Source organism: Enterobacter sp. BIDMC93, assembly GCF_001037805.1.
Taxonomy (GTDB): Bacteria; Pseudomonadota; Gammaproteobacteria; order Enterobacterales; family Enterobacteriaceae; genus Enterobacter; species Enterobacter hormaechei_C.
In genome coordinates, this window is sequence record NZ_KQ089962.1 from 1538569 (window position 1) to 1594939 (window position 56371).

60 protein-coding genes (2 of these 60 running past the window's edge) are annotated in these 56371 nt (G+C 54.4%); 39 read left to right on the forward strand and 21 right to left on the reverse strand.

The window, feature by feature from the left end; genetic code table 11:
- From SK58_RS07255 to SK58_RS07285, 7 genes are all read right to left on the reverse strand, one after another.
- On the reverse strand, window positions 1–312 hold the 5' end (the start) of the coding sequence (locus tag SK58_RS07255) for a BapA/Bap/LapF family large adhesin (protein ID WP_048219584.1). It extends 11112 nt beyond the left edge of the window; the window shows 312 of its 11424 coding nt (coding positions 1–312); it begins with the start codon at window positions 310–312; the stop codon falls past the left edge of the window.
- 863 nt (window positions 313–1175) lie between these two features.
- Window positions 1176–2351: a cupin domain-containing protein gene (locus tag SK58_RS07260; RefSeq protein ID WP_048219586.1), complete on the reverse strand. Its 1176-nt coding sequence runs from the start codon at window positions 2349–2351 to the stop codon at window positions 1176–1178.
- 11 nt (window positions 2352–2362) lie between these two features.
- The gene (locus SK58_RS07265) at window positions 2363–3154 is read right to left on the reverse strand and encodes an HpcH/HpaI aldolase family protein (protein ID WP_023295301.1); all 792 of its coding nucleotides are present in this window, start codon (window positions 3152–3154) and stop codon (window positions 2363–2365) included.
- Window positions 3136–3879: an alpha/beta fold hydrolase gene (locus tag SK58_RS07270; protein WP_045333238.1), complete on the reverse strand. Its 744-nt coding sequence runs from the start codon at window positions 3877–3879 to the stop codon at window positions 3136–3138. Before SK58_RS07270 ends, SK58_RS07265 begins: the two co-directional genes overlap by 19 nt.
- An 8-nt stretch (window positions 3880–3887) precedes the next feature.
- On the reverse strand, window positions 3888–4652 hold the full coding sequence (locus tag SK58_RS07275; protein ID WP_023304287.1) for an SDR family NAD(P)-dependent oxidoreductase: 765 nt from the start codon (window positions 4650–4652) through the stop codon (window positions 3888–3890).
- 3 nt (window positions 4653–4655) lie between these two features.
- A complete protein-coding gene (hisD, locus tag SK58_RS07280) occupies window positions 4656–5978 on the reverse strand; it encodes a histidinol dehydrogenase (RefSeq protein WP_045333240.1) in 1323 nt (440 codons plus the stop codon).
- 75 nt (window positions 5979–6053) lie between these two features.
- Complete coding sequence (locus SK58_RS07285) at window positions 6054–7292, reverse strand: MFS transporter (protein WP_032669352.1); 1239 nt, start codon at window positions 7290–7292, stop codon at window positions 6054–6056.
- A 308-nt stretch (window positions 7293–7600) separates the two neighbouring features.
- On the opposite strand from SK58_RS07285, the gene SK58_RS07290 reads away from it, so the two are divergent.
- The 5 genes from SK58_RS07290 to SK58_RS07310 all read left to right on the forward strand — a co-directional run bounded on the left by SK58_RS07290 (window position 7601) and on the right by SK58_RS07310 (window position 13607).
- Window positions 7601–8671, forward strand: a complete 1071-nt coding sequence (locus SK58_RS07290) for a LacI family DNA-binding transcriptional regulator (protein ID WP_003862277.1) — start codon at window positions 7601–7603, stop codon at window positions 8669–8671.
- Entirely contained in the window at window positions 8668–9639 is a 972-nt protein-coding gene (locus SK58_RS07295) for a nuclear transport factor 2 family protein (RefSeq protein ID WP_015571630.1), read from the forward strand. The genes SK58_RS07290 and SK58_RS07295 overlap by 4 nt, the downstream gene beginning before the upstream one ends.
- Before the next feature lie 105 nt (window positions 9640–9744).
- A complete protein-coding gene (locus SK58_RS07300; RefSeq protein ID WP_033487538.1) occupies window positions 9745–10887 on the forward strand; it encodes a nuclear transport factor 2 family protein in 1143 nt (380 codons plus the stop codon).
- Window positions 10888–12183, forward strand: coding sequence for a histidinol dehydrogenase (hisD, locus tag SK58_RS07305; protein WP_017692810.1), 1296 nt, complete (start codon window positions 10888–10890; stop codon window positions 12181–12183).
- 53 nt (window positions 12184–12236) lie between these two features.
- A complete protein-coding gene (locus SK58_RS07310; protein ID WP_048219588.1) occupies window positions 12237–13607 on the forward strand; it encodes an amidase in 1371 nt (456 codons plus the stop codon).
- Here SK58_RS07310 and SK58_RS07315 read toward each other — a convergent pair.
- From SK58_RS07315 to fliE, 8 genes are read right to left on the reverse strand one after another with little or no spacing between them, the layout of a single operon-like run.
- Complete coding sequence (locus tag SK58_RS07315; protein WP_023304283.1) at window positions 13604–14023, reverse strand: flagellar protein FlhE; 420 nt, start codon at window positions 14021–14023, stop codon at window positions 13604–13606. The genes SK58_RS07310 and SK58_RS07315 overlap by 4 nt on opposite strands.
- A complete protein-coding gene (gene flhA, locus SK58_RS07320) occupies window positions 14020–16113 on the reverse strand; it encodes a flagellar biosynthesis protein FlhA (protein ID WP_015571626.1) in 2094 nt (697 codons plus the stop codon). Before flhA ends, SK58_RS07315 begins: the two co-directional genes overlap by 4 nt.
- Complete coding sequence (gene flhB / locus SK58_RS07325) at window positions 16113–17258, reverse strand: flagellar biosynthesis protein FlhB (protein WP_015571625.1); 1146 nt, start codon at window positions 17256–17258, stop codon at window positions 16113–16115. The genes flhA and flhB overlap by 1 nt, the downstream gene beginning before the upstream one ends.
- Window positions 17259–17276: 18 nt before the next feature.
- Window positions 17277–17918 carry a protein phosphatase CheZ gene (cheZ, locus tag SK58_RS07330; RefSeq protein WP_015571624.1) on the reverse strand — a complete coding sequence of 214 codons (642 nt, stop codon included), beginning with the start codon at window positions 17916–17918 and terminating at the stop codon, window positions 17277–17279.
- Window positions 17919–17923: 5 nt separating this feature from the next.
- Entirely contained in the window at window positions 17924–18310 is a 387-nt protein-coding gene (gene cheY, locus SK58_RS07335; RefSeq protein WP_015571623.1) for a chemotaxis response regulator CheY, read from the reverse strand.
- Window positions 18300–19361: a protein-glutamate methylesterase/protein-glutamine glutaminase gene (locus tag SK58_RS07340; RefSeq protein WP_023295295.1), complete on the reverse strand. Its 1062-nt coding sequence runs from the start codon at window positions 19359–19361 to the stop codon at window positions 18300–18302. Before SK58_RS07340 ends, cheY begins: the two co-directional genes overlap by 11 nt.
- Window positions 19358–20212, reverse strand: coding sequence for a CheR family methyltransferase (locus SK58_RS07345; protein ID WP_015571622.1), 855 nt, complete (start codon window positions 20210–20212; stop codon window positions 19358–19360). Before SK58_RS07345 ends, SK58_RS07340 begins: the two co-directional genes overlap by 4 nt.
- A gap of 15 nt (window positions 20213–20227) precedes the next feature.
- A complete protein-coding gene (gene fliE, locus SK58_RS07350) occupies window positions 20228–20551 on the reverse strand; it encodes a flagellar hook-basal body complex protein FliE (protein ID WP_020480519.1) in 324 nt (107 codons plus the stop codon).
- Between the two features lie 264 nt (window positions 20552–20815).
- Here fliE and fliF point away from each other — a divergent pair, with 264 nt between their 5' ends.
- The 13 genes from fliF to fliR all read left to right on the forward strand — a co-directional run bounded on the left by fliF (window position 20816) and on the right by fliR (window position 31257).
- A complete protein-coding gene (fliF, locus tag SK58_RS07355; protein ID WP_032649237.1) occupies window positions 20816–22486 on the forward strand; it encodes a flagellar basal-body MS-ring/collar protein FliF in 1671 nt (556 codons plus the stop codon).
- Complete coding sequence (gene fliG, locus SK58_RS07360) at window positions 22483–23469, forward strand: flagellar motor switch protein FliG (RefSeq protein WP_015571619.1); 987 nt, start codon at window positions 22483–22485, stop codon at window positions 23467–23469. The genes fliF and fliG overlap by 4 nt, the downstream gene beginning before the upstream one ends.
- Complete coding sequence (locus SK58_RS07365) at window positions 23456–24160, forward strand: flagellar assembly protein FliH (RefSeq protein WP_017692817.1); 705 nt, start codon at window positions 23456–23458, stop codon at window positions 24158–24160. Before fliG ends, SK58_RS07365 begins: the two co-directional genes overlap by 14 nt.
- Window positions 24157–25530, forward strand: coding sequence for a flagellar protein export ATPase FliI (gene fliI, locus SK58_RS07370; RefSeq protein WP_017692818.1), 1374 nt, complete (start codon window positions 24157–24159; stop codon window positions 25528–25530). Before SK58_RS07365 ends, fliI begins: the two co-directional genes overlap by 4 nt.
- Window positions 25531–25551: 21 nt before the next feature.
- On the forward strand, window positions 25552–25983 hold the full coding sequence (gene fliJ, locus SK58_RS07375; RefSeq protein WP_048219591.1) for a flagellar export protein FliJ: 432 nt from the start codon (window positions 25552–25554) through the stop codon (window positions 25981–25983).
- Window positions 25980–27041, forward strand: a complete 1062-nt coding sequence (locus tag SK58_RS07380; protein ID WP_015571616.1) for a flagellar hook-length control protein FliK — start codon at window positions 25980–25982, stop codon at window positions 27039–27041. Before fliJ ends, SK58_RS07380 begins: the two co-directional genes overlap by 4 nt.
- Window positions 27042–27168: 127 nt before the next feature.
- Window positions 27169–27675 carry a flagellar basal body-associated protein FliL gene (gene fliL, locus SK58_RS07385; RefSeq protein WP_032669358.1) on the forward strand — a complete coding sequence of 169 codons (507 nt, stop codon included), beginning with the start codon at window positions 27169–27171 and terminating at the stop codon, window positions 27673–27675.
- A gap of 5 nt (window positions 27676–27680) precedes the next feature.
- A complete protein-coding gene (fliM, locus tag SK58_RS07390) occupies window positions 27681–28673 on the forward strand; it encodes a flagellar motor switch protein FliM (protein ID WP_015571613.1) in 993 nt (330 codons plus the stop codon).
- Window positions 28674–28680: 7 nt separating this feature from the next.
- Window positions 28681–29064 (forward strand): flagellar motor switch protein FliN, encoded by a 384-nt coding sequence (gene fliN, locus SK58_RS07395; protein WP_015571612.1) that lies wholly within the window; start codon window positions 28681–28683, stop codon window positions 29062–29064.
- Window positions 29064–29459, forward strand: a complete 396-nt coding sequence (fliO, locus tag SK58_RS07400) for a flagellar biosynthetic protein FliO (protein WP_015571611.1) — start codon at window positions 29064–29066, stop codon at window positions 29457–29459. The genes fliN and fliO overlap by 1 nt, the downstream gene beginning before the upstream one ends.
- Window positions 29456–30199 carry a flagellar type III secretion system pore protein FliP gene (gene fliP / locus SK58_RS07405; protein ID WP_015571610.1) on the forward strand — a complete coding sequence of 248 codons (744 nt, stop codon included), beginning with the start codon at window positions 29456–29458 and terminating at the stop codon, window positions 30197–30199. The genes fliO and fliP overlap by 4 nt, the downstream gene beginning before the upstream one ends.
- A gap of 9 nt (window positions 30200–30208) precedes the next feature.
- A complete protein-coding gene (fliQ, locus tag SK58_RS07410) occupies window positions 30209–30478 on the forward strand; it encodes a flagellar biosynthesis protein FliQ (RefSeq protein WP_017692822.1) in 270 nt (89 codons plus the stop codon).
- A complete protein-coding gene (gene fliR, locus SK58_RS07415) occupies window positions 30478–31257 on the forward strand; it encodes a flagellar biosynthetic protein FliR (RefSeq protein WP_072159602.1) in 780 nt (259 codons plus the stop codon). The genes fliQ and fliR overlap by 1 nt, the downstream gene beginning before the upstream one ends.
- Window positions 31258–31261: 4 nt before the next feature.
- Here fliR and SK58_RS07420 read toward each other — a convergent pair whose 3' ends face one another.
- The 3 genes from SK58_RS07420 to SK58_RS07430 all read right to left on the reverse strand — a co-directional run bounded on the left by SK58_RS07420 (window position 31262) and on the right by SK58_RS07430 (window position 34924).
- On the reverse strand, window positions 31262–31783 hold the full coding sequence (locus SK58_RS07420; protein WP_015571609.1) for a hypothetical protein: 522 nt from the start codon (window positions 31781–31783) through the stop codon (window positions 31262–31264).
- On the reverse strand, window positions 31749–32567 hold the full coding sequence (locus SK58_RS07425; RefSeq protein WP_032649227.1) for a winged helix-turn-helix domain-containing protein: 819 nt from the start codon (window positions 32565–32567) through the stop codon (window positions 31749–31751). The genes SK58_RS07420 and SK58_RS07425 overlap by 35 nt, the downstream gene beginning before the upstream one ends.
- An 863-nt stretch (window positions 32568–33430) precedes the next feature.
- Complete coding sequence (locus SK58_RS07430) at window positions 33431–34924, reverse strand: flagellin N-terminal helical domain-containing protein (protein WP_023295286.1); 1494 nt, start codon at window positions 34922–34924, stop codon at window positions 33431–33433.
- A 310-nt stretch (window positions 34925–35234) separates the two neighbouring features.
- Between SK58_RS07430 and fliD the strand changes: the two genes are divergently transcribed.
- The 3 genes from fliD to fliT are packed head-to-tail and all read left to right on the forward strand — an operon-like array spanning window position 35235 to window position 37490.
- The gene (gene fliD / locus SK58_RS07435) at window positions 35235–36737 is read left to right on the forward strand and encodes a flagellar filament capping protein FliD (RefSeq protein WP_017692826.1); all 1503 of its coding nucleotides are present in this window, start codon (window positions 35235–35237) and stop codon (window positions 36735–36737) included.
- Window positions 36738–36781: 44 nt separating this feature from the next.
- Window positions 36782–37189 carry a flagellar export chaperone FliS gene (gene fliS, locus SK58_RS07440; RefSeq protein ID WP_017692827.1) on the forward strand — a complete coding sequence of 136 codons (408 nt, stop codon included), beginning with the start codon at window positions 36782–36784 and terminating at the stop codon, window positions 37187–37189.
- A complete protein-coding gene (gene fliT / locus SK58_RS07445) occupies window positions 37182–37490 on the forward strand; it encodes a flagellar protein FliT (protein WP_015571604.1) in 309 nt (102 codons plus the stop codon). The genes fliS and fliT overlap by 8 nt, the downstream gene beginning before the upstream one ends.
- A 116-nt stretch (window positions 37491–37606) precedes the next feature.
- Here the strand turns inward: fliT and SK58_RS07450 are convergent, their stop codons facing one another.
- The 3 genes from SK58_RS07450 to flgA all read right to left on the reverse strand — a co-directional run bounded on the left by SK58_RS07450 (window position 37607) and on the right by flgA (window position 39136).
- The gene (locus SK58_RS07450) at window positions 37607–38050 is read right to left on the reverse strand and encodes a flagella synthesis protein FlgN (protein ID WP_015571603.1); all 444 of its coding nucleotides are present in this window, start codon (window positions 38048–38050) and stop codon (window positions 37607–37609) included.
- A gap of 23 nt (window positions 38051–38073) precedes the next feature.
- Entirely contained in the window at window positions 38074–38364 is a 291-nt protein-coding gene (gene flgM / locus SK58_RS07455) for a flagellar biosynthesis anti-sigma factor FlgM (RefSeq protein ID WP_017692828.1), read from the reverse strand.
- A 73-nt stretch (window positions 38365–38437) separates the two neighbouring features.
- The gene (gene flgA, locus SK58_RS07460) at window positions 38438–39136 is read right to left on the reverse strand and encodes a flagellar basal body P-ring formation chaperone FlgA (protein WP_015571601.1); all 699 of its coding nucleotides are present in this window, start codon (window positions 39134–39136) and stop codon (window positions 38438–38440) included.
- A gap of 259 nt (window positions 39137–39395) precedes the next feature.
- Between flgA and flgB the strand changes: the two genes are divergently transcribed.
- The 18 genes from flgB to cheA form a co-directional block, all read left to right on the forward strand.
- A complete protein-coding gene (gene flgB / locus SK58_RS07465; protein ID WP_015571600.1) occupies window positions 39396–39806 on the forward strand; it encodes a flagellar basal body rod protein FlgB in 411 nt (136 codons plus the stop codon).
- Between the two features lie 4 nt (window positions 39807–39810).
- Window positions 39811–40215, forward strand: coding sequence for a flagellar basal body rod protein FlgC (flgC, locus tag SK58_RS07470; RefSeq protein WP_015571599.1), 405 nt, complete (start codon window positions 39811–39813; stop codon window positions 40213–40215).
- Between the two features lie 8 nt (window positions 40216–40223).
- Window positions 40224–40922 carry a flagellar hook assembly protein FlgD gene (locus tag SK58_RS07475; protein ID WP_015571598.1) on the forward strand — a complete coding sequence of 233 codons (699 nt, stop codon included), beginning with the start codon at window positions 40224–40226 and terminating at the stop codon, window positions 40920–40922.
- Window positions 40923–40950: 28 nt separating this feature from the next.
- Complete coding sequence (gene flgE / locus SK58_RS07480; protein ID WP_015571597.1) at window positions 40951–42165, forward strand: flagellar hook protein FlgE; 1215 nt, start codon at window positions 40951–40953, stop codon at window positions 42163–42165.
- Window positions 42166–42174: 9 nt separating this feature from the next.
- Entirely contained in the window at window positions 42175–42912 is a 738-nt protein-coding gene (locus tag SK58_RS07485; protein WP_015571596.1) for a flagellar basal body rod protein FlgF, read from the forward strand.
- An 18-nt stretch (window positions 42913–42930) separates the two neighbouring features.
- A complete protein-coding gene (gene flgG, locus SK58_RS07490; protein ID WP_015571595.1) occupies window positions 42931–43713 on the forward strand; it encodes a flagellar basal-body rod protein FlgG in 783 nt (260 codons plus the stop codon).
- A gap of 62 nt (window positions 43714–43775) precedes the next feature.
- On the forward strand, window positions 43776–44489 hold the full coding sequence (locus SK58_RS07495) for a flagellar basal body L-ring protein FlgH (RefSeq protein ID WP_015571594.1): 714 nt from the start codon (window positions 43776–43778) through the stop codon (window positions 44487–44489).
- 58 nt (window positions 44490–44547) lie between these two features.
- Complete coding sequence (locus SK58_RS07500) at window positions 44548–45612, forward strand: flagellar basal body P-ring protein FlgI (protein ID WP_045324746.1); 1065 nt, start codon at window positions 44548–44550, stop codon at window positions 45610–45612.
- A complete protein-coding gene (gene flgJ / locus SK58_RS07505) occupies window positions 45612–46541 on the forward strand; it encodes a flagellar assembly peptidoglycan hydrolase FlgJ (protein ID WP_023295282.1) in 930 nt (309 codons plus the stop codon). The genes SK58_RS07500 and flgJ overlap by 1 nt, the downstream gene beginning before the upstream one ends.
- Before the next feature lie 104 nt (window positions 46542–46645).
- Window positions 46646–48286 (forward strand): flagellar hook-associated protein FlgK, encoded by a 1641-nt coding sequence (flgK, locus tag SK58_RS07510; RefSeq protein ID WP_032649214.1) that lies wholly within the window; start codon window positions 46646–46648, stop codon window positions 48284–48286.
- Between the two features lie 11 nt (window positions 48287–48297).
- Window positions 48298–49191 carry a flagellar hook-associated protein FlgL gene (gene flgL, locus SK58_RS07515; protein ID WP_017692833.1) on the forward strand — a complete coding sequence of 298 codons (894 nt, stop codon included), beginning with the start codon at window positions 48298–48300 and terminating at the stop codon, window positions 49189–49191.
- A 65-nt stretch (window positions 49192–49256) separates the two neighbouring features.
- Window positions 49257–50885, forward strand: coding sequence for a methyl-accepting chemotaxis protein (locus tag SK58_RS07520; RefSeq protein WP_032649212.1), 1629 nt, complete (start codon window positions 49257–49259; stop codon window positions 50883–50885).
- Window positions 50886–51054: 169 nt separating this feature from the next.
- Window positions 51055–51783 (forward strand): RNA polymerase sigma factor FliA, encoded by a 729-nt coding sequence (gene fliA, locus SK58_RS07525; RefSeq protein ID WP_026094273.1) that lies wholly within the window; start codon window positions 51055–51057, stop codon window positions 51781–51783.
- Between the two features lie 356 nt (window positions 51784–52139).
- Window positions 52140–52490, forward strand: a complete 351-nt coding sequence (gene flhD, locus SK58_RS07530) for a flagellar transcriptional regulator FlhD (RefSeq protein ID WP_023295279.1) — start codon at window positions 52140–52142, stop codon at window positions 52488–52490.
- 1 nt (window position 52491) lies between these two features.
- The gene (flhC, locus tag SK58_RS07535) at window positions 52492–53064 is read left to right on the forward strand and encodes a flagellar transcriptional regulator FlhC (protein WP_015571589.1); all 573 of its coding nucleotides are present in this window, start codon (window positions 52492–52494) and stop codon (window positions 53062–53064) included.
- Between the two features lie 85 nt (window positions 53065–53149).
- A complete protein-coding gene (motA, locus tag SK58_RS07540; protein WP_017692837.1) occupies window positions 53150–54046 on the forward strand; it encodes a flagellar motor stator protein MotA in 897 nt (298 codons plus the stop codon).
- Window positions 54043–54948, forward strand: a complete 906-nt coding sequence (motB, locus tag SK58_RS07545; RefSeq protein ID WP_017692838.1) for a flagellar motor protein MotB — start codon at window positions 54043–54045, stop codon at window positions 54946–54948. Before motA ends, motB begins: the two co-directional genes overlap by 4 nt.
- Window positions 54935–56371: the 5' portion of a chemotaxis protein CheA gene (cheA, locus tag SK58_RS07550; RefSeq protein WP_045341445.1), read on the forward strand. 552 nt of this gene lie beyond the right edge of the window; the window shows 1437 of its 1989 coding nt (coding positions 1–1437); its start codon is at window positions 54935–54937; the stop codon falls past the right edge of the window. Before motB ends, cheA begins: the two co-directional genes overlap by 14 nt.

Consider the following 56371-nt stretch of genomic DNA (forward strand, 5'->3'; position numbering starts at 1 on the left):
GGCGTCCGTGGAGGCGATGGATTCATAGGTGGCGGCACCGGTTGGATCTTCAATCCACCACAGCGCACCGTCGCTCTCCTCAAGCACCAGCTGGCTCACGCCCTGCGCGTCGGTGACGTAGAAATTCTTAAGGGTAATCACTTCACCCGAGTTGAGGGTAATCACCAGATCGTTTCCGCTGCGGGAGTAACCTGAGATGTCGGCGCGATCCACGTTAAGTTTAACGATTGAGGAGTGATCGAGTGTTATCTGTGTCCCTTCCGTGGTCGTTTCCACGCCAGTTAGTTTCGATATAACAGATATTTGGCTCATACAGTTATTACTCCAGCAGAGTTATTGTTTACGGCGTGTCAGACGTGGCCATATTTTCTGAAGGGATGAGGGCGCTCCCGGCGAAAATACTGTGAATAAAACAGTATTTACCGTTGCTTTCTTTAGAGCGACCGAGATCCGCCAGCAATCAACGTGGCAACATCAGGGCGAAGCTAATTATTTACATGAGAAACTGTTATTTATTTATATTTTCGTGTTTTATAAGCCTTATTATTTGTGCAGGTATTATTTATTTTGCTGTAAAAATGATATAGCTATAAATATCTGAATGTGCAAATTAAGTGTCTGTAAACCCTGCACTGTGATTGCAGAGAAAATTAATTGATAGCGCGAATATATTTTGTTGGCTATGCGGACCGCGCCACAGAGGCGTTGGCGTACAGGCGGTCGGGATTAGGTAGTGGAAGAGATGATAGGGGATAATACTGAATACACAGGCTTTATTTATAATTCCAGCGAATATTAATGACTGCTTAATTATGATTTAAGTTAGGGTAAATCATCTGCTGTATGATATATTTCAAAGAATCGCATTAATAAAATATATTTTCGGTTTGGGTTTGGATTCTGCTACGCATAAAAATAAACTGTCGACTTCACATATTTCATAAATAAAAAGGCCGCAAATGTGGCCTTTCTGAGGGGGGAGGTTTAGCCGAAAGAGATAATCCCCATTTCAATCAGTGCGGCGAGCGTCAGAAGAATAAAGAGGATAACGACTATGGGTCTGTACATTTGATTTTCCATCCATGTTTATCATGCAATCCGTTTTATGTGCATCATTATTGATGATGGTGCAGGCGATCCCTGCCCCCCTATTTTGCGCCACTTTGCCGTAAAAATCAGTTAGCTGCTGGCACTTTTTCTACTTTTTCTCCGGCCCGACGGGCCGTGGCTGGCAGGATGTCGGCATCCGCCACGTAGCCATCAGGATCGAGACAACGATTGTGTTCTCTCGCCTGGTGCAGGATCGCTTCGTCCCAGTACAGGCGCTTACGCTGATCGCCCCGGGTCGTCAGAATAAACTCCACATTGCCATCAACCGCGCGGTAGCGGCGCCAGCTGTTTGCCGGAATGGAGATCACCGAACGTTCCGGGGCGATAATGCTGACTTCCTTACCCGCCTCGTTCCAGGTCACCTCCAGCTGGCCTTTAAAGACCATGATCACCTGAATATCCGAGCAGAGATGGCGACCGACAATGTGGTCGTCAGCAAGCCGCAGCCATTCGACGGAAAAACCGTGCGGGCTCAGGATAGCGGGAGCGGAATCCCGATCCTGTGAAATGCCGAAACCGATAACCGGCGCAATTTCGCCGCCGTGTCCCGGCAGCACCGAATCCAGCAGTCCCTGTGCTGACCAGCAGCGATCATCGCCGGTTACCGCACGCTGGCGCATCTCCTCAACGCTGTAGTCACGCAGACCGGCAATATATTCCTCTGACAGCGGCGTCAGCAGCGTGGCGGGATCGGGCGTTGGCTCACCTGCCTCCTGCGCAATCAGCATATTATCCTTGCTGAGATACATACCGTACTCGCTGGCGGCCGCCAGCACTGACGGGTGCCAGATGATGCCGCCCGTGTTGTCCCCGCCGAGCACGGTAAATACCATGCCGCAGGTATCTTCTTTACTGACGTTGGTGAAACCGCGGAAGATCCAGGTCGGTATTGAGAGGATGGTGGGCGCGCTAAATTCAGCTTCATGCTCGCCGTTGGCGCCCCAGCGAAAACGCCATGTCCCTTCATGGATGAGGAACACTTCTGCGGTGAAATGCAGATGCAGGTTATTGGTTACCCCTTTCGGCATAGCCGCCGCGCCAATGTTAAAGCCGTGCGGCTCGGGGATATTAACAATCTGCTCGCTGGACTGAGTTACACCCGGGCCGATGAAGGAATAGTTTTGTTTGAGATGCGAACCGGGCAGCTTGCAATCAATAAAAGCAAGATTGCAGGAAACCATATCGTCGGGGGCGATTAACCGTGTTCGTGCCTGGCTCTGGGTAAGATGGATTGTTTTCATCATTTCTCCTTTTAATAACCGGATGCACCGGTGGTAGGGATGGCGTTGCCGCGGGCGAGGGCAATTGCTTCACGTGAGGCGCGACCCAGCTGCATAACGTCGTTTGCAGGGGTAACAAACTGGAAACCCTGCGCAATACGCGCTGCGGCGGCCGCGCCGGAAGTGCAGAAAATACCGGCAATCTTCTGCTGCTGGCGGCAGCAGTGAATCACCCGCTCAATAGCAGCAAGCATTTCGGGATGTTGGGATTCGGCGCTGGCGCTGCCGGTCAGCGTCAGCGAGAGATCGTTGGGGCCAATAAACACACCGTCCAGCCCTTCGGTATCAAGGATGGCGTCAAGATCCGCCAGCCCTTCGCGGGTTTCGATCATCGCCAGCGTCAGGATCTCGTCGTTAGCGTGCTGTGGATAATCACTGCCGCCGTAGAGTAGACCTCTGGCCGGACCAAAGGAGCGAACACCCAGCGGTGGATAGCGACAGGCAGCGACAAAACGGCGAGCCTGTTCCGCGCTGGAGATCATCGGACAGATTACGCCATACGCGCCGGCGTCTAATACGCGCATGATTTGCGCCGGATCGTTATCTGCCACCCTCACCAGCGGCACGGCAGGCGTGCTCGATAGCGCCTGTAGCATCGACAACGCGCTGGCAAAATCAATCATGCCGTGCTGCAAATCGACGGTGACGGCGTCGTAACCCTGATGGCCCATAATTTCCGCGCTATACCCGGACGGGATCGCCAGCCAGCCGTTAACGATCGGGGTATTTTCCAGAAATGCGGTCTTTAAACTGTTTTTGCGCACTGTATGCACTCCGTTATCCACTGACGCAGCAGCGGCGCGATCTCATCCGGGGTTTCCAGCGGAATAAAATGCCCGCCAGCCTCCACCGTATGCCTGGTCACGTTCGCGTTGCCTGCTGCCAGTAGCTGATGATGATGGGGCGTGCAGATAACGTCCTGCGCGCCGTTTAGAAGTAATGTGGGGCAGGAGAGGGCGTTAAACGCAGCCCGGTTGTCCTGCCGGTGAATGGCCATTTCCGTTTGCTTCGCAAAGGTCTCAATGCCGCACTCTTGCGCCATTCGGCAAATAGTCTCTTGCAGGATCCGATCGGACAGACGTGACGGGGCGACATAGCTCTGCCACAGCGAGGAGACCAGCCAGTCGGCCAGGCCCCGCGCCTGTGCGGTGTGTACCGCTTCCCGGCGTGAAGCGAGGGTGTCTGGCGCAACGGGCATCGGATTAACGGAAATCAGCGTCAGCCCGTTCACTCTTTCTGGCGCGTCGGCGGCCATTTGCAGCGCGACAATCGCGCCGAGCGAAAAGCCCGCCAGCAGAAAGCGCGGTGGCAGAACCTTTAACAACCGCCGTGACGCCTGCGGCGCGGACTCTGCGCCCGTCAGCGTGATGCACAGCACCGCTGAGACGTTCAGCCGTTCAATGACGGGCTGCCAGAGCCGGGCGTTACACAGCGTGCCGCCAAGCAGCACCAGCGGCAGATCGGTATTGTCCAGAAGCGGATATTCCATTGCATCCCTCATGTAGCCGTCCAGCCGCCGTCAACCATCAGGGCGCTGCCGGTGATCAGCCCGGCGGCTTCAGAGGCGAGGAACACCACCGGCCCCATAATGTCCTCCAGCCTGCCTGGCCGGCGCAGTTTGATGTTGTCCAGCACATAGCGGCGAAATGCCGGGTCGGCGAGCGACGAACGCGTCAGGTCGGTTTCAATGAAGGTCGGGCACAGCGTATTGACACGGATCCCCGCATCGCCCAGCTCCAGCGCCATCGTTCGGGTTAACCCTTCAAGCGCGAATTTGGAGGCACAGTACACGCTACGCTCGGGGCCACCAACGTGTCCCATTTGCGATGAGATGTGAATAATCGATCCCCCCTTACCGTCCGCCCGCATTCTGCGCGCCACATGCTGGCTGATAAAAAAGGTGGCGCGCAGGTTAAGCGCCATCACCGCATCGAAATTTTCCTCGTTCACCTCAAGAAACGGCTGGTGGCGGGCCAGCCCGGCACTGTTCACCAGAATGTCGGGCGTGGGCAACGTCGCCAGCACACGCGCCACCTCCTGAGTGTCGGTAATATCCAGTTCCAGCGGGTGAAATGCGAGACTATGTTCCGCTGCCAGACCTGTGGCATGCGCCAGCGCCTCGCGGCCCCGGGCGGCGATCCATACCTCTGCTCCCGCCTGTGCGAGGGCGACGGCGGCGGCGAAGCCAATCCCTCTTGACCCGCCGGTCACCAGCGCGCGTTTGCCGTGCAGGGTGAAAGAGGGCGTTTGCAAAAGCGTCATGGCTTACACCTTTTCCCTGACCGGGGCCGGTGTGGCGTAGGGAACTTCCGTCTTGCCATAACGGCGCACGCGAATATTGGCCTGCTCGGCATGTCCGGCGAACCCTTCCAGCAGCGACAGACGGGAACAATAGCTGCCGATTTCGGCAGTGGCTTCGTCGCTGAGGACTTTCTGGAAGGTGCAGGTTTTCATGAACTTGCCCACCCACAGGCCGCCGGTATAACGTGCGGCTTTCTGCGTGGGCAGGGTGTGGTTGGTGCCGATCACCTTATCGCCGTAGGCAACGTTAGTACGCGGTCCAAGGAACAGCGCGCCGTAATTGGTCAGGTTAGCCAGGAACCAGTCGTCCCGGTCGGTCATCACCTGAACATGTTCGGAAGCGATACGATCTGCCTCCAGCAGCATCTCTTCGTGGCTGTCGCAGACGATGATTTCCCCGTAGTCCTGCCACGACTGGCGGGCAATGTCGGCGGTAGGGAGCTTTTCCAGCAGCCGTTCCACTTCGCTGAGCGTCTCTTTGGCAAGTTGAAGCGAGTTCGTCAGCAGGATGGCAGGGGTGGTGACGCCGTGTTCGGCCTGGCCCAGCAGGTCCGTGGCGCACATTTCCGCGTCAACAGTGTCATCGGCAATCACCAGCGTTTCCGTCGGACCGGCAAACAGATCGATACCTACCCGGCCGAACAGCTGGCGTTTGGCCTCCGCAACGAAGGCGTTACCGGGCCCGACCAGCATGTCGACCGGTGCCAGCGAGTCCGTGCCCAGCGCCATGGCGCCTATCGCCTGAATGCCGCCAAGGGCATAGATTTCCGTTGCGCCAGCCATTTTTTGCGCCGCGACAATCGCCGGGGCGGGCTGACCGTTAAACGGCGGGGCACAGCTGATGATTCTTGAACACCCCGCCACGCTGGCAGTGATGATCGACATGTGCGCGGAGGCGAGCAGGGGATATTTTCCGCCAGGCACGTAACATCCTACGGCGTTAATCGGAATATTTTTATGTCCGAGGATCACCCCGGGACGCGTTTCAATTTCCAGGTCCCGCAGACATTCTTTCTGCGCGCGGGCAAAATTCGCCACCTGCTGTTGGGCAAATTCAATATCCTGAATATCCTGGCGGCTTAACTGTTTTATGCAGCGGTCAATCTCCGCGGACGTCAGACGATAATCCTGACGGTCATAACGATCGAATTTAATGGATAATTCGCGAATGGCTTTATTTCCGCGTTTTTCAATATCCGCAAGTATTTGTTCAACCGTTTCTCTTATTTGCTGGTTGGCTTGCTGGCGCTCTTCGGTAGATTTACCGGTTTTTAATTTCCAGGACACTCGCTTCTCCTTACCTTTTTCAGATGTCAGTTGTCCTCCCGGCGAGCCGGGAAAGGGTGTTTACTTCAGAACGGGTTATTGATCCGGCGCGGCAGCGTACGCACCGTTTTTTAATAATTGGGCTGAGGTTTGCGTTTTACGGGCATATACCCATCGAGCGGACAGCGGCGTGGCAATAGCGGCCACAACAGAAAGGGCAGCAATCAATATATAACCGGACGACAGGTTAATATGTTGCATCATTACGCCCATCATTACCGGCCCGACAAACATGCCGCAGGAATAAATGGTCTGGAATAGTCCCATTCGCGTGGATTGTTCATCAGACGAGGTATTCACTACGCTGAGCGACATGAATGCGGCAAAGGCCATACCGAACGAGAACCCCGCCAGCGCCTGCCACAGGTAAATCACATACATATTGCTGGTAAAGGGAATGCCGAAAGTGGAGATCACCTGTAAAACGATGCCGAGCACGGCGGTTTTTACCAGCCCAAGGCGCTGATAAAACACCGAGCTGCACAGGGCGATGGCCAGCCCGTAAAAAAGAAGGTGAATGTTACCCAGCAGCGCGAGGATCCCCGCCCGGGCGCCAAGCTGCTCGGCATAGACCGGCGTCAGCGTGTCGCGGGTGGCGAAGGGCACCAGAATGACGACGGTCGCCAGGATGCCAATCAGCCAGACGGAACGGTCGGCCAGCTGCTGGCGCGCGCCGGTAATGCAGGCTTTAAGCGTGGGGGCCTGAACCGGGTCGTGCACGTCCTGAATGCGGGTCGTCAGGAATAACGCCACCAGGGCGGAGATGCAGGAGACAAAAAAGGCGATGTTATTGGCGAAATAGTGAATCAGCACCGCGCCAATACAGTTACCGAGAAACACGCCGATGGGCCCTGCCAGCGCCAGCAGCGCGACGGCGGCAGGCGCTTCGTTGCGACCGAAGTAACGCATGAACAGGATGTTGTACAGCACCCAGGTCGCCGCCGTGACACCGTCTGCCGCTTTCGCCAGATACAGCGTAATGGCGTTGGGTTCAAGCCAGGCAATCGGCCAGGCGATAATTGGCAGCAGCAGGCCAATCTGGATGAAGATCCTGCGGCTTTTAACCACGTCGGAAATAATGCCTAACGGGAAGCGTATCAGAAGGGTTGCCAGACCGGACGCGCCCATGATGATGCCCATGATCTGTGGTTCAATGCCCTGGTTGATCATCATGGGGGCCAGGAATGCATCAATGCTATGAATGCAGATAAAGAACAGGATGCTGATGATGAAAAAGAGCCGGGCTTCCCGACGGCGTAACAGTGCTTGAAACATGGTTTTGAACCTCTTAAGAATTAATGGGTTATAACCAGTCAGGGACGACGTTTACCGGTTCAATCCTTTGGGCGACTCCTGTTCTCTCCGGTACCATTGACGGTATGAAAACTCTTTGCATACGTATTCAAGATTTGAAGTTACGAAAAGGTTTCATGTTTGTAAAGTGATCTCGATCTTGTTGTGAGAATTTTAATTTTTTGTGTTGCATACGCATGCAAAGGTGGTGTAAGTATAAAAAACACCCACTTGCTGAGGCGTTTGAAGCACGCGCAAATGGGCAGGACGTTGATAAGGAATCAGGGGTAATGAAACGTAAGACTTTTGCAGCAGTCACATCCCAACAGGTCGCTCAGCTGGCGGGGGTATCGCAATCTGCGGTGTCGCGAACATTCACGCCGGGGGCCAGCATTTCACCGGCAACGCGTGAAAAAGTGCTGAAGGCAGCGCGCGAGCTGGGCTATCGCCCGAATGCGATCGCCCGTTCGCTCAACACGGCTCGTTCGCGCATTATCGGTGTCGTCATTTCTTACTTTGATAACCCCTTTTACTCGCAGGTGCTGGAGGCGCTGGCGCAAAAGCTGGATACGCTGAACTATCACCTGCTGCTGTTCGTTGGCGATCGGGAAGGTAACGTAGACCGTATTTTTGACCAGATTATGCAGTACCGGGTGGATGGCATTGTGCTGGCCTCGGTGACGCTGTCGCTGGAGTTATCCGAGGAGTGCCTTGCCGCCGGGATCCCGGTAGTGCTGTTTAACCGCAGCGAAGAGAGTGGCATGGCCTCCAGCGTCAACAGTAATAACGAAGCGGCCGCGCGGCAGATTGCCGAGTTTCTGCTGGCGGGGGAGCACAAGCGTTTTGCCTACGTGGGCGGCGTGGCCGATTCCCCGGTCAATATCGCCCGCCAGCGCGGGTTCATTTCCACGCTGGAAGAACATGGCATCACCGATGTCCGGGTGGTGCACGGGAATTACGACGCTCAGCAAACCACCCGGGCAGCCTATACCCTGTTTTCGACGTCGCCAGCGCCGGATGCGGTCTTTGTCGCCAACGATCATATGGCCGTCACGGTAATGGATGTGGCGCGCTATGAGTTTGGTTTGCGCATTCCGGAGGAGGTCTCCGTTGTCGGCTATGACGACATCGGCCCTTCCGGCTGGCCCTCTTATGCGTTGACCTCGGCGTCGCAGCCGGTCGGCGCGATGGTGGATGCCACGGTGGAACTGTTAATGAAGCAAATTGACAGCGGAACCATAGAGCCTGAACAGATTACGGTGCCCGGTACGCTGGTGATACGCCACTCGGCGCGTCGCCCACGCAGCGGCGTTATCGAAACCAATGGTTTAACGCTATTCCAGTCTAAGGAGCGCACATGACCAGATTGCGGGGCTTCAGCCCTCAATTCGACTCTATCCAGCAGTTCATTTTGACGCTGACGCACGTGGTGTGGGAGCAGAAAGATATCGGCCAGCTGGCGGATTTTTACGCCACGCCGGTGGTTTTCACTACCCCCGAAAAACAGCTGCATGAGCTTTCCCAGTTTATGCGCCTGACGCTTGAGGCGATGCACAGCTTCCCGCAGCGAGCGGTGCTGACGGAGGATATTCTGTGCAGCCAGAACCCGGGGGACGAGTACTATGCGGCGCAGCGTACCGTAGCCCGCATTCAGCACCAGGGGGAGGGATTTTTTGGCCCGCCGACCGGGAAAAATGTCTGGGTCCGCACCTGGGCCGATCGCATCTGTGTTGATGGTGCCGTACGCCAGGAGTGGCTGCTTCAGGATCGTGCCGCGATTGTGGCGCAACTGGGGCTGGATGTCCGCGACTTTGCTTTTAACCTGGCGACCATGCGCCAGCAGCTTGGGCTGGAATCTGTGTCTGCTGAGACGCTGGACGCCCGCTGGGCGGGTGGGCCTGAGGGCGACGACGTGGAAGGGGCGCTGGCCGGGGTCGTTGAGCGCTACTTAACGATGTGGGCGGGCGGTAACAGCGGCGTGGTGCCCGGTCTCTATCACCCGGCGGCGACGCTGTACGCGCCGGGGCACTGCCTCTGCACCGGCGAACAGGAAATTGGCGCACAGCTTTCCGGTTATCGCGCTTCATTTGCCGACAGCGAAACGCAGCTTCATCACCTGATTGTGCGTAAAGATCCTAATGAGCCGATTCGACTTTCATTGCGCTGGTCGTTGTTAACCTGGCATGACGGTTACGGCAAATTTGGTGCGCCGACCCGTAAACCCATATCAATTACCGGTATCAGCCAGCTTGAATTACGTGATGGTTTAATTTTCCGTGAATATCTGGGGATCGATGAATTAGCGATTTGGTCGCAAATATTTAATTAATGGGGCGGCAGCCCCCTTATTCCGGCTGCAAAAAATAACCGTGTTTGATTCACCCTCACTTACGGGTGCGGGTTCTTATTGTCTGAAAACAGAGCAGGAGTTTATATGTCTTCCACCGAAGCAACAAATAAAGCACCAGCCGTACCCGAAAAAAGCAGCGTGAAATCGCTGAAAGAGGAACCTGTATTACAGGTGGAGCGTCGTGATTTTGTCGATCTGGTACCGGAAAAAAGACCGCGCGTGCAATCATTACGCGGCTTTGATGACTGCTATACCGATATTGTCGATTATATCGTTCGCTGCACCCATAAAATATGGGACGAGCGCGATGTCGGCTTAATTTATTCTCACTATACCCATAACTGCGTGCTGTATAACGCGCTGGGGACACTCTATAACCGCGAACAGGTGGTGCAGGATACGCTGCAACGCTTAATTGCCTTCCCGGAACGGCGCGGAATGGCAACCCAGGTTATCTGGAACGGAAATGATGTTGACGGTTTTTATACCTCTCACCTGGTGACGGGAAGCGGGCGGCATACACAGTACAGCCATTTAGGCAAACCGACGAACCGTACGTTTGTGACGCGTACCGTGGCGGATTGCATGATCCACGAGAATAAAATTTATCGGGAGTGGGTAGTCAGCGACAATATGTCACTGATGAAACAGCTTGGCCTGAATACCGATCAAATCGCATTTAATATGGCAAAGGAGCAGTTCGATAAAGGCTTCCGCGTGATGGACATCGGCGAAAACGGCCGCATGCTGGGGCAATATCCGCCGGAGATGGAGTGCGATGTTTCCATTGCGCACACCGATACGGAGGAGCAGTGCCTGCGCTGGCTGCATGAGATCTACAACCGCCGGATGTTTGGCAAGATCAAAGAAGTGTATGCGCCTAACGTACAGTGGCACGGTCCGCTGATGAAAGAGCTGTACGGCACCGCGGCGGTAACCCATCAGACGCTGGCGCTGGTGGGGATGATCCCTGACGGCGCGTGGCTGCCGCAGCATATTTGTTCCAACCCGTGCGATGAAGGCGGCGTCAAAGTGGCCGTACGCTGGATTATCGAAGGACATCACCTGGGTTACGGCGAACTCGGCAAGCCGACCGGAGAACGACTGTTCGTGATGGGCATGTCGCACTACCACATCGTCAACGGAAAAATTGTTGATGAGTGGGTGGTTTATGACCATCTGGCGCTGCTGGCGCAGATCAAACTCGGCCAGATGGAGGACGCGTAAATGTTAAATCAGGTGAGCTGGATTAAGCGCCCGCAGGGGCAGGATGCGCAGGCCGATCGTTCCCTGACGGAGAAGGTCAGCGCCATTATCGAGCGCGTGAAAACCGAGGGCGATACGGCGCTAAGAGCCTTTTCGCAGCAGTTTGATCATGTCGTACCGGCGCAGTTTGAGGTGAGCGAGCAGGAGATTGCCGAAGCACTGGAGGGGATGGATGCCCAGACGCGCCGCGACAGTGAGTTTGCCATTAATCAGGTGCGTCGTTTTGCGCAGGCGCAGCTGGCGACCATGCTGCCGCTGGAGGTAGAGACGCTGCCTGGCGTGCATCTCGGTCACCGGATCATCCCGGTGCAGACGGTGGGCTGCTACGTGCCGGGCGGACGGTATCCGATTCTCTCCGCACCCGTGATGTCGATTGTTCCTGCGACGGTGGCGGGCTGTGAACAGATTATCGCCTGTCTGCCCCCGGGCGCGCATCCGGCGATGATTGCCGTTTGCCATCTGGCGGGCGCGCACCGCATTTTCAAAGTTGGCGGCGCGCAGGCCATTGCGGCTATGGCCTGGGGAACGGAGAGTATTCCGTCAGTGGACAAAATCGTTGGGCCAGGCAACGCCTTCGTTAACGAAGCGAAACGCCAGGTGTTTGGTCGAGTCGGCATTGATGCCCTCGCCGGGCCGAGCGAGATTTTTACTATCGCCGACGACAGCGCCGATCCGCGCATTCTGGCCGCCGATATGCTGGCGCAGGCAGAGCACGATATTCATACCCGCGTCGGGCTGGCGACAACCAGCCGGGATATCGCTGAGCGTACCCTGGCGGAGGTTGAGCGTCAGCTTGCGACTCTGCCAACGGCCGCCACGGCGGGCGAGGCGTGGCGTCGGCAGGGTGAGATTGTGCTCTGCGAAGATGAAGCGCAGCTGATTGCGTTTGCTGACCATATGGCGACGGAGCATTTGCAGGTGCATACCCGCGATCCGCACGCGACGGCAGCGAAGATCCGCAACTATGGCTCGCTGTTTATTGGTCAGAACGCCAGCGTGGTGTTCTCCGATAAATGCTGCGGCACCAACCATACGTTACCGACGATGGCGGCGGCACGCTATACCGGCGGTCTGTGGGTAGGGGCATACGTCAAAATCTGTACCCATCAGTGGATTGACGAGCAGGGTATCCCGGCAATCGCAGAACCGGCGATCCGCCAGAGCCGTACCGAGGGGATGCAGGGGCACCGACGGGCGGCGGAAATTCGTCTGCGTCCGCAGGACATTGATGCCATTACTACCGGCATGCGGGACTAAAACGTATCCCGGGCAGCCTTCTGCCCGGTTTTCAGCACGGGGAGCCTGAGACTATGAAGCGCCTGATACCGCCAGACGACTGTCCGGAGGAAATTGCCCGCCGTCTCGACGTCATACAGCAGCACCGGGCGCTCAACGCGATCCTCGGGGTTAACCCTGACGCCATGTTTCAGGCGGAACAGCATCAGCAGCAGCGTCGGCGTGGAGAGCCGATCGGCCCCCTGCACGGCGTGCCGCTGATCGTCAAAGATAATATTGCCTGCGCGCCGATGCCGATCACCCTTGGCTGCCGTGCGCTGGCCTCACTTAACGCGACAGCGGATGCTCGGGTCGTGCAGCGATTGCGCAGAGCGGGGGCGATTATTCTTGCCAGGGCCAATATGTCCGAGTTCGCGTTCGATGTGCGCTCGCGTAGCTCGCTGGGGGGTGATGTGGCGAATCCACTTTGCCCGACACTCACCGCCGGAGGTTCCAGCGGAGGATGCGCCGCGGCGGTGGCGGCTGGAATGGCGGATGGCGCATTGGGTACCGATACCGGCGGCTCTATCCGCATTCCCTGTAGCTATACCGGGCTGGTGGGGCTACGGCCTGCCTTTCGCCGTTCACAGCTGGACGGCGTGGCGCCGCTCTCACCCAGCAAAGATACCGTTGGGCCAATGGTACATAGCGTTGAGGATGCCGCCTTGCTGCATGCGGTGATCCATGGCCTGCCGCCGGTTGCGCTTCCTGTGCGTTCGCTGAAAGGCGTTCGCTTTGGCGTGGTGACCGCGTTACAGGGAGAGGATGAGGTACAGCTGGAGGTCTGGCAGTCGGCGCTGCACACGTTGCGCCGTGCCGGAGCGACGCTGGTGGAGGTTTCACTCCCCTTCCTTGAAGAGGTGAGGCAGGCCACCTGCCTCAGTCTGTATGAATTTCGCGTGGCGATTGACGACTGGCTTAGCAAACAGCCTGGCGCTCCCTCCGGACTGACAAGCATTGTGGACTCCGGCGCTTTCCTGCCAGAGTTTGCGCCGTTTCTACGTCAGATGCTGGCGAGTAACACGCTGAAAACCCCGCTCTGGCTGGCGGGGCGTCGCTTTCAGCGCCTGTTGCGGCAGAACCTTTGCCAGGTGGCGGAGGTGCAGCGCATCGACGGATTTGTGTATCCCACCGTACAACGATTACCAGAAAGTATGGCGAAGATGCCGCCAGGCTGCGCGCCGGAACTGGCCGCCATCAGCGGCCTGCCTGCCATTACGTTGCCCTGTGGCGTAAGCCGTATCGGGCTGCCGGTAGGGATGGAGATGTTATCGGCGCAGGAGGATGAGACGATGCTGATGACGCTGGCGCTGGCATGTGAGGGGGCGCTGGGCGGGATAAATGAGGTGCTGAGGTTTAAGGCAGGATATCGCCAGAGCGGTACCGTTTGTCAGAACCTCTCTTAAGGCGCCGATGGCCCCTTGCCGCGATACCTTATTGTGATTTCATTTTTCAGTATTGTCAGCGGCGGCGTCATTTCGCCGCGCGCTACCGACTGATACTCAAAGCGAAAGGGGCCCGCGGCCGGGAAACCCGCTGGCAACGGGATTTCGCCCGCCAGTTCCCTGAGCATCAGACAGCGCAGGTTGTTACAGACGCGAATGCGAAAGCCCGGCGGCGTGGGGCCGTCCGGTGTAATCTTCCACAGCAGATGCGTCGGCGTAACCCCTTTCGGAAGGGGCGCGGCGGGCTGAACTGGACGACTTTTCAGTACCTGCTTGCCGCGCGACAGCGTGCCGCCAAAACTATGGCTGCTCCATGAACCGTCCGCAGCAAACGCCGGTGGCGCAAGCAGCAGAACAAGCAAGGCGGCTCTTATCACGATTTACCTCCAATGAGATACGTCATTCTCACGTTGCGCTGAGTGTTTATCTCCTGGCTGGAGAGCACTGCAAGCTGAGGGAAGATGCGACGAAGATAGCGGGACAGCATCAAACGCAGCGCCGGGTTCACCAGCAGAACCGGCGGCGCACCCAGCGCTTCCTGATGCTGCAACGCCTGCTCGGTCTGTTTCATTAAATTCTCGGCAATTCCCGGCTCGATAGCGCTTCCGCTCTGGGTTGCCTGTACCAGCAACTGCTCAAGTGACATATCAAGGCCGATTATTTGGATATCGTCGTCGCCAGGGAACCACTGCTGCGTAATCGCCCGGGAGAGGCGAGCGCGCACGCGGGCCGTCAGCTCGTCAGCGTCAGACTGAGGAGTGGCATACTCAGCCAGCGTGTCGATGATGGTCCGCATATCGCGGATCGGCACGCGCTCGGAGAGCAGATTTTGCAGTACTTTGTGCAGCGTGGTCAGGCTGATTACCCCGGGGATCAAATCCTCTATCAGCTTCGGCGACTGTTTGGTGAGCTGGTCAAGCAGCTGCTGCGCCTCCTGGCGACCGAAAAGTTCGTCCGTGTGGGTGCTGATAAGGTGGTTCAGGTGCGTAGCGACGACGGAACATGGATCGACTACGGTATAGCCCAGCGTCTGCGCCAGCTCGCGATGGACTTCATCGATCCATAGAGCGGGAAGTCCAAAGGTTGGTTCTTTACAGGGCGTACCGGGCACTTCTCCCTCTGCACAGCCTGGATCGATCGCCATCCAGCGATCGGGCTGGACCTCGCCTTTACCAATCGTCACCCCTTTTAGCAGAATACGATAGTGAGTCGGCGGCAGGTCGAGATTATCGCGAATATGAACTGCTGGCGGCAGAAAGCCCATCTGCTGCGCGAACTTCTTACGAATACCCCGTACGCGGGTTAACAGCTGGCCCTGCTGTTCATGATCGACCATAGGGATCAGTCGATAGCCAACCTCCAGCCCCAGTACATCTTCCATCTGTACGTCAGACCATGTCGCTTCATTAACCTGCGCCACGTCAGCTTCAGCTCGGGTAGGGGCGGAGGGGGCGGCGCCCGTTTTTTTCGCCTTACCTTCCTGGCCCCGCAGCCACCATGCAATGCCTAAAAGTGAGGAGGTAAAGAGTAAAAAGACCAGATTGGGCATGCCTGGGATTAGCCCCAGCAAACCAATTACGGCCGCAGAGAGGGCAAGCACGCGAGGCGAGGTAAACAGCTGGCCGACCATCTGCTCGCCTACGTCCTGCTCGTTGACCACACGCGTTACAACGACACCTGCCGCGGTGGAGATCACAAGACCAGGGATCTGCGCAACCAGGCCGTCACCGATGGTCAACAGCGTGTAGGCTTCTCCCGCTGCGCTGAGGGTCATATCATGCTGCATTACGCCGATAATCAGGCCACCGATAATGTTTATTGCCATGATCAGCAGGCCTGCGATGGCATCGCCACGCACAAATTTGCTCGCACCGTCCATGGAGCCGTAAAAATCTGCCTCCTGAGTCACCTCTTTTCGACGGCGTTTGGCCTCCTCCTCGCCGATCAGACCGGCGTTCAGGTCGGCATCGATTGCCATTTGTTTACCGGGCATACCGTCAAGGGTAAAGCGGGCACCCACTTCTGCAATACGCCCGGCCCCCTTGGTGATGACCATAAAGTTTATAATTATCAATATGATAAAGACGACAATGCCGATGGCAAAGTTGCCGCCTACCAGGAAGTGGCCGAACGCCTCGATAACCTGGCCCGCGGCGTCAGCGCCGTTATGGCCGTGCATCAGGATAACGCGCGTTGAGGCGACGTTTAGCGCCAGGCGAAGCAGCGTTGAGAAGAGCAGTACCGTCGGGAAGGCGGAAAACTCCAGCGTATTCTGGGTAAACATGGCGACCAGAAGGATCATGATCGCCAGTACAATATTAAAGGTAAACAGCAAGTCCAACACGAAGGTTGGCAGCGGCAGGATCATCATCGCAAGGATCGTCATGATCAGGACTGGACCGGCCAGTACCTGCCACTGGGTCTCCTTGATGCCGGGCAAACGTAATTTGGTGGCGATATTAGCCATTACTCTTTACTCTCTTGTGCAAAATCGAGCGCCGGGGGAACCGGCAAATCTTTAGGTTCTGTTGGGCGCAAGCCAAAGCCTTTACGCCACCGGCGCAGGCTATATACCCAGGCCAGGACTTCGGCAACAGCGTTATATAATTCACCGGGCACCGGCTGACCCGGCTCGCAGTGCCGGTAAAGCGCACGCGCCAGCGGTGGCGCTTCCAGCATCGGAACCCGATTTTCTTCAGCCATCTCGCGGATGCGCAGGGCAATAAGTCCACTGCCGCTTGCGACGACGATCGGTGCGCCCATGGTGCCTTCCTGATACTTCAGCGCCACGGAATAGTGGGTCGGGTTGTTGACGACCACATCGGCGGTGGGCACCTCGGCCATCATGCGGCTTTGTGCCATCTGGCGCTGAATCTGCCTGACGCGACCCTTAATGTGCGGGTCACCTTCCTGGTTTTTAAATTCATCCTTTATCTCCTGGCGGCTCATTCTCAGCTTCTTAAAGTTGCTCCAGAGCTGATAAATCACGTCGAAGGCCACCATGGGGATCAGTGACAAAATCACGTACAGCATGCAGCCAATCAGCAGGTTGCTGATGTCGTTTAGCGCGCCGCCCAACGGTTCATACATTAGATTGATGAACCTGCTTTTATTGAGCAGTAAAAACAGTCCTCCCCCCGTGGCGGCCAACAGCACCTTGAGGATGCTTTTGATCATCTCTGATACCATTTGGGCAGAGAAAAGACGCTTGATACCGGTGACGGGATTAAGTTTTTTAAGATTAACCTTTAGCGCCTTACTGCTTGCGTTCAGGCCGCCGATAATCGACGGTGCCGTTATTGCGGTCACGTACAGCCCGCCGGCGAAGGGCAGAATGGCGAGAAAAGCCATGCTCAACAGCGAGGCTGCACGATGTAACATATTCTGCGGGTCGCGGATCAGCAGTCGATCAAAGGTCAGCCCGTTGTGCAGAATAGATTCAAGCTGCGTCGCCAGATGGCTACCTGCGCCGACGATAAGCCCCCAGCCCACCAGAAGCATGGCAAGGGTGGTCAGCTCGCGCGAACGCGGAACCTGACCTTCCTCCCGCGCTTTCTGTTTTCGGTGGGGTGTGGGGTCTTCTGTTTTGTCGCTCTCGCTCTCTTCAGACATAGTGTTGGCCTGGGGTCATCAAAAGCCCAGCGACTCCAGCAGGTCATCCACCTGTTCCTGAGAGGCGACAATCCCGGCGACGCTGGTATCAATCTGCGGGCCGTTCTTGAGATGGGCGTCACCGCTCTGTTCGATACCCGCGTCACGTTCGCGCATGTTTTCAACCAGCACGCTGATCAGCTCGGTTTCGACGGTCTGAATCACCTGCATCAGGCTTTGTAGCACCTGGCCGGTGAGATCCTGGAAGTCTTGCGCCATCATTATTTCGGTGAGCTGTTGGTTGGTTTGCTGAGCGGTGGCCGGCACGTCCAGCAGAAAGGTACGTGTCTCTTTCACCAGTTCTCGCGCCTCGTCAAGCGGCTGTGGCTCTTCAAACCAGGCGTCCCACCGTTCAGTAAGCTTACCGGCATTTTCACCTAATCTTTCCTGGAGCGGTCGTGCCACCTCGACGGCCGTCAGCGCGCGATCGGCGGCCTGAGACGTTTTGCCAACAACGTAGTTGAGACGGTCACGCGTGTTGGGGAACGCGTCCGCGACTTCTTTAATGGCCTGCTCCAGGCCAAGATTTGCCATACTGTCGCGCAGCAGCCGGGTTAATTGACCGATACGCAAAAAGAGATCCTTTGGCGGTTCCGCGATCTCGCCAGGCTGAGTGGTCATAGTATTCACCCGAGTTTTTCAAAAATTTTGCCAAGCTTTTCTTCCAGCGTGGCGGCAGTAAACGGTTTAACGATGTAACCGTTGGCACCCGCCTGCGCGGCGGCGATAATGTTTTCGCGCTTTGCTTCCGCAGTAACCATCAGTACCGGCAGCTTTGACATCGCCGGGTCGAGGCGAATGGTTTTCAGCAGCTCAAGGCCATCAAGGTTGGGCATATTCCAGTCGCTCACAACGAAATCAAACTCACCGGCGCGCAGCTTGTTCAGCGCGTCCTGGCCATCTTCCGCCTCTTCAATATTTGAATAGCCCAGATCCTGAAGCAGGTTACGTACGATACGTCTCATGGTGGCAAAATCGTCCACCACCAAAAAACGCAGGTTTTTATCCGACATGTGTGTTCTCTCCTGAACGTCGTGGTTTATGGCTGAAACTTTCCAGCAGACGCTGGCTAATTTTATTGAGATCGACGATTTCTCGGGCAGCGCCAAGGGCAATCGCTTCGCGAGGCATACCGAACACCACGCAGCTCGCTTCGCTCTGAGCGAGGGTAAACGCCCCCGACTCCCGCAACGCCAGCAACCCACGTGCGCCGTCGGCTCCCATTCCGGTAAGGATGGCGGCGCTGGCATGTGCGCCCACCAGCTGTGCAACGGAGTTAAAGAGAACGTCTACAGACGGGCGATGACGGTTGACGGGGGGCGCGTCGGTCAGCCTGACGGCGTACCCTTTTCCGTGACGGACGATCTCCATATGCTTATCGCCGGGGGCGATCAATGCCGTACCCGGAAGTACCGGTTCGCCGTCATCCGCTTCATGCACCTTTATCTGGCAAAGTGAATCAAGACGCTGGGCGAAGGAGCGGGTAAATCCAGCAGGCATATGCTGGGCGATGACGATACCGGGGACGCTGGCTGGCAGCGGCGTTAATACCTGGCGCAGCGCCTCCGTCCCGCCGGTCGAGGAGCCAATCGCCACAATGCTTTGTGGATCCACGGTAATGCCCCGCAGTATCGGCGAGGCCACTTCAGCCTGACGTCCCAGTTTTGCCTTCGCGGCAATGCGGATCTTCTCTGCGACCTGCACACCCCACAGTTCCAGATTTCCGGCGATACGCTGATCGGGTTTGGCCAGAAAATCGACGGCGCCGTGTTCCAGCGCGGCCATTGTCGCCTTCGAGCCTCGGGTGGTCATCGAGGAGATCATCACCACCGGCATTGGACGAAGGCGCATCAAACGGGAGAGAAACTCCAGCCCATCCATTTTCGGCATGTCGATATCCAGCGTCAGCACGTCGGGGTTCAACTGCTTAATCATCTCGCGTGCGATCAGCGGGTCTGGCGCGGTGCCGACCATCTCCATATCTGGCTGTTGATTGATCACTGCGCTCAGGATGTTGCGCATGAGCGCAGAATCATCAACTGTCAGCACCCGTATCCGTTTCACCGTAAGGCCTCCGTAAGTTCATACACCGACTGGCCGCGAAGCCTGAGTGGAATGTGCGGATGATTAAAATGTTCAGAGTGACCAACAAACAGCAGGCCGTCTGGCTTCAGCATGCGGGCAAAGCGCTCAAGCAGACGCTTCTGCGTCGGCGCATCGAAATAGATCATCACGTTGCGGCAAAAGATGGCGTCAAACGGTCCGGGCAGCGGCCAGCTGTTGTCCAGCAAGTTGAGCCGCTGATAGTGAATAGCGGCCAGCAGTTCTGGCTTTACCTTCACCCGATCGCTGTTCTCACCCGAGCCGCGCAAAAAATAGTGGCGTTTTTGCACCAGGGTCAGCGAGTGTAGGTCGGACATGCGGTATACCCCTGCCTCCGCTTTGGCCAGCACCTCGGTATCGATGTCAGAGGCCCAGACGCGTGGCCCTCCCGTCGCGCTCCCCAGAGTCTCGTCCAGCGTCATGGCGATGGAGCAAGGTTCTTCCCCGGTGGAAGCGGCGGTACACCAGACGCGGTAGCCGTTGGGCCGCTGACGGGCGTGTTCTGCGAGCACCGGGAAGTGGTAGGTTTCGCGAAAGAAAGAGGTCAGATTGGTTGTCAGCGCGTTGACAAAGTTCTGCCATTCCGGATGCTCGCTGTGGGATTCCAGAATGCTGATGTACTCAAGAAATGTGTCAATCCCCAGCGCCCGTAGCCGCCGTGATAAACGATTAAAAATCATCTCTCGTTTTTGTGCGTTGACTACAATCCCGGCGCGGCGATAGATCAGTTGCCCAATACGCTGTAATTCAGAATCGGATAACGTAAGCTTATTTGGCGATAAGCGCACGGGAATGTCTTTAAATTCACTCATAGACAGGGCGAGGCCTTATACCGGGGTATTCATGATTTCCTGGTAGGCACTGAGCATTTTATTGCGCGCTTGCACACCGAAGCTAAAAGAAATTGAGGACTTCTGCATTGCCAGCATTACGTCATTTAATCCAATATCGCTACTGCCAGACATCCACTGCTGCGTCATTTCTTTCGCGTTAACCTGAGTTTCATTAATTTCATTGATACTATTGAATAAAATGTCAGAGAACGACGGCGTGTTTTTCAGCGCGGCAGGCTGGTTTCGGCTCATGCCGGCTATTTGCTGTGACTGAGTGTTAATTTGATCGAGTACGCCACGCATTAAAGTTGCTGACATTGTTGACTTCCTGAATTAATAAGGGAAAAGCACACATTTATTACATATCTTTTAAACGTTGATAGTTTAACACGTAGGCAAAATGGCCATAAAATCCAATAAGCGAACATTACTTTAAGCTTATTTATCCTTAAAAAATCGGCCTTTCAGACGATAATGCCCGCCTGAAAATTTCTCTTAATTTGAAATCGTCGTTATCAGCCCTGCGATATCACAGGCGCTGACGCGCATTATTGTGCGTGCTATTTCTTACAGGATCACGGCATGAGTGCCACATTAAATGATTTAACGAATAATCCGGCTGACCGAATTAAATCGGCTCTGTCATGGCTTCGCGCCAGCCCGAAGCTATCGCTGGTCATTTGCGCCGCGGCTGCCGTATCGGTATTAATTGCGCTTATGTTCTGGGCAAAAGAGCCAGGCTATCGCGTGTTGTTTAGCAATATCAGTGATGAAGACGGTGGGGCCATTGTTGCCCAGCTGTCGCAGATGAATGTCCCTTACCGCATCGACGCGCCGGGTGGCGCTATTCTGGTTCCTGAAGGGCAGGTCCATGAAGTGCGTATGAAGCTGGCCCAACAGGGGTTGCCAAAAGGCGGCTCCGTAGGGTTTGAACTGCTGGATAAGGAAAAGTTTGGTATTAGCCAGTTTAGCGAACAGGTTAATTATCAGCGGGCGCTTGAGGGAGAGCTGGCGCGTACCATTGAAAACCTGGGGCCGATCAGATCGGCGCGCGTTCATCTTGCCACACCCAAGCAGACGATGTTTGTGCGTGAGCAAAAACAGCCAACGGCTTCCGTTACCGTCAACCTGATTCAGGGGCGTACCCTGGATGAAGGACAGGTCATTGCCATTACCCATCTGATTTCCAGCGCCGTGACGGGGCTGACGGCAGAAAATGTCACTATCGTCGATCAGCGGGGTGAGCTGCTCACCCAAAGTGGTTTGCGCGGCCTGCAAACGTCACAGCTGAAGTACACCAGTGAGATCGAAAGTGATTACCAGCAGCGCATCCAGCGAATCCTGGCGCCGCTGGTGGGCAGCAAAAATATTCGCGCCCAGGTCACGGCGCAGATTGATTTTACCCAGCAGGAGCAGACGCAGGAGCAGTATCAGCCCAACGCCGATCCGCAAAAAATGGTGATTCGAAGCCGCCAGACGAGCCAGTCTGAGCAGGGTAATGGACGCGGCAATGGCGGCGTACCGGGCGCGCTGACGAATCAGCCGCCAGCGCCTGCCACTGCGCCACTTACGCAGCCGCTTGACAAGCCTGCCGCTCAAACCAGTACCGCTGGTACCGGAAATGACCGTTCACAGCCCTACAACAATCACAACGATGAGACCACCAATTTTGAGGTCGATCGCACGCTAACCCACATTAAAAATGCCATGGGGCGCATCGATCGTCTTTCAGTCGCGGTGGTGATAAACCATCTGCCGCAAGGCGCTGAGGGCAAGCCGGGTCCGCTGAGTGAGGCTGAACTGAACCGTATTAATGCTCTGGTTAAAGAGGCTGTCGGCTATACGGCCTCACGCGGCGATAGCGTCAATATTTTGAACTCGCCGTTTAACGGGGTTGAGGAAGAGGAACTCCCGCCATTCTGGAAACAGGATAAGTTTTATCAGTTGATGATGGCGATTGCGCGTTATCTGGTTATTGCGATTATCGCCTGGTTTATGTGGCGTAAGCTTGTTCATCCGGCCTGGATCCGCCATCAGGAAACCAGCCTGCGCCGCATGGAAATGGAAAAAGAGGCGCGTCAGGAAGAGCTGGCCGCCCGCAAGAAAGCGTCCGAAAAGGATGCGCGTGACCGCGCTCAGCAGCGTGTGGATACGGAACTTAACAGTCAGCAGCTGCGCGAACTGGCGGAACAAGAGCCGCGGGTTATTGCGCTGGTTATTCGTCAGTGGATGAATCAGGAGCTCAAATCATGAATGCCGCAGAGAAAAGCGCCATCGTTATGTTGACGCTGGGCGATGTCCTGGCCGCCGAAGTCTTTAAGCACCTAAACGCGCATGAGGTGAAGACCATCAGCAGTTCTATGGTCAACATGGCGGGGTTTACCCACGATCAAATGGCCTCCGTGCTGCGCGACTTTAAAAATGACTCAAGCGAGTATGCCGCGCTGAGCCTTAACACGAACGAGTATCTGCGCAGCGTGCTGGTCAAGGCGCTGGGTGAAGAGCGTGCGTCAACGCTGCTTGAGGATTTGCTGGATACCCACCAGGGTGGAAACGGGATCGAAACGCTCAACTTTATGGATCCGCTGGCGGTATTCGATCTGATTCGTGAAGAACACCCGCAAATTATCGCCACGATCCTGGTCCACTTAAAGCGTAACCAGGCGGCGGACGTCCTGAGCAAATTCGACGATCGTGAACGTAACGACATTATGCTGCGTATCGCCACCTTCGGCGGGGTTCAGCCCGCCGCGTTGCAGGAACTGACGGAGGTACTCAACGGCCTGCTCCACGGTCAGAATCTTAAGCGCAGCAAAATGGGTGGGGTGCGCCCGGCTGCGGAGATTTTAAACCTGATGAAATCCCAGCAGGAAGAGGCCGCCATTGAGGCGGTTCGCGATTTCGACAGTGAGCTGGCACAGAAAATTATCGACGAAATGTTCTTGTTCGAAAACCTGGTGGATGTCGAGGATCGCAGCATCCAGCGTCTGTTGCAGGAGGTGGAAAGTGAAACCCTTATCATCGCCCTCAAAGGAGCAGACGAAGCGCTGCGGGCCAAGTTCTTCCGTAACATGTCGCGCCGTCAGTCGGATCTGATGACCGAAGATCTGGCATCGCGCGGCCCGGTTCGTTTGTCACAGGTGGAAGCCGAGCAGAAGACTATTCTGAACATCGTTCGTCGCCTTGCGGAGACAGGGGAAATCATCATTGGAGGCAGCGACGATGCCTACGTTTGATGCCAATAGCGCCGCTCAGTGGCGCAGCTGGCAGCCTGAGGATCTGTTAAACGAAACGGTTGAAGTACCGTTGCAGACGCAGGATACCGGCCATTCTGACGCGCAGTTTAAGGCCGAGCTGGCACGCCTGCGTAAGCAGGCTGAGCAGCAGGGTATTGCTCAGGGATTGGCGCAAGGCAAAGAGGAAGGCCGTCGCGAAGGCTATGAGGCCGGGCTGAAGGAGGGGCGTGAGGCGGGTCTGGCGCAGGGGCTGGAACAGGCTCGTGACGAACGGCAGGCTTTACTGCTCCAGGCTGGAGAATGGGTGACGCAGTGCAAGCTTGCGCTTTCGAATCTCGATAGCCTTATTCCCGGACGTCTGGTTCAGCTGGCGCTGACGGCGGTACAGCAGCTGTACGGCACCCTGAGCGTGGCGGATAACCATGCTCTGCTTGCGCAGATCCGCCAGTTAATGAAGCAGGATACCCTGCTCAACGGCCCGACAGAACTGCATGTGAACCCGCAGGATCTGCCCATGGTCTCCCAGGCGATCGGTGAGACGCTCTCCTCAATGGGGTGGTCCTTACAAAGCGATCCCCAATTGGCCGCAGGGGGATGTCGTGTGGTCACGCCGGACGTGGAGTATGACGCCACCATGGAAACGCGCTGGCAGTCTCTCTGTCAGCTCGCCCGAGAGGAATTGTCCCAATGAGCCAGCAGTTAAAAAACTGGCTCTCGGTCATGGATCGGGTGGAAGAGAAGCTCGGAGAGCTCCCGCGCTTTCGTCAGTACGGCAAGCTGACGCGTGCTACCGGGCTGGTGATGGAGGCCGTTGGCCTGAAGCTGCCGATAGGCGCGTTGTGCATTGTTGAACGTCAGACCGGGCAGGCTATTTTACCGGTCGAGTGTGAGGTGGTCGGGTTTAACGGACAGACGCTCTATCTTATGCCGCTTGAACATGTTGACGGTATTCTTCCCGGCGCGCGCGTGTACGCGCCAGAGGCCGATAAGGGAGCGGGTAAACAGCTGCCGGTGGGGTTACACCTGCTGGGGCGCGTGCTTGACGCTCAGGGCCGCCCCCTGGATGGTCGTCCACCGGCGGGAAAACCCGTAGCCGGCCTGTTTACCCCCTCGTTTAACCCGCTTCACCGCGATCCCATCAAGTCCGTGCTCGATGTGGGCGTGAGGGCAATAAATGGCCTGCTGACGGTTGGCAGGGGACAGCGTATGGGCCTTTTTGCCGGCTCGGGCGTCGGTAAGTCGGTGCTGCTCGGCATGATGGCCCGTTTCACCACCGCCGACGTCATCGTCGTCGGGCTGATTGGCGAGCGCGGACGTGAAGTAAAAGATTTTATCGAGAACATTCTTGGCGAAGAGGGGCTCTCACGCGCGGTCGTGATCGCCGCACCTGCTGACGTCTCACCGATCCTGCGTATGCAGGGTGCGGTTTACGCCACCCGAATTGCTGAGGATTACCGCGATCGTGGGATGAATGTCCTGCTGATAATGGACTCTCTTACGCGCTATGCCATGGCGCAGCGTGAAGTGGCGCTGGCTATCGGTGAACCGCCGGCAACGAAAGGTTATCCACCGTCCGTCTTCGCGCGTCTGCCCGCACTGGTAGAGCGTGCGGGTAACGGTATGCGCGGCGGCGGATCGATAACCGCCTTTTATACGGTTCTGACCGAAGGGGACGATCAGCAGGATCCGATCGCCGATTCGGCGCGCGCGATCCTCGATGGCCATATCGTGCTTTCTCGTCGCCTGGCTGAGGCGGGCCATTATCCTGCTATTGATATTGAAGCCTCTATTAGCCGCGCGATGACGGAGCTAATTCCGCATGTCCAGTACCGCAAGGTTCAGCGTTTTAAGCAGCTGTTGTCGACCTACCAGCGTAACCGGGATCTGGTCAGCGTAGGCGCTTACGTGAAGGGCAGCGATCCGCTGCTCGACAGAGCGATAGACCAGTATCCTGCGCTGGAAGCCTTCCTGCATCAGGCAATACACGAGCGGAGCGGTTACGACGAGGCTATTGCCGCACTGAGCCAACTTTTCCCAGACATCGTTGAACAGGCGGGATAAAACGTGAAAGTGAATAATCCAATGGTCATGCTGCGTGACATGGCTCAGGAAAAGCTTACGGAGACCACTCGCGCCCTCGGCAGCGTCCAGCAGACGCTTATGGCAGCCGTGGCCCAGCATGAACAGCTTCAGCACTATGAGCGCGAGTATCAGCAATCTTTGCGTCAGGGCCTGCTGGGCAGCGGTATGTCGATGGCGGATCTGGTTAATCAACAGTCTTTCATTTTGTCACTTAACCAGGTGGTGAAGCAGCACGAATCACATGTTTCCACCTGCGAACAAGCCGTGGATCGGGTCAAAGAGAAGTGGCTAAAGAAAAAGCAGCGCCTTAATGCGTTTGAGACGCTCATCGATCGCCGCGAAGCGGCACTGGCTATGGCACAGAGCCGCCAGGAGCAAAAAATGATGGACGAATTCGCCCAGCGTGCCGGACAGAAAAGAGAAAGGCTATGAATATTGATATTACGGCTCTGCTGTCCGGCGGAGCGCCGACGAGAGCAGGCAAAGGAAAACTCATCGGCGAGGATTTTGCTCTCACGCTCGACGACAGGTTGGCGCAGATGGGACTGTTGTTACCTGGGCTGGACGTCCCGGCGCAGCTGTTGAGTCATGAAGGATACCCTCTCCCGCAGCCGGTTTTGCCGCCGGTAGCTGAGCCGGGGGAGAGTGACGACACGCTGGCGGAGGTCAGAATCAGCGCCTCTCCCGGTGATGAAAGCCCGCAATGGCAGCTTCAGCAGATAGTCACCCGCCAGGCGAGGGGCGCTACAGAGGCTTCGACCCTTGCTGATGCGACTCTGCCACGTGAAGAGGTAGCTGGCGAAAAGGCGCCTTTAACGATCCCTGTTGACGATATTAAGCTGAAGCCCGCCCGACGCGAAGATACCCCTCTCCAGATGCAGGCACAGGCGTTAGGGGGGAAAGCCCCGGACGCCAGCGCCGTGATGCCAGGCTTAACGGCTCATCAGGGAGACGCATCGCAGCACGCTACGTGCGATCCCACGGTTCAGAGCGTCGTGATGGAGCCATCAACGGCGCGACTGGTTAGTCAGCCTGTCTCACAGCAGGTGGTCAACGTCCGTTATCCGCTGGAGTCGCCCGAATGGAAACAGTCGGTGAGCCAACATATTGCCCTGTTCAGCCGCGACAATTTGCACAATGCGGAGATCCGCCTGCATCCTCAGGAGCTGGGCTCATTGCATATCTCTTTGCGCGTGCAGCAGGACCAGGCGCAGATCCATATCGTCAGCGAACATGCCCAGGTGCGGCAGATGATGGAGACTGCTCTACCGCACCTGCGGGCAGCTTTAGCGGAAACCGGGCTTCAGTTGGGCCAGGCGAGCGTGAGCCCCGATCGACCACATACTGGCGGTGGCGAGCAGGGACGTCATCCTTCCGGAGAGCAGCATACCGCTCAAGGCGCAGATAACGTGTTCGTGGATGAAGACGCTGTGGCGGAATTATTAACATCGACGCAAGGAAATATATACGGCATTAACACTTTTGCCTGAATTGCTGAATTGCCGACAGGAATGAAATTTTATCTCCTGATTATTCTGCTGATTAAATGGACTACAATGTCCGCCGTATTTATCGAGGGGCAGGTTGCTGCCTCTCTTATTTTATTGGGTTTACGTAATGGGTAACAAAAATAAAAATGCTGCGGCTCGCGGAGGGTCGCGCTCGCTTCTGTTAATACTAATGTTTCTGATTGCCCTCGCAGCCTGCGGTTTTTCAGGCTATCTGTTCTGGTCGATGAAATATGCACACGTGCAGACGGACAACAATTCGAGAAGTGAGCACGAAGCCCCGGCGGTACAGCAAGTTGAACCGTTATACGTGTCGATGAATACCTTTACCGTTAGCCTGACCCCGACGCAGCACGAGTCGGATCGCGTGCTCTACATTGGTCTGTCCGTACGACTTGGCGATACGTCGTCCGTACAGGTGCTTGAGAAATTCCTGCCGGAATATCGCAGCCGATTGTTTATGCTGCTTTCTCAGCAAACGTATGAAACGCTCTCAACGGATGAAGGTAAACGCCAGCTGATTAGCAACATCAATAATGAGCTTAAAAAACCGCTGGCGTTCAACAAAAAGATTAACGTCACTGACGTTTTGATTAATGAATTTATTCTGCGGTAAACACAATGGCTGATAGTTTTTTATCACAGGATGAGATCGATCGCCTGCTCAATGCTGATACGGAGAGTCCCGATGACCTCCATGGAAGCATGGGAGATGCGGGGATAAAACCTTACGATCCAAATACTCAGCGACGCGTGATTCGCGAGCGGCTTCATTCTCTGGAAATTATTAACGAACGCTTTGCCCGTCAGTTCAGGATGGGGCTATTTAACCTGCTGCGCCGCAGTTCAGATATTACGGCGGGAAATATCAAGATCCAGCCGTATCATGAGTTTGCCCGCAATTTACCGGTGCCAACTAACCTGAACCTGCTGCACCTTAATCCCCTGCGTGGGACCGCGCTGATGGCATTCTCCTCCGGTCTGGTATTTATGGCCGTGGATAACCTGTTCGGCGGAGACGGGCGTTTCCCGACGAAGGCAGACGGGCGGGAATTTACCCCGACCGAGCAGCGGGTGATCCACCGTATGCTGACAATGGCACGCGAGGCGTATGAGTTTGCCTGGGGCTCTATTTATAAAATTAAGACGGAATACATCCGTTCAGAGATACAGGTGAAATTTACCAATATTACCTCTTCACCAAACGATGTTGTTGTCACCACGCCTTTCTCAGTGGAAATCGGCTCGCATCGCGGGGAGTTCAATATTTGTATTCCCTTCAGCACGATAGAGCCTCTGCGTGAACTGTTAAGCAATCCGCCAATGGATAATTCGCGCCATGAGGATTCTGAGTGGCGCAGCATGCTGGCAAGCCAGATGCGTGAAACCGAGCTGGAGCTGGTGGCGCAATTTGCCGACATCAACACGCGGTTGTCAAACGTCATGAAGATGAAAAAAGGCGACATTATCCCACTGGATAAGCAGGAGTTTATAGAAGCGAACGTCGGCAGCGTGCCGGTATTTACCGCGAAATATGGCTCTGTAAATAATCAATATGCTCTGAAGGTCGATCGGATGAATCAGCCAGCATTAAAATCTTTCAATAAGGAGTGATTTCCCCATGAGCGACATGAATAACTCGTCGGGATCTGAAGATAAGTCTATGGACAATCTTTGGGGTGAGGCGCTGAACGAGCAGAACGCTGCGGGAAGTACAGAGCAAACGGCGGTTCCTCAGTTTTCTGAAGAGATGAACCTGATTCTGGATATCCCTGTCAAAATGACCGTTGAGCTGGGCCGCACAAAAATGACTATCAAGGAGCTGCTGCGCTTAAGCCAGGGCTCGGTGGTTTCGCTTGACGGTCTGGCGGGTGAGCCGCTTGATATTCTGATCAATGGTTACCTTATTGCCCAGGGCGAAGTGGTGGTCGTGTCCGATAAATTCGGGATTCGTATTACCGATATCATTACCCCATCCGAGCGAATGCATCGCCTGAGCCGCTAATGAACGCAGTACAACCTCCTTTTGCCGCAGGGAGCACGAACGTGCTCTCTGGCGGGGCAATCGCGCTATCGGTTATCGGTACGCTCATGCTCATTATTATGCTGATGGTACTGCTGGCGTGGATCGCTCGCCGCAGCGGGTTGGCGCGTTGCACCCGCGAAAGCCAGGCTGCGGTATCGCTGGTGGCAAGTAAACCTCTCGGCTCGCGCGAACGGCTGGTGGTGGTTGACGTGGGCGAACAGCGTCTGGTGCTGGGTGTTACCCCAACCCACATTAGCTGTCTTACCGTACAGGTTAGGCCAGAGGTGCCTGAGCAGGCGACTCCTTCAGCGGCTTTCCCCGCCATGCTGGATAACTTTCTTCATAAATACCGTTCGGGTGGTGAGCAAAAATGAACCGTCTGTTGATTGCCCGTGCTGCGACGGGTGTTGGTCTGCTGCTGCCCGTCGCCTCTGCGCTCGCCGCTAACGGCGACATTACGCTGGCCAGCTCGCCGGGGAGCGCTGGCTGGACGCTACCCATCCAGACGCTATTGTTGCTCAGTGGATTCACGTTCATCCCTGCGGTACTGCTGATGATGACTGGCTTTACGCGTATCGTTATCGTGCTGGGATTGATGCGCAACGCGCTTGGTACGCCGACCGCACCGCCAAATCAGGTATTAGTGGGACTGGCTCTGTTTTTGACCTTTTTTGTGATGTCGCCAGTGCTCAACCAGATCTATGAACAGGCATGGCAGCCGTTGCAGGCCAATAAAATCACCATGGAAACGGCCCTGAAGGAAGGCGTAAAACCGCTGCGGGCCTTTATGCTTGAGCAGACGCGTGAAGCCGATCTGGCGATGTTTGCCCGCATTGCTAAAACGCCGACCCTTACCGGCCCGGAGGACGTGCCGTTGAGTATTCTGGTGCCTTCCTTCGTCACCAGCGAGCTGAAAACCGCCTTCCAGATTGGTTTTACCATCTTTATTCCGTTTTTGATTATTGATTTGGTGGTGGCCAGCATTCTGATGGCGCTGGGGATGATGATGGTTCCGCCAGCGACAATTGCGCTGCCTTTTAAGCTGATGCTGTTCGTACTCGTGGATGGCTGGCAGCTGCTGGTCGGTTCGCTTGCACAAAGCTTTTACTCATAGGAGCCTGATATGACCCCCGAAAGCGTCATGGTATTGGGCATGGAAGCTATCAAGGTTGGGCTAATGATTGCGGGGCCGCTGTTGCTGGTCGCGCTGGCAACCGGTCTGATTATCAGTATTCTTCAGGCCGCGACGCAGGTGAACGAAATGACCATGACCTTTATCCCTAAAATCCTGATGATCGTGGGTGTCGGCGTACTGCTCGGTCCGTGGATGATGAAAATCTTTATTGAATACACGCGCATGTTGTTCGCCAGCATTCCTTACGCCATCGGCTAATGATTTTTAATCTTCCCCTTGAGCAGCTTTACGCCCTGATAAGCCATTACTTTTTGGTCATGGTGCGTATCTCGGCGCTTCTGCATGTTGCGCCAGTCTTTAGCGAAAAAACGATAAGCGCCCGCCTGCGTGCGGCATTGGCCTTAACCCTCGCGCTGCTGCTGGGCGGGCTGGTTTCTGACGCGGATATAGGACTTTACTCCTGGGCGGGCGTCTGGACGATGGCTAAGCAGGTGCTCATCGGCGCCGCGATGGGGCTGACGATGCAACTGCTGTTTGCCGCCGTTCGCCTGGCGGGCGAGATCATTGGGATGCAGATGGGACTCTCGTTTGCCACCTTCTTCGACCCGGGCAGCGGTAACAGCCCGGTGATCGCTCGCCTGCTAAACATGCTGGCGATGCTGCTCTTTCTGGTGTTTAACGGCCATCTGTGGTTGCTTTCGCTGCTTGCAGAGACATTCGAGGCTCTCCCCATTAACTCAGAACCGCTGCATGCTGGGGGGATGTTTTACCTCGTTAATCATGCCGGACTCATCTTCAGTCAGGGACTGATCCTGGGCCTCCCGGTGATAGCCCTGCTGCTGAGCATAAACATGGTGCTTGCGCTGCTAAACCGTCTTACCCCGCAGCTCTCGATCTTTGTAGTAGGGTTCCCGCTCACGCTGACCTTTGGCATGCTGGCACTGTTGCTCATCGACGAAACGCTGGCTCCATTTTTTGAACGTCTTATGAGCCACGGCTTCGAGATCCTGAGCGGGTTACTACAGGCGCTGGTTTGAGGGCTTAATTCGTGCAGGCTATCCGTACTACCGTCTCCGTTCCCGATGCCAGGATGCTGTTTTCCAGCAAATAGAGGGAACTGGTGGAGGTTTCGCCGCTCTTAAGCTGCGGAAAAATATAATCCGTCACCTCTTTTTCGTTGCTTTGATCGCCCAGCCGACGGGCGTGGCTAAGCATCGTCAGATGCAGCAGGTTGCCGGAGAAGGACATGGTATAATTCACGCTGCGCTGTACGGGTGAAGCTTGCCCTACGCGTTTTCCGTCCTGAAAATGGCGGATGTTACCGATATAGGTCGTGTGTCCCTCATGAAGTCCATCGCGGTATGAGCGATAAATTCCTCGCGCCAGCGTCACGTTGTTTTCATCCTTGATAGTGTAAAACGAGGCTGGGGCAAAGCACGTCTGTCTCAGCGGCGACGTGGCGATCGTGTACCCGATTGTTAACGCTAAACCTGTCATCAGACCGCCAGCAAAGAGGATCTGCGGGCGTTTAATAAAGATGAAAATAGAACGATTCACAGTCATTCTTTTGCTCCTGAATGGGTTTTTGACAGGCAATAACTGCCTGATATTTATCTATCTTTCCCGTACCGGTAGTGATGTATAAAATTTTACCCGGTCTGTAATGGACGCGTCTTTCCAGCACATATTCGCTATAGGTGTGCAGCGTTGCCTGGATAAGTTCTGTTTGGCTTATTCGGTTTTTTTGCACCATCACGATATGGCCGGGGGGGATCCCTTCTCCCTGCCAGAGGATAAACTCGATGCTCTGCGGGCTGGGGACAAACGCATTTTTGACGGACAAGGCAATAAGAATACCGATCAGCATGCCGCAGACCGCGAACGCAGCGCTTCGCAAAAGCCTTTTTCGACGCGGTGCTGGCGTAGCGGAGGGGGGAGAAGGCGTAGCCTCCACCAGCATTTCAGGCGGCAGTGGTGGGGGGAGGATCTCAACGCTTTCAGCCGAGGGTTCCGGCGGGCTCTCTTCACGAATAATCAGGCGATAGCCGCTTCGCGTTACGGCAACCAGCGCAATAGCATCCTGCATCTCTAGCGAGGCCAGCGCTCGTCGAAGCTTGTTCACCATAACGCGCACGCTATTATCCGTGACCTCAACGCCAGCGCTACGCCAGCCGATATCCATTAACTGTTCCTGAGACAAAATTTGTCCCTGCGCTTCCACCAGGGCGGCAAGGCAGAGGCAGGCGCTGGCAGGCAGCGTCACGCACTCGCCGTCGCGCGTTCGTGTTAGTAACCTCGTGTGTAAATCCAGCGTCACTAACGATCCAATCGCAATGTAATTGACCATAATATCTTGATACTTCGTAATGAAAGATAAGGTGAATTGAATGGGTATTTATGTTAATTGGGTAAAGTCTTTTCGTTAACAATGCGCAACAATTTCGGGCTACCTAAGGCTTATATCGCAACTATTCGCGGATCGCTAAAGGTAAATTTCAACGATATTAATGTTATTAATGCCGATGTTAAAAATGGCCAGGCCTCGGTTGGCGTATTTGTGTGATAAATAAAGTAAATGCCCTCCCATTTTGATGCGCATGCGGTGATTCCTCTCGCTGAACCTGGCGGCACGATAGCAGTGGGGTGACGCTTATATTCCTATTTTTCTGAGGCTTAGTACGTGAAGGGCAATGACTGACGGGCATTTGCTGACTGCTCAAGTTAGATAAGCTAAACGCTTAAAAATGTATAAGTAACAGGAGGGAATTTCTCCTTTTGCACGCTGTGCAGCGAAAACGATTTTAACATTAAATATCGGCAGTCGCTATAAATGAGTTGGTTAATTTTATCTCACTGGTCATATCATTTAAACAATGTTGAGATGAGCTGTTTAGCGGAAGGTTGCGTTCATAATAAATAAACGAGATGCGTTCGTTCTTTCATTTCGTATTCAATGGCCCTTTACGCATGCTATTTATGGTCGATTACCGATTGTCTCCAAATAGGATAAACGCGTTTTTATATTGTTTTGCGAGACCTTTTTAACCATATTATTTGTAATGTTTTTGGTTGGTTGTGACTTGCCTGACAGACGGTCAGGGCAGGGGAGAAGGATTGAGGACGATTAGCGAGGTTCAAAACGAAAAAAGCCCTCCGACAGGGAGGGCTAACGCGCAATAAATACGCGTAAAATGTTGAGGCTTTTCGGGATTAGCGCAGCAGGCTCAGAACGTTCTGAGGTACCTGGTTAGCCTGGCTCAGAACGGATACGCCGGCCTGTTGCAGGATGTTAGAACGGCTCATTGCGGACACTTCCACGGAGAAGTCAGCATCCTGGATACGGGAGCGGGCTTCGGTGGTGTTGATAACAGTGGTGTTCAGGTTCGCGATGATAGAGCTGAAACGGTTCTGAATCGCACCCAGGTCAGCCTGGAAGTTAGTCACTTCAGTCAGGGCTGCATCCAGGTTACCCAGCAGGTCGTCGGCTGCGGCAGCGTTAGCGGCGGTGTTGATGAACGCGGAGTTCGCTGCGCCTGCATCCGCAACGGTAGGGGCAGTTGCGTTATCTGCGAAGGTCAGCTCTTTCACCACGGTGTTACCGCTTGCGTCGGTGCTCTGCGCGAAGTATTTGGTGTTTGCACCGTCTTTCACGGAGAACAGCTGCATGTTGCTGTCAGCAGCGTCAGCGCCAAAGGCCGCGTTGGAGATATCGTCCAGTTTAGCCTGATCCAGCGTCACTTCAGAGCCATCCTGAGCTTTGAAGGTCGCGCCTTCTTTCAGCTTGGTGGCATCGCTCAGTGTTGATGGACCGTTTACCAGGATATCGGCATCCAGCGCGCTGACTTCCGTTACGTTAGCGGCAGTGACGGCGTCGATTTGAGCAGTAGTACCGGAACCATCATCCTTGAAGGTCATTGCGGCTGTATCAAGTTTAAACATCTTTTCGTTCACGGTGTCGTAGGCGAACACTTCACCGCCAGTGCTGTAAACTTCAACATCCGCAGCAGCACCTGCGCCAATTGCGGTTGCCAGCGCAGCGCCATCATCAGCTTCGTTGTATTTCCACATACCGGTAGCACCGGTATCGATACCCATGTCATCACCATCAGCCTTAAGGTCAGCTTTCTTGGTGTACTGACTGGTGGCGCCCGCAGAGCCGGCAATTTTATCGAATGCAGCAGTGAAGCCGTCCAGACCCAGAGAGTCGATGTCCAGTTTCTTCAGATCGATGTCGATGGTCTGGCCATCTTTGTCGCCAATCTGGATGGTCAGTTTATCTTTGGAGCCATCGAGAACGTTAACGCCATTGAAGTTGGTGGTTTCAGAAATACGTTTGATTTCGTCCAGACGTGCAGAGATCTCTTTTTTAATGGAGTCACGGTCGTCAGAGGAGTTGGTACCGTTTTTTGCCTGAACGGTCAGTTCACGGATACGCTGTAAGTTCTCGGTTACTTCTTCCAGCGCGCCCTCGGTGGTCTGCGCCAGGGAGATACCATCGTTGGCGTTACGTGCTGCCTGGGTCAGGCCGCGGATAGAAGAGGTGAAGCGGTTAGAGATCGCCATACCTGCTGCATCGTCTTTCGCACTGTTGATACGCAGACCGGAAGAGAGACGCTGAATTGCAGTACCCAGAGAAGTCTGAGATTTGTTCAGGTTGTTCTGAGCCATCAAGCTCAATGCGTTAGTATTAATGACCTGGGCCATATCAATATCCTTTTAAATAAAGTAACGACGGCATTCGCCAGTTAAATATGCGATGTCTGTTGCGCATACTGAATTAATCGGATGAAAAGGAAATGACTAAATTATTTTTTCATAATTTTTTATATTCCAGAAAAAGCATTCACAAGTGACGGCAATTCTCCCGATTACCTCAGTCAATAGCCTGATAAGCGTGTAAGAGTGTATTAATGTGGTGGTTTCGTTGTCGCCTGAACTGTAAAAAATTAAACTTTATGGCCGAAACCCCGATGATATCGCTATATCTATCTTCACTGTAACAGGAATACAAATCATGGCTTCGTTCTCTATGTCAGGCCTCGGCGGCTCCGGGTTAGATATTGAAAGTATGATTTCGCAGCTCCAGGTAGCTGAGAATAAAAAATTAAACCCCTATTTGCAGAAGCAGAGCAATTATGAAGGACAAACTTCCTCCTGGGGTAAAATCTCCAGCAGTCTGGATGCGGTGAAAACGGCGCTGAAAAAACTGGAGGATGAAGGGTTCAACGGGGTCAGCATTGGCACCAACAAGGCATTTAACGCAACGGCAGGTAAGGGAGCGATTCCGAATAGTTACTCGGTCCAGGTTGAGCAGCTAGCAAAAGCCAATAAAGTGGGGACGGCACCGCAAAATGCGAACGACACCCAGCTGGGTGACGGCGCCGGTCCGCGTACGGTGACCATCACCGCAGGCAAAGGCAAGCCGATGGAGGTGGAGCTGAAAGATGATGAAACCTCTCTGGTACAGATTGCTAAAAAAATTAATGCTAAAAATGGCGATGTTACCGCGACGGTAATGCCTGCCGAAGATGGCAAATATCAGCTGGTCGTGACGTCGAAAAAGACCGGCGAAGATGGCGAAATTAGCATCAGCGTAAGCGGCGACAGTAAGCTGGCAAAAGTGCTGGATTACGACCCGGCAGTCACGCCGGGGGCAGATAATGCCCGGGAGATTACGCCGGCGCAGAATGCCATTGTCTACGTTGATGGTACGAAGATTGAACGCAGCTCCAATACCATTTCTGACGCCATTGACGGGATCACCCTCGATCTGCGCGAGGTCTCAGAAAAAGATCCTGACGACGCATCAAAACTGAAATCAGAAACACTGTCGATCACCGCCGATACCTCTAAGGTTAAAAGCCTGATTGAAGAGTTTGTGAATGTCTATAACGCCTATCTTAGCGCGGCATCCAGCGCCAGTGCATACAACGAACCGGAAAAGACGACCGGCGATGAACTGCCGCAGGCCAATGCGTCAAACGGCGCGCTTTTCGGTGACGGTACCCTGCGCCGTTTGACCAGCCAGATGAAGTCCGCTGTCGCCGGGAGCTATGGCGATGCCGACGATCTGTACAAATCTCTGGGTGCGCTCGGTATCGAGGTGAAGTTCAACGAAACCAAACCCGGCGAGGAGCGTACCGGGACCCTGGGCATACTCACCATCGACAATAAAAAGCTCGACGAAGCGCTGAAGAAAAATCCAAAGGAAGTGGAAGCTCTGTTTTTAGGCACCGGCTCAACGGGCGGGATCAAGGATCGCATGGAGGAGGTGTTCACCACCTATCTGGGCGATAACGATTCGATCCCGAAGGTTGAAGGGGCGATCTCTACCGCTCTCAAGGGGGTAAAGGAACAAAATACCCGCGTTGAAAAACAGATTGCCCGCATGCAGGAACGCATTCAGGACAGCCTTGACCGCAGCCGTAAGGAATTCCAGCGTCTCGACCAGGCCCTGACGCAAATGAACAGTACGAGCCAGCAGCTTCAGTCCGCGCTGCTTGGGATCATGGGTTAAACTTAACGCATCCGGGCAGGCCAACTGCCCGGCAGGAACCGAAGATGTACACCAAAACGGGCAACAGCGCCTATTCCTCCGTCTCTCTGGACAGCCAGATTGCTGGCGCCACCCCGCACCAGCTCATCGTTTTGCTCTACGACGGAGCAATCAATGCCATGCGTCGCGCCGAGATCTACTTCCAGTCTGGAAACATCGCTCGCCGGGGTGAGATGATCTCCCGTGCAATCAACATTATTGATAATGGCCTGCGCGCCGGGCTTAACCATGAGGTTGGGGGACAGATTGCCGCCGATCTGGAGCGACTGTACGAGTATATTTCGCGCTCTCTGCTGGAAGCGAACCTTAATAAGTCCGGGGAAATGCTCCCGCATCTTATCTCACTGATGGTGGATATGGCCGAGACGTGGAAAGCCATCGACCCACAGGCGCGTCAGGTGAAGCATGGCTGATAAACTCACGCGGCAAATCGCCCTGATGTTGCAGAGTAACGAACGTCTACAGCAGTTAGCAGACGAGGAGGCGTGGGAGTACTTTAACGAAGAGGTTGCAGCCTACGCCCGGGGTATGCAGGCGCTCTGTGAGTTCAATCTCTCGCCGCTTGCTGAAGACGCCCGCGCACAGCTTGCGCAGCTTCTTGCCCAGGACGAACGTCTGCGCCAGCGGATGTCTGTCCGGCTAGGTCATCTCAGCAATAACATTTCTGCTCTACTTAAATCAAACGCGTCTGCCCAGGCATACCACACTGTCTGACGCTCCCGCCCCTGAAGGCGGGAGCATGTCCCGCCTCAATCCCTCTGCAAGATGACGTTAGCGCGTAAAAAAAGCCCGCCATGGGCGAGCTCGGTTACGGGTAAGCAAGAGGCGAATCAGATGCTGATATTGTATTTACGACCCGCAGGTGCCTGGCTGGATTCCCCGGCGGGGCCGTAGAGCGTGTTGGCGTGACCCACGCGGTCTACCACCTTCTGCATATATTGATTCTTCTTCATATGGTTTTGCAGAAGCGTTTCGACCTGCGCGTTCAGCGTTTTGGTGCTTTGCACCCGTTCTCTGATCAGCTTCCAGCTGGTGAACAGCCTGCTGTGATGGTGATAGGGCGCCTGAAGGGCGGAAAGCTGTTCCTGCTGGAGACGCATTTCATCATAGTACTGAATCGACGAAAGCAATTGGCTTTTATTATCCGATAATACCTGTAGCGAAACGGGATTTATTTGTACGCGGCTGAGCTGATTGACCTCTTCAATCATGATGGCTTCCAGCTCGTCCAGGGACGTTTTCATTTGCGTCAGTATCGGGTACAGCTTATCCATAATGTTAAAAAATCCTGCCGTTATTAATACTCAAAAATATGTCGCACCAGCGCCTGAGCAATTTTCTCTGGCTCGATAGTGAGTTCCCCGGAGGCCATTGCGGCACGGATCTTATCCACCCGTGCATAATCCACGTCACGGCTGTCATCGGTCTGAATTTTTTTTGTCAGCGCGCTCAGGGTCACTTCGGTTTTGTTTCCGCGCGCTTCGCCCGTCGCGACACTATTTTCCTGAGTAGTGCCGCGTGTACGCAGTTCCTGTCCGCCAGCCAGATTGCCAATCGGTGCGGTGGGTTGGGTGCTTTCGATGCTCATGTTTATCCTCGCCAGTAATCGTTACTGCTCTTGCCTATACACTAGTCTTCGGAAATACACGAAAAAACTAAAATTATTGTTCTAAAAAAATTGTCACGGCTCCGTCACGACCCACTTTTCCCGTAACGTTACGTCCACCCGTGGTTTTCACGCGCAGCGTATCGTCAACCGCAGCGTTGTTTAGCGCTTTGCCCTGGCTGCGGATAAAGAAACCCGGTCCCGACATGACCAGTTCTACCGTCTGCCCGGCGCGAAGACGCCACTGCTGGCGCAGCTGGTTTTGCAGCACCGGTTTGCCCGCGGAAAGGGGGCGCAAAAGGCGTTGGCCGACAATGTCCCTCGCCTCAAACATTAGCCCAACGGGCAAATCGTCTATGCTGCCGGTCATGGGAGTAATATCGCCCTGCTGCACAATTTCCCCGCCCTTCAGACTATGACTGGCGACCCAGAAGGTTCCCTGGGCGCTAATGCTAAACGGCAGATAGAACTTACGCATGCCGCAGCGCGCCACTGCGGTGCGTTTGCCGGTGAGGCGGTCATCATGCCCGGCCAGGCTCAGGTCAGGATTTTCGCACACCGCTGATAGCTGTCCGGGCGAGGCCAGCAGCGTAACGGTACGAACGATATTGCCTGGATTTTCCGTGAGCTTAACCAGCGCCTCCAGTTTCTGCACTAATCGAAGTTTCGCCGTTGTCGCGGATGGCACGCTGGCATACAGCGGGCTCGCGAAAAGGAGCGTTACCAGCGTTACGCGTAATAATGGAAGCTTCATCTTGTTGCCTTATTGTAAAACCAGTAAAGTAAACGGGTATGCTTATTCTGACTAAATTATATACGTGATAGAAACGCTTTTATTGCGTTAAATAATGACACTTCTGCTGCCGTTTTCATGAATCAGTGCCGCATGTTTTAAATATCTATCTTAATTTCGCTAATAGCGCCTATTTCTGTCAGGTCTTTGCAGTGTGATATTTCATCAGCGCTGTCTACACTATCGCGGTTTATATAAAGCAAGGCAGAGGCCAGAGTGCATGATGAATAAACTTGACGATGCGTTTCGCTTCCAACAGCAAGCGTTAGGTCTGCTCTCGCGTCGGCAGGAAGTCCTGGCATCGAATATTGCGAATGCCGATACGCCAGGCTATCAGGCGCGAGATATTGATTTTTCTCAGCAACTTAAAAATGCGTTAGGGAATAAACCTGCATCAGGGCCTGTCACAATGGCTTTAACGTCCAGCAAGCATATGCAGGGTAAAAAAATGCCTTTTGATGATGCTCAGTTGCTATATCGCGTACCGGATCAACCAAGTGCTGATGGTAACACCGTGGATATGGACCGCGAGCGAGTTAATTTCGCGGATAACGCCATGAAATATCAATCGAGCCTGACATTCCTCGGTGCAGATATTAAGAAAATGATGACGGTAGTCAGTCAGGGGTAAATAAATGTCGTTATTTAGCGTATTTGATATTTCAGGCTCGGCGATGGCCGCGCAGTCAAAACGTCTCAACGTGAGTGCCAGCAATATGGCGAACGCAGACAGCGTTGCCGGACCGGACGGACAGCCTTACCGCGCCCGTCAGGTCATGTTTGAAGCGGACACCTCTGCCGGCCAGGGCATCGGCGGCGTCAGAGTCAGCGACGTAGTGGAAAGTACAGCGCCCGATCGCCTGGTCTATGAGCCCGGTAATCCGCTGGCGGACGAACAGGGATATGTACGCATGCCTAACGTCAACGTGGTCAATGAGATGGTCAATACCATTTCCGCCTCACGCAGTTATCAGGCAAATGTGGAGGTGATGAACTCCGCCAGGGCCCTGATGCAGAAAACCTTAACCCTTGGTCAGTAAGGCAGGATATGACAGTTTCAACGGTAAACGACACCAGCGGCAATACCAGCACCTACGGCACGGGCAGCAGTGCAGCCGACCTCTCCGAGCAGTTTATGAAGCTGCTGGTTGCACAGATGCAAAACCAGGACCCGACTAACCCGATGGATAACAACCAGCTGACCTCCCAGCTGGCACAGTTCAATACCGCCGCGGGAGTGGAAAAACTCAACGCATCTGTCGGCAACGTTCAGGCGCTTATGGCGCAGTTGGGCAGTATGAGCGCCGCCTCCTGGGTTGGCCGTGGGGTACTGATCGAGGGCGATCCGAAAGTCGCCTTTGGTGACGCCACGCAGCCACTGGACGGGGAGGAGAAGCCATCAGACAGCTTTAGTTTCCTGTTATCGGGCGATGCAGAAACGGTCACCGTCACGCTGACGGATGATGAAGGCAATGCCTATACGGCGCAGCTGAAGGACGTGAAATCCGGTGTGAAGACTTACACCCTCGACGATCTGGAAAACTTCCAGCCGGAGCCAGGGCCGCCTCAGGACAGGGAATACACGCTCTCCTTTGAGGCGAAAAATCCGGAAGGCGATAACCCGGAAATATCCGGCCTGATTCAGGAGCAGGTGTCTGGCGTCACGATGACGGCCAACGGCGCGGTACTGCACCTGCTCAATCATGACCCCATCACCATGGGCGACGTGGTTGTTATCCAAAAATAGCGAATAATTTACTCTCTGGAACTTCAATATGAGCTTTTCACAAGGTCTTAGCGGCCTCAATGCAGCCGCCAAAGCGCTGGACGTGGTTGGAAACAATATCGCCAACTCCCAGACAGCAGGTTTTAAAGCAGGCTCCGTGGCCTTCGCCGACATCTTCGCCGGAACGACGGGTCTCGGGGTTCAGGTTGCGGGCGTGACCCAGAACTTCGGCGACGGTGGCCTCACGGCGGGCAATAGCTCGCTGGATATGGGCTTACAGGGAAAAGGATTTTTCCGCATGGTAAGCGAAGGTGGCGCCGTCTATTACGGACGTAACGGCCAGTTTAAGCAGGATCAGAACGGCAATATCATCAACAGCACCAATGGATTGTACCTGACCGGCTACCAGGCGACCGGTACGCCGCCGACAATCGCCCCTGGCGCACCGGTAGGACCCATTCGTATACCGACGGAAGACATGCCCCCCGCGGCGTCCACCGCCGGATCCCTTACGGGTAACCTGAAGTCAGATGACACCACCATCATCACCGACTCGTTCGATTATAGCGATCCGAAAACCTACAACTACCAGAGCCAGATTGAGGCGACCGACACGCTGGGCAATAAACACACCGTAAAGGTCTACTTCGTGCAGACCGCGGCAGGCGAGTGGAAAGCTTACGCGCGCGATGAAACCGCGCCCGGCACGCCTGATGTGACCTCCCTGGATTTAAAGTTCGATAGCAACGGCAATATGGACACGGCGGCGATGGCCAGTACCAAAATGACCATTAACGGGGCCGCGTTTAATGGCTCCGCGCCGCTGAGTATCGACATGGATCTTTCCAGCTTGACCCGCCGGGCCACCGATAGCCTCGTGAAAGTTGACACCATCGACGGTCAGGCCCCGGGTAAATATCAGAGCTTTGTTATTGGCGACAGCGGAGAAGTGGTCGCGACCTACAGTAACGGTCAGCGTCAGACCGTGGCACAAATCGTACTGGCTGATTTCGCCAACAGCGGTGGGCTGGCGGCTGAAGGTAATAACGTCTGGAGCGAAACGCCGCAGTCCGGCCAGCCTTTCCTTGGTACTTCCGGCTCCGGCAGCTTCGGTACGATTAACGGGAATATGCTTGAGCAGTCTAACGTCGATCTGGGTCAGGAGATGGTCAATATGATTGTCTACCAGCGTAACTACCAGTCGAATTCGCAAACCATCAAAACCCAGTCTGAGCTACTCCAGACGCTGGTTAACCTGCGATAAGGGCGGCGGATGGATCGCGCAATATATACCGCATTGAGTGCTGCCAACGCGGCGCTCAACCGCCAGGCCGTGACGTCGAACAATATGGCTAACAGCGCCACGGCGGGCTTTCGTGCTCAACTGGCCGCGTTTCGCGCTGTGCCGGTTGAGGGGCAGACACTGAAAACTCGCGCGCTGGTAGCGGAATCGACGCCGTATAACGACGACACCATGGGACCGATTACCCACACCGGACGCAGTCTCGATGTTGCACTTCCGCAGAACGGCTGGCTGGCGGTAGCCTTGCCAGACGGTAGTGAAGGGTACACCCGTAACGGCGGCATTGAGATCGATCGGGACGGCGCATTGCAGGTTGGCGGGAAGCCGCTGATGGGCGATGGCGCACCGCTGGTGGTTCCTCCCCATTCGCAGATCACCATTGCGGAGGACGGTACCGTCTCTGCACTTGGCGCGGGTGATGAGCCAACGGCCGTCGTGCCGGTCGGAAGACTGAAAATGGTTAATGCTCCCATGAGCACCCTGATCCACGGCGACGATGGGCTGTTTCGCCCGGCGGCGGGCAATGCGTTGCCCCAGGATGACGCCATGCGTCTGAGTCCTGAATCCCTTGAGGGAAGTAACGTGAGCCCGGTGAAGGCCATGACGGAGATGATCGCCACCGCACGCAGCTTCGAGATGAACATGAAGGTGATCCGCACCGCGGATGAAAACGCGCAAAAGGCCAACCAGCTATTAAGCGTGGGCTAACCCGCGCAAGGAGTACAGATGATTCGGTCATTATGGATCGCAAAAACCGGTCTGGAAGCACAGCAGACCAATATGGACGTGATTTCAAACAACCTGGCGAACGTCAATACCAACGGCTTTAAGCGCCAGCGAGCGGTGTTCCAGGATTTGCTTTATCAAACCATGCGCCAGCCCGGTGCACAGGCTTCCGAACAGACAACGCTGCCAAGCGGCCTCCAGCTGGGTACCGGCGTGCGTCCGGTCTCTACCCAGCGCGTGCATACTCAGGGCGGCCTGAACATGACCGGCAACGATACCGATGTCGCTATCGAAGGCAAAGGCTTCTTTCAGGTGCAGTTGCCCGACGGCAGCACCGCGTACACCCGTGACGGACATTTCGATAAAAATGAAAACGGTCAGTTGGTAAACGCAGAAGGCCATCCCATTCTGCCGGGCGTCGTAGTACCGCAGGACGCCAAAGAGATGCAGATAAGCCCTGATGGTATCGTCAGCGTGACGCTCCCGGGTCAGGCTCAGCCGCAGCAGGTGGGGCAGTTGACCCTGGCGACCTTTGTCAACGATGCCGGTCTCGAAAGCATTGGCGGCAACCTCTATCGTGAAACGCAATCCTCCGGCGCACCGAATGAACTGAATCCGGGCCTTGAAGATGCGGGTACGCTCAAGCAGAAGTACATTGAGACGTCTAACGTCAACGTGGCTGAGGAGCTGGTCAATATGATCCAGGTCCAGCGCGCCTACGAGATCAACAGTAAGGCCGTTTCTGCATCCGATCAGATGTTGCAGAGGCTTACCCAGCTTTAATTTCCTCTCTCTTACCGCTCCGGGCGCAGGCTCGGGCGGATAGATGGTTTATCGACACGTAAATGAAAACACTTTTTACATACAGTCCAACAGGGCTATCGCGTCCTGCACTGCTGGCGGGCGTGCTGCTGCTAAGCGGCTGCGCGCATATTTTGCAAAAACCGCTCGTGGACGGACCAACGTCGGCAGAACCATTACCGATGGCACCGGTCACAACCGGCGGCTCGCTGTTCCAGGCAGGACAGGCCATGAACTATGGCTATCAGCCGATGTTTGAAGACCGCAGGCCGCGCAGCGTGGGCGACACGTTGACGATCCTGCTTCAGGAAAACGTTAGCGCCAGCAAGAGCTCCTCCGCCAGTGCCAACCGTAATGGATCGGCCGGAATGGGATTACTGGCCATGCCGGGCAGCTCGAACAGCTGGCTGGGTAACGGCAAAGCTGACTTTAACGCGGAGGGCAAAAGCGACTTCTCCGGCAAGGGCGGGGCGGCGGCGCGCAACACCTTTACCGGCACCATCACGGTGACGGTAAATAAACTCCTGCCGAACGGCAATTTACAGGTGGTCGGTGAGAAGCAGATAGCCATAAACCAGGGGACCGAGTTTATACGCTTCTCGGGTGTGGTGAACCCTCGCACCATCAGCGGGGCCAACACCGTGCCCTCAACTCAGGTGGCGGATGCGCGCATTGAGTATGTCGGCAACGGCTACATCAACGAAGCGCAGACGATGGGCTGGCTGCAACGCCTGTTCCTGAACCTTTCTCCTTTTTGATACGACGATGAATACAAAATCCATTCTGTTATTTCTCGGCCTGCTGCTCAGCATTCCGATGCTGTACACGCCGGCGCAGGCCGAGCGAATTCGCGATCTGGCCACGGTGCAGGGGGTACGCTCCAACTCGCTAATGGGCTACGGGCTGGTGGTGGGGCTTGATGGCACGGGCGACCAGACGATGCAGGCGCCGTTTACGGGCCAGAGCCTCAATAATATGTTGTCCCAGCTTGGGATCACCGTACCGGCGGGCACCAACATGCAGCTGAAAAATATTGCCGCGGTGATGGTGACGGCCGAACTGCCGCCGTTCGCCCGCTCAGGGGATAAGATCGACATCGTGGTCTCTTCTCTGGGGAATGCGAAGAGCCTGCGTGGCGGTACGCTGCTGATGACGCCACTTAAAGGGGCGGACAACCAGATCTACGCGATGGCGCAGGGCAATGTGCTGATCTCCGGGGCTGGCGCGCAGGCTGGCGGCAGTCGCGTGCAGGTTAACCAGCTTAACGGCGGTCGCATTAGCGGTGGGGCGACGGTTGAACGCGAAGTCCCAAATGACTTCGCCACGCAAAACACGCTGCGCCTACAGCTTAACGAGTCAGATTTCTCGCTGGCGCAGCAGATCAGCGACGAGATTAATCGTCGCTATAGCGGTGGGGCGGCAATCCCTGAAGATGCCCGTACTGTACGTTTGTTTGCACCGCCGGATGGTCCTTCCCGGGTGCGTTTCCTCGCCAATATCCAGGATATTCCGCTGCGGGTGGGGATACAGGATGCGAAGGTCATTGTTAACTCTCGTACCGGCGCCGTGGTGATGAACCGCCATGTTTCCCTCGATGCCTGTGCCGTAGCTTATGGATCGCTGACGGTAGAGGTTACACAGAATAATGTTGTGAGCCAGCCGGATACTCCCCTCGGAGGAGGGCAGACCGTCGTGGTGCCACAAACCGATATCTCAGTACGCGACCGCGGCGGCTCGCTGCAAAGCGTGCGCAGCAGCACGGATCTGAACGCGGTGATCAGGGCACTCAATACGCTTGGCGCGACGCCAAATGAGCTGATGTCCATTTTGCAGTCAATGAAAAATGCAGGCTGCCTGCGTGCGAAGCTGGAGGTGGAGTGATGAATGCTTTCGATCGTCTGGATAAGCCAGCCTTTGACGTTCGCTCTCTCGACGCGCTAAAGCGCGATGCACGCCGCGCTGAACCCGGGGCGCTCAGGGCGGCGGCGCAGCAGATGGAGGGGATCTTCGTGCAGATGATGATGAAGAGCATGCGCGATGCCACCATCAAAGATGACCTCATGCACAGCCAGTCCACCGATATGTTTACCGCGATGCACGACCAGCAGGTGGCGCAAAATATTGCCGGGAGCGGACAGCTTGGGTTTGCGGATATGATTGTGCGCCAGTCAGGCGGGGAGATCGATAGCCCATCGGTGTCGACGCCCGGCAGCGGTCCGCTTAATTTGCCGGGACTTTCCTCCTCCGTCAGATCCGCCACCGGGCCGCTGGCGCCGTCTGCGTCGGTCTCCTTCGGCAAAGTAGCGCAGGGGGCTCAATCCTTTATTTCTCGTCTGCTGCGTCCAGCACAGATCGCTGCCAGGCAGAGCGGGGTTCATCCGCAACTGATCCTCGCGCAGGCGGCGCTGGAGTCAGGATGGGGGCAGCGTGAAATCCCCACCGCTGACGGCCGCCCCAGCCATAACCTGTTCGGCATTAAGGCCGGAGGTGACTGGCAAGGCAAGACCACAGAGGTGATGACCACCGAATACATCAACGGCGTAAAGCAAAAGATAAAGGCCTCGTTTCGCGTTTACGATTCCTATGAACATGCGCTCGCCGATTATACGAAGCTACTCACTAAGAACCCGCGCTATGCGGGCGTTGCGCATTCCCGTTCGCCGGAGCAGGCGGCCAAAGCGCTTCAGGCGGGGGGATACGCAACCGATCCTGCCTATGCGAAAAAACTGATCACCATTATTCAGAAAGTAAAAGGTGATATTAAGCAGGGTGTAGAAGCCTATAAAAACGACCTCGCGAAAATATTTTAAAAAAGTTTTTAGATAAATTCGCAATCACCGATGAATAAAGCAGAGCAATAATTTTGACCCTGCCCGAATATCGGGCTGGAAATAACGGAATATCCAGGTGCCTTATGAACAACCTCTTTAGTCTCGCGAAAAGTGGCCTTAGCGTAGCGCAATCCGCTCTTAGTGTGGTAGGCAGCAACCTGACCAATGGCATGAGCGATACCTATAGCCGCCGCAGCCTTGTGATTGGTGAGCTCGGTGGCATGACCACGGGAAACGGATTTTATGGCTACGGTGCGACGGTAACTGGCGTCGATCGCGCTTACGATGCTTTTGCCAACAAGCAGCTACGCGGCTCCGTCTCAAACTGGGCCTCGCTTAACGGCCGCATGGAGCAATTGAGCGACATTGATAATATGTTGGGCGATGAATCCGACAACGTCTCTGTCTCCATCAATAACCTGTTCAAGTCGATGGCGACGCTGAGCGCAACCCCAGATGACGGCCCGGCCCGTTCCGCAGTATTCAGCTCACTCGGCGTATTGACCCAGCGCTTCAATGACAGCGGCAAGCGCCTCACCGCGCTGGAAAAGAGCACCAACACCAATATCGAAACCAGCGTTAAAGAAATTAATAGCATCAGCGACCAGCTGGCAGAAGTGAATAAACAGCTGGAACGCGTACAGGCGCAGAACGGTACGCCGCCTGCGGACCTGCTGGATCAACGTGATGCATTACTGGAAAAACTGAGTGAGCAGATCGGTATAGATGTAACCGAGAATAGCGTATCTGGCCGCGTCGACGTAACGCTTCAGGATGGTCGCCCCCTTGTCTTTGGCGAAAACGCCAGCAAGCTACAGGCCACAGCGTCTGAAAGCGATCCTGACAGAATCGTTGTCTCTTACGTTGATAGCAACGGTACTACCACGCCAGTTAACGAAGCGAGCATTACCAAAGGCCGCCTGGCCGGGTTGTTTAAGTTCCGCAGCGAAGATCTTGAGCTCGCTAAAAACGAGCTAAACCAGATCGCCTTTATGATGGCGAGCCGCATGAACGAGCAGCACCGTTTGGGTGAGACGCCAGCGGGTGTGCCGGGGGGCGATCTTTTCTCTCTGCCACCTATGAAGGCGGTGGCAAATGCAGGCAATGCCGGTGGGGGAACGCTCGACGCTATCAGCGTGACGGACTACACCAACGTAAAATCTGAAAATTACAGCATCGACTTTGATGGAACAAACTGGAACGTAATGGGGGAGGACGGACGCCTGGTGAAGCAGGTGCCGGCCGGTTCCGCCACGCTTGAGTTTGACGGCATTGAGATTGATCTCTCCGGTGTGACCGCAAGCGCCGGCGACAGTTTTTCCTTTAATCCTATGGCTGGGGCTGCGGAGGGTATTGGCCGCGCGATCAACAGCGCACAGGATTTTGCCGCAGCGGATGCCTCCGGGGGCGGGGTGGGAAATAATCTCAATCTGGAAGAGATGCTTAAGATCCAGAATGAGAAACTGATTGGCGGCAGCACGCTGACGGAGGCTTATTCAAGCCTGGTGGGGACCATTGGTTCTAACGCGCGGGCGGTAAAATCGGGCATTTCCTCGGCTGAGATCGACCTGCAAACTAAATATGATGCGAAGCAGGCGCTTTCAGGTGTGGATATGAACGAAGAAACCGTCAATATGCAGATGTTTATTCAATATTACCAGGCCAATGCGCAAATTCTACAGACCGCAACCACCATGTTTGATTCGCTGCTTTCGATTAAATAAGGAGCTATCCGATGCGATTAAGTACGCTGTATATGTTTAAACAGAGCGCCGAGAGCATGTCAAAGCGCGTGAGTGATAATAATAATATTTATCTTCAACTCTCTGCTGGAAAATCGTTGCTGCGAGCCTCGGATGATCCAAAGTCCGCTACCGATGCGGTAAATTATCAGGACGCACTGGCGAAGCTTGAGCTTTACAGCAACGTACGTTCAACGGTGCGGAGTTCACTTGAGCATGAAGATAATATCCTGAACGGTGTGGGCAATTTGCTGACCACCACCCTCACCGAAAAAATCGTAGCGGCGAAAACGGAAAGCTACTCTGATGAAGATCGTCGGGCGCTGGGTGCAGAGATTAAAGGTATTCGCGGCAATCTGATGGATCTCGCGAATAATCGCGACGGGAGCGGGCGCTATATTTTTGGCGGATTTAAAAGCGATACGGCGCCGTTTGACGATGCGGGTAACTATGTCGGCGGTGATACCGCTCGTCGACAAACCGTTGCCGATGGTACGGATATGCAGACGGGCCACCTGGGCAGCGATGTTTTCGGGGATATATTCTCTGTTCTTGATAAAGCGGTAGAAGAACTTTCTCGCGATCCCATCGACCGTGATGCGCTGAATGCTGCGTTGAGCGCCGCCAGCGAAGCGGTTTCCGGCGGCATCGATCGTCTGGGTAAGGCGCAGGCGGAACTGGGGACCAACCTTCAGCAACTGGACGCGCTTGATATGAGTGGCGACGTCATGATCAACGACACCATAACCAAGGTTCAGACGGCCATTGGCGCTGACTATAGCACGATGACCTCGCTCATTATGGATTCTAAAATGTCAGAATTTGCGCTGAACGCATCCATGATGGTATTTCAGTCAATGCAAAAAATGAATTTATTTAATAAATAACATTATCTTTCCATCTTATTTCTGAAAGTTTTAGCCGCATATTTATGTGCGGCTTATGAGGATCTATGTTAAATAAACTTAAAATCTATACCGTAATCAGCCTGATTATCGGCATGATCTCTTGCATGCTGTTTGGCGTTACGGCTTTTTCCGTTTATAACTCGGTGACGATTAATAAAAATTTTAAACGCGTTGTGGACGTTAATGACAGCAACGCCTACATGACTAACGCCGCATATAACATTAACTCGGTGGTGGCGAATACGAACGGGATGATGCTTCAGACGTCGCTGCATAAACCGCTGTCGCCAGAGATGATCAAACATACCCACAACCTGCTGAAAGAGGCGCGCAAGGAGATGGATGCTTTCGCGCAGGTGAAATTCAACAGCCTGGCAGAGACAAGGGCTGCTGAGGAGCTTCGCGCCAAATTTGACCTGGTTTATAACACCGTCCAAACCAAGCTCGGCTATCTTGAGCGACCGGAAGGATACCCGGGCTCGATGAACGGTGATATGGAACTGCGTACCGAGCTGCGTCAAAAAATTGAGAAGTATTCAGAAATCTCATCTGACCGGGGGTACGAATATGTGTCAGTAGCTGAAAGCAGCTACAAGATGATGATTTGGGTCAGCGTGGTGATGATGGCCATCGCGATTTGCGTATTGTTAGCCGTTCGCTACTGGTTGCGTATTGCGCTGGTGCGCCGGATGGAAACTACCGTTGAGATGCTTCAGCGCGTAGCGGCAGGCGATCTGAGTCATGCCATAGAGACTGGCGCTGATAACGAAATTGGCAAAATGCTCAGGGAGCTTGAGAAGATGCGTGTCTCCCTGACCAACACCATTACCGGTATCCGTGAAGGGGTAGTGAATATCCATTCTAACGCCCAGGAGATTGCTCAGGGCAACAGCGACCTTTCCTCCCGTACCGAAGAACAGGCTGCGGCCCTTCAGGAGACGGCTGCCAGCATGGAGCAAATTAAAACCACCGTACGCCAGAATGCGGATAACGCACATGCGGCGCGCAGTCTGGCAGAAGGGGCAAGCATGAATGCCCAAAATGGCGGTGAGGTGATGGTAAACCTGGAAGCTATCATGGCGCAGATTACCGAAAGCTCCCGTCAGATTGCTGATATTAACGGCGTCATCGACAGTATCGCCAATCAGACCAACATTCTGGCCTTGAACGCAGCGGTTGAAGCCGCTCGAGCGGGAGAGCAGGGGCGTGGCTTTGCGGTAGTTGCGGAAGAAGTGCGTAACCTCGCCAAGCGCAGCGCCGATGCAGCGAAAGAGATTAATCAGCTGATTAATACCAGCGTTAACAATATTGATACAGGTTCGCGCCAGGTAAGCCAGGCGAGCGGCGTCATGCAGGACATCGTGACTTCGGTTGCTGAGGTGACGCAGATTATGGGCGAAATCAGTTCGGCCTCTGACGAGCAAAGTGCGGGTATCAATCAGATTTCGCAGGCCGTGAACGAGATGGATCTGGTGACTCAGCAGAACGCGGCGATGGTGGAAGAAGCGGCCATGGCGGCAGGCAAACTGGAATCTCAGTCGGACGAGCTTGAGCAGCTTGTTGCCCAGTTTACCCTGCGAGATGAAAAAGTTGAAAAACGCCATACGCCCGCGCCGGAAAAAATGACGTTGCGTCACGTTGAAAATGATAATGCGCAGTGGGAAACGTTCTGACAACTGCGGAAAGAGAATAATTGGCGTCAATAGTGCCGCCAATTATTCCTGTCAGGCAGCGCGATGATTAAATTAACAGAATGCGCATTTTTATAAAAGCTTATCGCACTTTTTGATTATGTGGTTTCAACTGATAATTGAGAATGTGAAGATTAGGTGGAAGAAATGCGTGGACGGTATATACACAGCTGAAGGGCTGGAGAATAAAACGGCATTGTGGTCAAAATACCATTTTATCGTCAGGCAAGAAGCGCTGCGTTTGCATAAGAGACTGCCTGCCAATGTCGAATTAGACGATCTCATTCAGGCGGGCTCCATGGGTTTTTTGAGTGCCATTGATAGCTTTGACCCTAAAAAAGGGGTGGCCCTTAATGCCTGGATCTCACAGCGTGTGAAATGGGCATTAATGGATGAGCTTCGGGAAAGTGATTGGGTTCCACGGCGCGTGCGATCGCATTCGCGGGAAATTGTGTCACTTATTCAGCAGATCGAACAGGAAAAGGGGGGAGAAGCGACCGAAGCTGATATTGCTGAACGGATGGGCGTTTCGCTAAAGGAATTTCAGCAAATGCTGGCTGATAATAATAGCAGCCAGATGTACTCTATTGATGAGCTTCAGGAAAACTATTCAGACAGTTGGGAGAGTAATGACGGCGAAAATGCACAGCTTAATCCGTTAAATGAGGCCATTCAGGAAAACTTGATAGCCAACATTGCTGAGCATATCCGAATGATCCCCAAGCGTGAACAGCAGATATTGCAGTTTTATTATCAGCAGGATCTGAACATGAAAGAGATTGGATTAATTTTGGGCGTTACCGAAACGCGCGTTAGCCAGTTGCACAGTTTAGCGATAAAACGCTTACGAAGCAGAATGGATCGGTTAAGGAAAGAATAACATAGCGATAACATTAACAAGATTAACAATATTTCCTAAGTAAAGTTAATTACGTTGCGTGATAATTAAGAATGTTTAACAATGTGTATTTTTATAGGTAAATCATTTGGTTATGATAGTTTTCTGGTGCGCGTTGTTTTCTTAAAGCTTGCTAGGAAAATTCTTAATGAATATGATTTCGTCAGATTTGTGATGTAGCCATCCTTTGGCATTGAAAAGTTTTTCGATAATTTATTGAATCAGCTTGACTGAATTCAGCGATTATCAATGCCAAAAGACTCTCTGCATCGACCGGGTAAACATTTTGCCTTAACTATTTAGCCTTGTTTGTGGTTGAAAAACAGTGGGAGCTTTTTGTGTCCAATTTTGACGAGTATCTGCAAAACATTCACGATATTAATCTTTCTTATTTATTACTGGCGCAGCAGCTGATCAGACAGGACAAGTTTGCTGCCAGTTTTCGTCTCGGCTTATCCGAAGGCACGATTGATAATTTAAAAGAGTTGTCTTTACCACAGTTGATGAAACTGGCTGCGACCAATCAGTTGATTTGTCGTTTACGCGTCGATGACGAAGTGGTCATCGAAAATTTGACGAAAGATTCGCGTATTGAAGCTCTTCAGCAAATTCATACCGGCATCATTTTATCGACAAACTTACTTAATTCATTAAGCGAGTCCGATGCTGCTGTGACGGGAGAAGCATAAAATGTGCGAGAAAAGTTTATTGCAAGAAATTGAAGAGGTAAATATTGCCATGGGGTTAATTAACCTTGGGGCAAGAATGCAGGTTCTGGAATCTGAAACTTCTTTAAGTCGTCGGCGTTTACTGCGCTTGTATAAAGAGTTACGCGGCTGTCCGCCTCCAAAAGGGATGCTCCCTTTTTCTGAAGACTGGTTCATGTCATGGGAGCAGAATATTCACTCTTCCATGTTCTATAACATTTACCTTTATCTTCAGAAAACTGGGGGCGGGCGTCCTATTGAAATATTGATGAAAACCTACCGTCTTTATCTGGAGCAGTGTGGTTCTTGCTGCGACGATAAACCTGTCCTGGGGCTAACGCGTGCCTGGACATTATTACGCTTTATCGACTGCGGTATTATTTCCCGTAAGGCCTGTAGCGTTTGTTCCGGTGGTTTTGTGGTCACGACGGAATTCATCAAAAACCCGTTCACCTGTAGTTTGTGTAGCCCTCCTTCGCGGGCATTTAAGAAATCGCAGGTCAACCTCAGCGGAATCGCAGGCAATTATGCCACGCCGGAAATTATGACAGCCTGACGGATGTTCGATGGCAATGCACAGGATGGCGTTTTATTCGATGCCACGGCACTCGACATCGGTCAGCGAGTAAAAAGGAGAGAGTGTGTTAGTTATCTTTGGCTATCTTGTTGTTATTGCTACCGTATTTGGTGGGTTCGTACTGTCTGGTGGTAATCTGCTCGCGCTGTTCCAGCCTTTGGAATTGTTAATTATCGGCGGTGCCGGGGTCGGCGCTTTTATTGTTGGTAATAACATGAAATCCCTTAAGGCGACAGGTAAAGCTATCGTGAAGCTGTTCGTGGGGAAACGCTACAACAAAACGGTTTATATGGACCTGATGGCGCTTATGTTTTTGCTGCTGTCAAAAAGTCGTGTTCAGGGACTCATGTCACTTGAGAAAGACATTGAAGATCCGGCGGGCAGCGAAATTTTCAGCGCTTATCCTCGTCTGATGAGCGATCCGATGTTAAGCAACTTTATCCTCGATTACTTCCGCCTGATGATTGGCGGAAGTATGAACTCGCATGAAATCGAAGCGTTAATGGATGAGGAAATTGAAACCTGCGAAGAGGAGCTTGAGGTTCCGGCCCACAGTCTGAATACCGTCGGCGATGCCTTTCCGGCCTTTGGTATTGTGGCTGCCGTCATGGGGGTAGTGAACGCGCTCGGTGCCGCGGACCGACCCGCAGCCGAGCTCGGAATGTTGATTGGCCACGCGCTGGTGGGCACGTTCCTCGGAATTTTGATTGCCTACGGGTTTGTATTACCGCTCGCAACCCTGCTGCGTCAGATGAGTTCCGATCAGGTCAAAATCCTTCAGTGTATAAAAGTCACGCTGCTCTCCAGTCTAAACGGCTATGCGCCACAAATTGCCGTGGAGTTTGGCCGAAAAACCATTTTTACCAGCGAACGGCCTTCCTTTGAGGAGCTTGAAGAGCATGTGCGGGAAGTGAAATCCAGCGCCAGCCTTAAGTCTAAGTCTGCGGATGCCACGGCATGAAAAACGATTCCCCGATAATCATTTCGCGCAAGCGAAAGAAGAAAAAGCATGCTCATCACGGTGGTACGTGGAAAATCGCCTACGCCGATTTTATGACCGCGATGATGGCGTTCTTCCTGGTAATGTGGCTGATTTCTCAGTCCAGCACGGTGCAGCGGGAGATGATCGCCGATTACTTCCGCATGCCGCTTAAGCCATCTATGGCCAATGGCGACAAAACCAGCCTGAGCGACAGCATCATCCCCGGCGGCGGTGACGATCTGATGAAGCAGGACGGAGAAGTGGCGAATCATAAGCGGGTACAGAGCGAGCGGCAGCGCTGGATGGAGAGCCTGAAACAGGCCAGAGATAAATTGCAGCAGATGATCGAAACCGATCCCCGGCTCAATAACTTTAAATCCAACATTATGCTGCGTCTTACCAACGACGGCCTGCTCATTCAGATCACCGACAGCCAGGATCGCCCGATGTTTAGAGTAGGCAGCGAGCTGCCGGAATCCTATATGAACGGCATTTTGCAGGCGCTTGTGCCGCTGTTGCAGGAGTTGCCCAATAAAATCAGTCTCACCGGCCATACCGACTCGCTTCCCTATGCGGGCGGCACCTCCGGATACAGTAACTGGGAACTTTCTTCCGGACGCGCCAACGCCGCGCGCCGCGTGCTGGTTAAAGCAGGTCTTGACGATGAGCGTTTTCTTCGCGTGATCGGCACGGGAAGCCGTATGCCTTTAGAAAACAGTGATCCCTCAAGTCCGGCGAATCGCCGTATTAGCATTTTGGTATTAAGTAAAACCAAAGAACAGGATATCCGTCTGGAAGACACGCGCATGCATCGCCCAGAAAACGTCCTGAACAACACTACGCAGCAGGAGGTAAGGGGGTATAGCGATGGACATGAATGATTTCACCGAGATCTTTTTTACCGAAGCGGAAGAGCTGCTGGCCGAGATGGAGAAGCATTTGCTGGAGATTGATGCCGCATCGCCGAATCCTGAACAGGTAAATGCCATTTTTCGCGCAGCGCATTCTTTGAAAGGCGGGGCAGGGACTTTTGGCTTTAATGCCCTGCAAGAGACCACGCATCTACTTGAGAACCTGTTTGACCAGGTGCGAGCCGGAGAACGCTCGCTTAACCGAACGACCGTTAATCTATTTCTGGAATGTAAAGACATTATGCAAGCGCAACTGGAAGCCTATCAGTCTTCGCAGGAACCTGATGAAGCGAGTTATCGCTATATTTGTGAAGCCCTGCGCAAGATTGCTCTGGAAGACAAACATGCCCAGACGGCAGTCGAGTTGCAAGACAAAGCCGCGACGCAGCAGGGGGCAGCTGATGGTGAGCCTTTACTCTGCGTGACGTTGAAGAAAATTCCTGAAAGCGAGCGGGCAATGCTTCAGGAAGAGTTATCCCACATGGGAGAGATTGTCGCTACGGAGAAGGCTGATGATGGCATGGTGGTTCAGCTGCGCACGAGCGCCTCTGCCGATGATATCTCCGCGGTGCTGTGTTTTGTGCTTGAAGAGTCGCAAATCCTTATCGAGCATGTCGTTCAACCAGCGTCGGTTGAAGTGACTTCTCCTGTTACGGACAAGGCTTCTGTAGTCGCGGACCATTCAGAACCGCCTTCACGACCTGCCGCGCCGGTGCCAGCCCGCAGTAATAGTCAGGAATCGGGCAGCATCCGCGTGGCGGTCAGTAAAGTCGATCAGATCATTAACCAGGTGGGTGAGCTCATCATCACCCAGGCGATGCTATCTCAGCTTTCCAAAAAACTTGATCCAGCGAGCTACGACATGCTCTCCAGCTGCGTGGCGCAAATGGAGCGTAATACACGCGAGCTTCAGTCATCAGTCATGTCAATTCGAATGATGCCAATGGATTATGTGTTTAGCCGCTTCCCGCGGCTGGTGCACGATCTGGGTTCTCGCCTGAACAAAGAGGTAGAGCTAACTCTTCGTGGCGGCTCGGCCGAGCTGGATAAGAGCCTGATCGAACGCATTATCGACCCACTGACTCATCTGGTGCGTAACAGTCTCGATCACGGCATTGAGCAGAAAGAAGAACGTGCCCGTAAGGGGAAGTCGGTAGTGGGCAATCTTATCCTCTCGGCGGAACATCATGGCGGCAATATCATCATTGAGGTGACTGATGATGGTGCCGGACTGAACCGGGAGAAAATCCTCGCGAAAGCCCGCTCCCAGGGAATGAATATCAGCGACACCCTCAGCGATGAGGACGTATGGATGCTGATTTTCGCCGCGGGATTTTCCACCGCAGAAAGCGTGACGGATGTTTCCGGGCGCGGCGTGGGTATGGACGTGGTC

What these genes read in the sequence shown, in the direction of transcription:
- fliP (WP_015571610.1), top strand. Translation starts at nt 29,456, where the DNA reads ATGAACCGTCTGTTGATTGCCCGTGCTGCGACGGGTGTTGGTCTGCTG.
- SK58_RS07500 (WP_045324746.1), top strand. Translation starts at nt 44,548, where the DNA reads ATGCTGTACACGCCGGCGCAGGCCGAGCGAATTCGCGATCTGGCCACG.
- SK58_RS07420 (WP_015571609.1), bottom strand. Translation starts at nt 31,783, where the DNA reads ATGACTGTGAATCGTTCTATTTTCATCTTTATTAAACGCCCGCAGATC.
- flgC (WP_015571599.1), top strand. Translation starts at nt 39,811, where the DNA reads ATGTCGTTATTTAGCGTATTTGATATTTCAGGCTCGGCGATGGCCGCG.
- fliO (WP_015571611.1), top strand. Translation starts at nt 29,064, where the DNA reads ATGAACGCAGTACAACCTCCTTTTGCCGCAGGGAGCACGAACGTGCTC.
- SK58_RS07520 (WP_032649212.1), top strand. Translation starts at nt 49,257, where the DNA reads ATGTTAAATAAACTTAAAATCTATACCGTAATCAGCCTGATTATCGGC.
- SK58_RS07345 (WP_015571622.1), bottom strand. Translation starts at nt 20,212, where the DNA reads ATGAGTGAATTTAAAGACATTCCCGTGCGCTTATCGCCAAATAAGCTT.
- fliT (WP_015571604.1), top strand. Translation starts at nt 37,182, where the DNA reads ATGGCTGATAAACTCACGCGGCAAATCGCCCTGATGTTGCAGAGTAAC.
- flgB (WP_015571600.1), top strand. Translation starts at nt 39,396, where the DNA reads ATGATGAATAAACTTGACGATGCGTTTCGCTTCCAACAGCAAGCGTTA.
- fliL (WP_032669358.1), top strand. Translation starts at nt 27,169, where the DNA reads ATGGGTAACAAAAATAAAAATGCTGCGGCTCGCGGAGGGTCGCGCTCG.
- fliM (WP_015571613.1), top strand. Translation starts at nt 27,681, where the DNA reads ATGGCTGATAGTTTTTTATCACAGGATGAGATCGATCGCCTGCTCAAT.
- fliJ (WP_048219591.1), top strand. Translation starts at nt 25,552, where the DNA reads ATGGTCATGCTGCGTGACATGGCTCAGGAAAAGCTTACGGAGACCACT.
- fliQ (WP_017692822.1), top strand. Translation starts at nt 30,209, where the DNA reads ATGACCCCCGAAAGCGTCATGGTATTGGGCATGGAAGCTATCAAGGTT.
- SK58_RS07310 (WP_048219588.1), top strand. Translation starts at nt 12,237, where the DNA reads ATGAAGCGCCTGATACCGCCAGACGACTGTCCGGAGGAAATTGCCCGC.
- fliF (WP_032649237.1), top strand. Translation starts at nt 20,816, where the DNA reads ATGAGTGCCACATTAAATGATTTAACGAATAATCCGGCTGACCGAATT.
- SK58_RS07285 (WP_032669352.1), bottom strand. Translation starts at nt 7,292, where the DNA reads ATGTTTCAAGCACTGTTACGCCGTCGGGAAGCCCGGCTCTTTTTCATC.
- flhA (WP_015571626.1), bottom strand. Translation starts at nt 16,113, where the DNA reads ATGGCTAATATCGCCACCAAATTACGTTTGCCCGGCATCAAGGAGACC.
- SK58_RS07290 (WP_003862277.1), top strand. Translation starts at nt 7,601, where the DNA reads ATGAAACGTAAGACTTTTGCAGCAGTCACATCCCAACAGGTCGCTCAG.
- flgL (WP_017692833.1), top strand. Translation starts at nt 48,298, where the DNA reads ATGCGATTAAGTACGCTGTATATGTTTAAACAGAGCGCCGAGAGCATG.
- flhC (WP_015571589.1), top strand. Translation starts at nt 52,492, where the DNA reads ATGTGCGAGAAAAGTTTATTGCAAGAAATTGAAGAGGTAAATATTGCC.
- flgG (WP_015571595.1), top strand. Translation starts at nt 42,931, where the DNA reads ATGATTCGGTCATTATGGATCGCAAAAACCGGTCTGGAAGCACAGCAG.
- flgJ (WP_023295282.1), top strand. Translation starts at nt 45,612, where the DNA reads ATGAATGCTTTCGATCGTCTGGATAAGCCAGCCTTTGACGTTCGCTCT.
- SK58_RS07425 (WP_032649227.1), bottom strand. Translation starts at nt 32,567, where the DNA reads ATGGTCAATTACATTGCGATTGGATCGTTAGTGACGCTGGATTTACAC.
- SK58_RS07270 (WP_045333238.1), bottom strand. Translation starts at nt 3,879, where the DNA reads ATGGAATATCCGCTTCTGGACAATACCGATCTGCCGCTGGTGCTGCTT.
- SK58_RS07475 (WP_015571598.1), top strand. Translation starts at nt 40,224, where the DNA reads ATGACAGTTTCAACGGTAAACGACACCAGCGGCAATACCAGCACCTAC.
- motB (WP_017692838.1), top strand. Translation starts at nt 54,043, where the DNA reads ATGAAAAACGATTCCCCGATAATCATTTCGCGCAAGCGAAAGAAGAAA.
- fliE (WP_020480519.1), bottom strand. Translation starts at nt 20,551, where the DNA reads ATGTCAGCAACTTTAATGCGTGGCGTACTCGATCAAATTAACACTCAG.
- SK58_RS07300 (WP_033487538.1), top strand. Translation starts at nt 9,745, where the DNA reads ATGTCTTCCACCGAAGCAACAAATAAAGCACCAGCCGTACCCGAAAAA.
- fliN (WP_015571612.1), top strand. Translation starts at nt 28,681, where the DNA reads ATGAGCGACATGAATAACTCGTCGGGATCTGAAGATAAGTCTATGGAC.
- SK58_RS07260 (WP_048219586.1), bottom strand. Translation starts at nt 2,351, where the DNA reads ATGAAAACAATCCATCTTACCCAGAGCCAGGCACGAACACGGTTAATC.
- flgE (WP_015571597.1), top strand. Translation starts at nt 40,951, where the DNA reads ATGAGCTTTTCACAAGGTCTTAGCGGCCTCAATGCAGCCGCCAAAGCG.
- SK58_RS07450 (WP_015571603.1), bottom strand. Translation starts at nt 38,050, where the DNA reads ATGGATAAGCTGTACCCGATACTGACGCAAATGAAAACGTCCCTGGAC.
- SK58_RS07295 (WP_015571630.1), top strand. Translation starts at nt 8,668, where the DNA reads ATGACCAGATTGCGGGGCTTCAGCCCTCAATTCGACTCTATCCAGCAG.
- hisD (WP_017692810.1), top strand. Translation starts at nt 10,888, where the DNA reads ATGTTAAATCAGGTGAGCTGGATTAAGCGCCCGCAGGGGCAGGATGCG.
- cheZ (WP_015571624.1), bottom strand. Translation starts at nt 17,918, where the DNA reads ATGACCACTCAGCCTGGCGAGATCGCGGAACCGCCAAAGGATCTCTTT.
- SK58_RS07485 (WP_015571596.1), top strand. Translation starts at nt 42,175, where the DNA reads ATGGATCGCGCAATATATACCGCATTGAGTGCTGCCAACGCGGCGCTC.
- cheY (WP_015571623.1), bottom strand. Translation starts at nt 18,310, where the DNA reads ATGTCGGATAAAAACCTGCGTTTTTTGGTGGTGGACGATTTTGCCACC.
- flgA (WP_015571601.1), bottom strand. Translation starts at nt 39,136, where the DNA reads ATGAAGCTTCCATTATTACGCGTAACGCTGGTAACGCTCCTTTTCGCG.
- SK58_RS07380 (WP_015571616.1), top strand. Translation starts at nt 25,980, where the DNA reads ATGAATATTGATATTACGGCTCTGCTGTCCGGCGGAGCGCCGACGAGA.
- fliG (WP_015571619.1), top strand. Translation starts at nt 22,483, where the DNA reads ATGAATGCCGCAGAGAAAAGCGCCATCGTTATGTTGACGCTGGGCGAT.
- SK58_RS07430 (WP_023295286.1), bottom strand. Translation starts at nt 34,924, where the DNA reads ATGGCCCAGGTCATTAATACTAACGCATTGAGCTTGATGGCTCAGAAC.
- fliI (WP_017692818.1), top strand. Translation starts at nt 24,157, where the DNA reads ATGAGCCAGCAGTTAAAAAACTGGCTCTCGGTCATGGATCGGGTGGAA.
- flgM (WP_017692828.1), bottom strand. Translation starts at nt 38,364, where the DNA reads ATGAGCATCGAAAGCACCCAACCCACCGCACCGATTGGCAATCTGGCT.
- SK58_RS07275 (WP_023304287.1), bottom strand. Translation starts at nt 4,652, where the DNA reads ATGACGCTTTTGCAAACGCCCTCTTTCACCCTGCACGGCAAACGCGCG.
- SK58_RS07495 (WP_015571594.1), top strand. Translation starts at nt 43,776, where the DNA reads ATGAAAACACTTTTTACATACAGTCCAACAGGGCTATCGCGTCCTGCA.
- fliD (WP_017692826.1), top strand. Translation starts at nt 35,235, where the DNA reads ATGGCTTCGTTCTCTATGTCAGGCCTCGGCGGCTCCGGGTTAGATATT.
- fliS (WP_017692827.1), top strand. Translation starts at nt 36,782, where the DNA reads ATGTACACCAAAACGGGCAACAGCGCCTATTCCTCCGTCTCTCTGGAC.
- fliR (WP_072159602.1), top strand. Translation starts at nt 30,478, where the DNA reads ATGATTTTTAATCTTCCCCTTGAGCAGCTTTACGCCCTGATAAGCCAT.
- flgK (WP_032649214.1), top strand. Translation starts at nt 46,646, where the DNA reads ATGAACAACCTCTTTAGTCTCGCGAAAAGTGGCCTTAGCGTAGCGCAA.
- SK58_RS07365 (WP_017692817.1), top strand. Translation starts at nt 23,456, where the DNA reads ATGCCTACGTTTGATGCCAATAGCGCCGCTCAGTGGCGCAGCTGGCAG.
- flhB (WP_015571625.1), bottom strand. Translation starts at nt 17,258, where the DNA reads ATGTCTGAAGAGAGCGAGAGCGACAAAACAGAAGACCCCACACCCCAC.